Source organism: Streptomyces sp. NPDC048057, assembly GCF_040653095.1.
Lineage (GTDB): Bacteria > Actinomycetota > Actinomycetes > Streptomycetales > Streptomycetaceae > Streptomyces.
The window spans coordinates 1-57,671 of the sequence record NZ_JBEZNF010000037.1 but is presented as its reverse complement, the minus strand read 5'-3'; the positions used below and the strand labels follow the sequence as shown (position 1 = coordinate 57,671).

Genomic DNA, 57,671 nt, shown 5'->3' with positions numbered 1-57,671 from the left:
CGTGTTCCCGCCCGTGGGCCTGCGGGTTGAGGTAGACCTTGTAGTGGGGCTTCTCCCCCGGTCTCCAGGCCAAGGAGTGCCAGACGGTGGGCCGGTAGCGTTCCGGGACGGGTGTGACGAACAGGTCCTCGATGCTCAGATACCGTGAGACGTCCACCCCGGCGCTGTGGGCGAGCCGTCGCGTGAGCTCGCGGCCGGCCTCCTGACTGCCGAACGGGGTGCGATCGGAGCTGAGCGACTCGAACAGAATGCGGACCTCGGGCCGACCCGCCTTCCAGCTGATGGAGATTTCGGCAGGAAACCCGTCGGCGGAAACGAACGACGGCGGATCGCAGCGGGTTCCGACGGGCCGCGATCCCCACGGACGGATCACCTCCCGCAGTTCCGCAAGGACGTTCTCCACCGCTCGCTGGCCTATCCCCAGGCTCCGGCAGACGACCGACCATGCTTCTTCCAGGAACTGCCCGAACGTCATGTCTGAGTCGTGGAACCGGCCGGGGACGGCCTTCACCTGAGGCAGGCGCGGACTGGTCATCGCGTATCACACTCCGTCACCGGACTGGTCCGGCATGTCGATTCGGCAGTGGCTCAACGGGCCGGCTACGGGCGGCTCACCCGCACGGTGCGGGACGGCGTCACCAGCGTTGGGTCTCGGCGAAGAAGTCCGGAACCGCCGTGGACGTACCGTCCGCGCGGGCCCGGCTGAGGACGAACGCGCCGACGGCGAGGTCGAGCACGCCGAGTCCGAACGGAGAGAAGATCACCGGTCGGTCCGTGGGGACGGTGACGGCGCCCGTCAGCACCTCGGCGAGGGTGCCGGTCACGAAGTCCCGTGCGCCCGTGGCCCGTTCAGTCAGATGGGGCGACGTGTTGGCCTTCATGCAGTGCTCGACGTCGTCGAGGACGTTGGCCGCCCGCACCATCACTTCGGGGGCGATGTCGCGCAGGGACAGGTTGAGCACGACCTGACCGGGCTTGAAGCCGGTGTGGATGTAGGGGGTGGCGGCCGTGGTCGTCAGGATGACCGTGTCGGCCTCCAGCGCCGTGCCGAGGTCGCCGGTGAAGGCGGCTTCCTGCCCCAGGGCGTCGTTCAGGTGGGTGACGAGGGATCGTCCGGACCGTTCGTCCAGGTCGTGCACCACGTAGGAGTCGGGGCGACAACCGGCGTCGTGGAGGTACTGGCACACGTTGCGGGCGATGACACCGGCACCGACGACGGCGGTGCGGGTGTGCTCGTGGCCGTCGGGGCGCAGGACGTCCGCGGCTACCGCGGCCGAGGCCGCGGTGCGGGCCGCACTGATCTGCGCGGCCTCCATGCAGGCGATGGGGTATCCGGTCTCGAAGTCGTTGAGGATCAGTACGGCCGCCGCACGGGGCAGGTCCCGTCGGGTGTTGGCCGGGAAGCTCGATATCCACTTGATCCCGGCGAGCTGAACGTCCGCCGCCAAGAACGCCGGCAGCGCGATGATCCGGGCGTCCGGCTTGTCGGGAAAGCGCAGGAAGTAGCTGTCGGGGTTCACGGATTCGCCGGACTCGTGGTGGAGGTACGTCTGTCGGACGAGGTCCGTCACAACGGTGCGGTCGGCGTTCAGGATCCGGTTCACCACGGGCCCGGGCACCAGGTCGAAGTCGAACACGTGAACTCTCTCCTTGCTCGCAGTGGGCAGAACGTCAGGAGCCGTCGAAGTCGGACGCCGGGCGCAGCGCTCCCGGGCCGAAGTGGGCGTGCACCCACTCGTCGTTGTAGACCGTGTCCAGGTAGCGGTCGCCCATGTCGGGCGAGACGCACACGGCTTGCAGCGACCTCTTCGCGTCGTGCCGGGCGAGCCATGCCAGGGCTCCGCTGACGACGGTTCCGGTGGAGCCGCCGAAGAGCATGCCCCGCGCGGACAGCACGCGGCACATCCGGACGGCGTCGCTCTCGGGCACGTGGACCACGTCGTCGAACAGGGCGACGTCGAGCATGGGCGGCCGTACTCCCGCGCCCAGTCCCGGTATGAGACGCGGGCCCGCTGGGCGGTCGAAGCTCACGGATCCTTCCGCGTCGACGGCGACGGTCCGTGCGGTGCTCCCGCTGTCCCGGAAGTAGCGCGCGCATCCCGTCGCGGTGCCCGATGTACCGACCCCGATGAACACCACGTCGACGTTGGGGAAGGTCTTCAGTATCTCGGGCGCGGTCGTCTCGTAGTGTGCCCGCCAGTTCTCCACGTTGGCGTACTGGTTCAGCCAGACGTAGCGTTCGTCCTCGGCGCACAGTCGACGGACGAGGTCCAGACGGGTCTTGAGGAAGCCGCCATCGGGGTGTGGTTCGTCGACGACGAGGACCGTGGCGCCCAGGGCGCGCATGGTCGCGGCGGTGAGGTCGTTGCACCGGCGGTCGGTCACGCAGGTGAAGGGGAACCCCTTGCTCGCCGCGATGACGCTGAGGGCGACGCCGAGGTTTCCCGAGGAGGACTCGACGAGCACGGAGTCCGCGGTCATCGAGCCGGCGCATTCGGCTGCGGCGACCATGGCGGCAGCCGCCTTCATCTTGATCGAGCCGCCGAAGTTCAGCCCTTCGCACTTCACGTACAGTTCGCGCCCCAGCATCGGGCGCAGGTCGATGTAGAGGTCGGAGCCGAACGTCTCCTGCGGTGACGTGATGATGGTCATGGTCGTGCCCCGCCTTCCCGCCCGGGGCACCGGCGGTCGCGGTCCGGTGCCGGGATCCGCACCGGTAGCTGTGCCGCAGCGGGATTGGTGACCACGAGCGTCGGCGTGTGTGTGGGCGTCATTGCGGGCGCGTACCGCAACAGGCCCGCCAGGGCTTCTTGTGCCATGGTCCGGGCGAGGGCGGCGCCCAGGCAGTAGTGCATTCCGTGCCCGAACGCCAGGTGCGCGTTGTCCTGCCGTGCGGGATCGATGACGGAGGGCTCGGTGAACCGCCGCTGGTCGCGGTTGCCGCTCGCCAGCACCACTTGGACGAGGTCGCCCGACGCAATCGCCGCACCGGCCAGGTCGACGGGTTCCGTTGCGATGCGGACGGTGCCGACCTCGGCGGGTCCGTGACGGCGCAGGATCTCCTCCACCAGGGCGGGGATCCCCGCCGGGTCGGAGCACTCGACTGCTCCGCTCAGGACGAGTACCGCCATGGTCCTGACCAGGAACGCGGTGGTGCGGTGACCGGCGATGAGGATGCTCAGCGCCATGGAGACCAGTTCGTCCTCGGTGAGCCGGTCGCCGTCCTCCGCGGGCCGGGTCAAGGTGGTGAGGAGGTCGTCCGCGGCGCCCTGTCCGCTGCGGCGCAGGGCGATCGCTTCGCGCATGAAGGCGATCAGCGCACGGGCGCTCGGCTCGATCCTGGTGGGGTCGCCGCTGGCGAGTCCTTCCGCCGACGAACGCCACCGGACCTGGTCGGCGGGCGGCACCCCCAGCAGTTCACCGATGACGAGGATGGGCAGTTGGTGGGCGAACTGCTCCATGACGTCCACCGTGCCGTCGGGGCCTGCTCGGTCGGTGAGCCCGGCCAGCAGGCCCTCCACGATCTCTGCGACGCGCGGTCGCAGTCGCCGGGTCCGACTGGCGGTGAAGGCTCGCGCCACCAGCCGGCGCAGTCGGGTGTGGTTCGGTGGATCGATGGCGGCGAGGGTCGAGGTGATGACCGAACGGAGGTCCTCCGGCAGGTTGGCGCCGGGAAGCGGGATGGCGTCCTGGCCGCTGAGGTCGTTGCTGAAGCGGGGGTCGGTGAGGACGGTGACGGCCTCGGCGTATCCGGTGACGATCCACAGGTCCACGCCGCCGAAGTGGCTCCCGCGGATCACGGTCGAGCCTTCCGACAAGAGCGCGTACCGGGCGTCGCGGTCGGCGGACGAGAGGATCTCGTCGAGCCGAGGTCCACCAGGTGCGGAGGTGGTCATGGAGCGGCCTTTCCGGTCGTGTGCGCGGTTCGTGTCCGGCTCAGGACCTCGCCGGTGTGCTGGCCGAGGGCTGGTGCGGGGGTGCGCAGGGAATCGAGTCCGGCACCGAAGAGGACCGGGAAGCGGACCTGATGCCACTGCTGGTCCCTGCCGCGGCCGGGGGTGGCGGTGACGAGCCGACGGGCGTGGACGTGGACGTCGTCGAGGAGTTCCGCTGCCGTCTCGTGGACCGGCGCCCAGGGGACGTCCAGGTCCGCCAACTCCCCCGCCCACCAAGCGAGGTCGCGGCCGGCGACGACGCCGGCGAGGAGGTCGGACACCGTCTCCTTGTGTTGCGTCCGGTCGGCTCGGCGGTCGTAGACGTCGGTGGCCAGTTCGGGGAACTCGCCGGCCATTCGGTCCCGGAAGGCGCGCCAGAACTTGTCCTCCACCAGGGCGAGGGCGAGGCGTCGGCCGTCGCGGGTGGTGAACACGTCGTTGTCTCCGGTGAGCACCGGGGTGTCGGCCGGGGTGGGCAGTCGGAGCGAGGGCAGGGCCAGTGGCCCGGCCCACGCCGTGGCCGCCTCGTGCAGGGCCACGTCGACGTGCTGACCGGTACCGGTCCGGGCGGCGTCCTGGACCGCCACCGTGATCGACAGTGCGGCGTACATGGCACCTGCGAGGTCCGCGATCCGCACGCCGGGGCGCTCCACGCGGGTGCCCGGCCGGCTCGGTACGGCGAAGAACCCCGACAGGGCCAGGAAGTTCACGTCGTGCCCGGGTCGGCCGGCGTACGGTCCGCTCTGGCCGAAGCCGGTGAGCGAGCAGAGGACCACGCGCGGGTGGGCGCTGCGCAACTCGGCATAGCCGAGGCCGAGCCGGTCCAGCACACCTGGCCGGTGGCTCTCGATGACCACGTCGTACTCGGGCAGCAGGTCCAGTAGGGCCCGCTTCCCTTCCGGTTCGACGAGGTTCAGCACCACCGAGCGCTTGTTGCGGTGGATCGCCGCGAACGTCTCGGGGGCGATGCGACGCAGCGGGTCTCCCGCGGGCGGCTCGACCTTGACGACGTCCGCGCCGAGGTCGGCGAGGAGTGAACCGGCGAAGCCTCCCGGCAGCAATCGGGACAGGTCGAGGACGCGCAGGTCGCGCATCGGCAGCCACGGGGCTCCCGGGCTGCCCGTCATGCCCCCGCTCCGACGTGCAGGGTGGTCATCCCCGGCTCCGGAGCATTGACGAGTACGGCCATGTTGCCCGGCGGGTGGGCGTTTTCGTACATGAGTTGGTGCAGCTCGGCGATGTCGGCGAAGGGGGCCGTACGGCTGAGGCAGGGGTCCAGTTTGCCCGCGGCCATCAGGTTGGTCACCTCGCGGGTCTCCCGCGCGTTGGCGCAGTGCGAACCCTGCAGGCGCTTTTGGAACATCCAGAGGAACCGCAGGTCCACGTCGCCGTTGTAGCCGCTGGTGCCGGCGCAGGTCACCACCATCCCACCGTTGTCGCAGACGTAGAGCGAGGTGGGCAGGGTGTCCTGGCCGGGGTGTTCGAACACGATGCGGGGCGAGCGGCGCTCCCCGAGGGCGTCCCAGATCCTGCGGCCAAAGGCGCGCGCACCGCCCAACCAGTCCTGGTAGGCGGCGTGGTCGTCGTGGTCGGGCAGCCTGCCCCAGTGATCGAACTCGGAGCGGTTGATCACGCCGCGGGCACCGAGGCGCAGGCAGTGCTCCGCCTTGTCGTCGGACGACACCACGGCGATCGGTACGCCGCCGAGCAGGTCGACGAGTTGGATCGCCATGGAACCGAGGCTGCCGGAGCCGCCCCACACCAGGACCGGGTCCCCGGGACGGACGGTGTGTGGGGGCCAGCCGCAGAGTTGGCGGTAGGCGGTCGCGCCGCCCGCGATGTAGCAACCGGCCTGTTCCCAGGTGAGCCGTTCCGGTTTGGGGTGCAGTTGGTACTCGTCGACGACGGCGAACTGGGCGAAGGTGCCGAAGTTGAGTTCGTAGCCCCAGGCCCGCTGGGAGGTGGACACGGCCGGGTCGGTGCCGAGCCGGATGTCGTCGGCCGTCTCGTCCCACTTGAGGCTGCCGAGCACCACGTGTTCGCCCACGCCGAACCGGGTGGCGCCCTCGCCGGTCGCCCACACCACGCCCGCCCCCTCGGAACCGGCGATGTGGAAGGCGTGCGGGTCGCCCTTCTTCTGCCGGGCGGCGATCACGTCCACCGGTGCACCGAGGCCGGCCCAGATGCCGTTGTAGTTGATGCCGGCAGCCATGATCATCACCAGTACCTGCCCGGGGCCCAGCGGCGGCACGTCCACGACCTCGACTTTGATCGCGTTCTGGGGCAGACCGTAGCGCTCGGGGCGGATGAGCGCTGCGTACATGTGGCGCGGCACCTCGCCCAGCGGAGGTACGGAGCCGAGCTCGTAGAGGTCCTGTGGCATGTTCATCCATTCCCTGCGGTGGTGAGATGGTGCAGTGCCTGGCCGGCCTGTGCATGTTCCAGCAGGTAGAAGTGGCCTCCGGGAAATCCCCGCAGGTGGGGCGGGCGTGGTAGTGCGCCGGCCCACCGGCGGGCTTCGGCCTCGGATGCCTCGGTGTCGTCGTGGCCGTACCAGACGTGGTACGCGGGGCCGGTCGGTTCGGCCCCTGCGGCACGACCGACCGGTGTGCGGTAGGTGTCGATGAGCTGCATGTCGTGGCCGAGTTTCGTCACTGCCAGGTGCAGCAGTTGGGGGTCGGTGAAGAGTTCCGGCGGGCAGCCGCCGTACCGGCTCATGTCGGCCGCCAGCTCGGCCCGCGTCCGAGTGGTGAACGCCGCCGGTGGGAAGGTCGCGATGCTGCTCGTCGTCGCGGGCGACCGGGAGCCCGACAGGACGACGTCGGTGACGTGCCGCCGACGGTCGTCCGGCAGTGCCTCGATGACCGCGTGGGCCATCAGGGCGCCCATGCTGTGGCCGAGGACGACGGTGGGGCGGTCGAGGAGCTCCGCGATCCTCGGCAGGAGCCGGGTGACCGCCGCGGTGAAGGTGTGCGCCGGGTCGGCAGGGTCGTTCAGGTCCGGGAGGACGACGTGGCAGGTCCGGGGCAGGGTCCGAGCCAACGGCAGCATCGAAGCGGCGGAGCCGCCCGCGTAGTGCAGCAGCACCATGCGGACCGGAGCGCCCTCCGCGCCCCAGGCGAGGTGACCTGTGATCGGGCGCGTGGTCATGCGGGGTCCTCGACCCCGAGGGCGGCCCGCAGGACGCGACCGATCTCGCGCAGGGGCGCGCTGTCGAGCATGTGCCGGTGTTCGCAGTCGATCGGATGGATGCTGATGGTGCCGGTGACGTGGGGCCGCCAGCGGTCCGCGGTCAAGCGGTTCTCAGCGGGGCCACGGAGGGCCGGGAAGAACATCATGTTCCCGTCGAAGGTGCGCGCCGAGTGCTTCACTGCCAGTCGGGCGAAGTTCCGGACGACCTGTACCAGTCGCTGTGACCGCTCTCCCAACAGGGCCACCATCGGATTGTCGTGTTGGCGCAACAGGGCCTCCGCCTCGTCTGCCGTCAGTTCGTCCGGCGACCGGTCGGCCGGGTCGCCGACGCTCTCCCACACCGCACGCAGGGTCGTCGCGCGGTCGGGCACTTCGGTGACCAGCCCGGTCAGCGGTGCCGAGTCGAGCACCGCCAGCAGTTCCACCTCCTCCCCCGCTTCGCGCAGGCGTACGGCAACCTCGTGGGCGACGAGCCCTCCGAAGGACCAGCCGACGAGCCGGTACGGGCCGGCGCAGACCTTGCGGATCCTGGCCAGGTAGTCGTCGGCGAGTTCGGTGAGGGATTCCGGCAGGGCGCCGTCGTCGTCGCAGCCGGGAGCCTGCAGCGCGTGGATCGGAACGGTGTGCGGCAGGGCGCGGAGCAGCCCCGCGTACCGCCAGCCGAGCCCACTGGCCGGGGGGAAGCAGAAGACCGGTGCCGCCGTGCCCTGGGCGCGCAGGGGCAGCATGACGTCGAAGGCCGCGCTCCGTGCGATCCCGCCGCCGACGAGGTGCTGGGCGGCGAACTCTGCGACCGTCGGGGTGCGGAACAGGTCGCTGATGGTCGGTTGCCCGCCGAGCCGACGCCGGATCCGCCCGATCAACTGGATAGCCAGCAGGGAGTCTCCGCCGAGGGCGAAGAAGTCGTCGTGCACGCCGACCTCGGGCACCCCCAGCACTTCGCCGTAGAGAGCGCAGAGCGCTTCTTCCAGACGGGTCGTCGGGGCGACGCGGTGGCGCGGCTCGCTCGTCGGGGCGGTGAGTGCGGCGCGGTCGACCTTGCCGTTGACCGTGACGGGCAGGGCGTCGTGTACGACGACCGACGCCGGCACCAGATACCTGGGGAGTAGCGCCTTTGCGTGGCGCAGGAGTGCGTCGGAGTCGAGGGGGCTGCCGGCGGCCGGTACGACGTGCGCCACCAGACGCGGGTCCCCCGACGGCGCGTGGGAGACCACCACGACGCAGTGGGCCACGCTGCGATGCCCGGACAGGACCGCCTCGGCTTCGCCCGGCTCGACGCGGAACCCGCGGATCTTCACCTGTTCGTCGCCACGGCCGACGAACTCCAGCAGGCCGTCCGCGTTCAGCCGTGCGAGGTCACCGGTGCGGTACGCACGGCCCCCGGTGCCGCCCGGGTCGGCGACGAACCGGCTCGCGGTGAGCTGAGGCTGCCCCGTGTACCCCCGGCCGACTCCGTCACCCGCGACGTAGACTTCGCCGACCGTCTCCCGGGGCACCGGGCGCAGGAGGTGGTCCAGCAGGTGCACGCGGGTGGACGGCAGAGGCAGACCGAGGGGGACGGTCCCCTCGACGGAGTCGTGGCCGCACATCGGGTGGACCGTGGTGAACACCGTCGTCTCGGTCGGACCGTAGCCGTTCACCAGGGTCAGGTGGGGGTGTCGGCGCAGGACCTCACGGACGGCGGTCGCCGGGACGACGTCGCCCCCGGTCCACACCTCGTCCAGTCCCTCGAAGCAGGACGGCTCCTCTTCGGCGAGGATCCGGAACAGGCCGGCGGTCAACCACGCCCAGGTGACCCGCTCATCGCGGATGACCTCGGTGAGGGCGGCGAGGTCGACGTCACCGGGCGGCGCCAGGACCAACGTGCCGCCGTTGAGCAGGGTGCCCCAGACCTCCAGCGTCGACGCGTCGAAGGCGAGGGGACTGTGCACCAGCACCCGGCGCGGGCCGCGCAGCGCCGGGGTGCGGGCGAGCCAGGCCATCTCACGCCGGGTGATCACCACGCCCTTGGGGCGCCCGGTGGATCCCGACGTATACATGACGTATCCGGCCACCCGCACCGGCACCGGCACCGGCACCGGACCGTCGCCGCCGTCCGGCGCCGTGGCGGTGGTCGGGTCCAGGACCGGGAGCCCGAAGGCCACGGCCGTCTCCACGTCGGACAGCACCAGGGACGCCCGGGACTCGACGAGGACTGAACGCATCCGCTCGGGCGGGAACCTGTGGTCGAGCGGTACGTACGCGGCGCCCGCCTTCAGCACCCCGAGGAGGGCCGCGACCATCGCGGGCGTACGGTCGAGCAGCACCGCCACCGTGCTCTCTGCTTGCGCACCCGCGGCCACCAGCGCCCGCGCCAGCCGGTCGGACCACGCGTCGAGTTCGGCGTAGGTGACGGTCGTTCCCCTGCCGGTCACGGCGGGGGCCTCGGGCGTCAGCGCCACGTGTTCGGCGAAGACGGCGATCGGGTCCCGGACGTCCTCCGCGACGGTCGTAGCAAGCGGCGCAGCAGTCTCCCGGTGCTCGATCACCCGATCGACGAGCCGGTCGGCGTCGGTCGCCATCGCTTCCAGGACGTCGAGGACCCACGTCATGATCTGCCGGGCCCGGTCCTCGGAGATCAGGTCGACGCGGTGGATCAGCCGCAGGCCGATCCCTCCGGGGTGGGCCGCCGCCACGAGACCGACCGGGTAGTGGATCGAGTCCCTGGCCTGCTCCAGCCCGACGGCTCCCTCGTTCGAACCCAGTTGGACGGCGCCGCCACCCGTCGGGTAGTTCTCGAACGCCACTGCCGTGTCGAACAGGTCATCCACGCCGGTGACTCGGTGGATCGCGGTGAGGCCGAAGTGGTGTGCCTCGCCGAGGGCTGCCTGTTCCGCCTGGAAGCGACGCAGCAGGTCCGCGACGGTTTCGCCGGGGGACGGGTTCAACCGGACCGGCACGGTGTTGATGAAGCAGCCGATCATCGACTCGATCCCGGGTACGGCCGGTGGCCGCCCCGACACCACGCTGCCGAAGACCACGTCCCGCTGGCCGGTGAGACGCCCGAGGACGAGCCCCCAGGCGACGTGCACCAGGCTGCTGGTCGTGACGCCGAGCGCGCGGGCGGTGGCCCGTATGCGGCTCGCCGCTGCCTCGGCCACGTGCCGTCGCACCTCCTGGCGGGGGCCGCCGGTGCCGTGGGCGGCACCGCGCGCCAGGTGGCAGCCCTCCACGCCGGACAGCGCGGTGCGCCACGCCTGTTCGGCCGCAGCGCGGTCCTGCCGGGCGAGCCAGGACGCATAGGTCCGCAGGGGGGTGACGGCGGGCAGCCGGGGAGCGGCGTCCGCACCCCCGTAGGCATCGGCGATCTCGCGCAGCAACAGCGGTAGGGACCAGCCGTCCAGCAGGATGTGGTGGTTGGTCACGACGAGACGGGCCGCTTCCTCGGGCACGCGCACCCACCGGAACCTGATCAGCGGTGGTTCAGTCAGGTCGAAGCCCGCCCGGCGTTCCGCCGCCGCCACGGCGACCACCCCTGAGGCATCCGCGACCTCGCGCTCGTCCCAGGGCACGGCTGTTTGTCGGGGAATCACTTGGACCGGCGGCCCGTCAGGTGGCTGGACGAACGCAGCACGCAGCGCCTCGTGGCGATCGACGACCGTCTGGACCGCCCGGTGGACGGCCCGGGGGTCCAGGTCGCCGGGGACGGTGAGGACGGTCTGCACCACGTACGGGTCGTCCTGCTCGCCGTCGGGGTCGTCGAGGTCGTCGAGGAGTGCGTGGAAGAGCAGTCCTTGCTGCAGCGGGGTGCCGGGCAGCACGTCGGACGGGTCCGGCCACCTCTCCTCGATCCAGTCCACCTGCCGTTGGGTCAGGTCGACGAGGGGGAAGTCTGACGGGGTGCGGGTGGGAGTCGCGCCGTGCGCGTGGCGGACGGTGCCTTCGAGGGCCTCGAACCAGAGGTCGGCGAGGTCGGCGACGTCCTGTTCCGCCAGCACACCGGTCGGCCACGTCCAGTGTGCGACCAGCCGGGGCCCTTCCGGGGCGTCCCTGACCATGGTGTTGAGCACGAGGGCATGGGCCACGGAGCGTGTGGACTGCTCCCCCACGGGCGCCGTGTCGGCGGAGCCGGGCAGCCGCCCGAGGTAGTTGACGCAGATCTGGGGTGCCCCCGAGCGCGCCAACAGCGGCATGCTCTGGGGGTTGAGGTAGCGCAGCAGACCGAACCCGAGCCCGGTGTCCGCCACCGATCTGAGCTGTTCCTTGACCCGTTTCACCGCCGAGCCCACCGCGGGGGCGCCGCTTTGGACGTCCGTCCACCGCGGTGCGCCGGGGTCGAGGGCGACGGGGTGCATCGTGGTGAACCAGCCGACAGTCCGCGTCAGGTCGATGCCGTCCTGTTCGATGCGACCGTGCCCCTCCACGTCGAGCAGGACGGCGCCGGTGGACGGGGTGCTCCGACGGGCCCGCCACTCGTTGAGCGCCAGGGCGAAGGCGGTGTACAGCACGTCGGGCATCCGTGCGTGGAACGCCGCGGGGACCTCGGCGAGCAGCGGAGCCGTCGTCTGCGGCGAAGCCGTCCTCAGCAGCGATCGAGTGGTGGCGACGGTGTCCTCGAAGGGGTCGAGTGCCCGGTGGCCGATGCGGGGATCGGGAGTGCGCAGGACGGTGGTCCAGTGGCGGACTTCGGCGAGCCGGGTGCGGTCCGCGGCGGCGGCGACCAGCCACTCGGCCCAGCGTTTGAAGGAGGTGCCGACCGGGGCCAGTTCGATCGCTCGTCCCTCGACGAGGGCGGTGCACGCCTCGCCGAAGTCCCCTGCGATGATCCGCCACGACACGGCGTCGACGACGAGGTGGTGGGCGGTGAGGACGAGCAGCGCCGGTGCGCCCGGGCTTCCGGGCAGCCACACCGCGGCCAGCATGACGCCTGCGTCGGGGTCGAGCCGGTCCCGGGCGTCGGCCACCGAGCGGGCCGCGAGCGCCGTGCGTTCGTCGGTGGACAGGGTTGCCGCGTCCAAGGTCACCAGGAGGTCCCGCGCGTCGACGGCTCCCGGCGCGGGAACGTCCAGGGCCCACAGCTGTGTGTGGGCGTCGCGGGTCAGGCGCATCCGCAGGGCGTCGTGGTGGTCGAGGAGCGTCTGCAGGACGGTGGTGACGTGCTCTTCGTCGAGGCCGGCGGGGACCTCGACGGCGACGGACTGTTCGAAGCCCGTGATGTCCTCGCCCTGTTCCCGCAGCCAGTGCATGACGGGCGTCAGCGGAACCGGGCCCACTCCCGCGTCGGGCACCTGCCGGGGTGCGGGGCGGCCGGACGCCGCCACGGCGGCCAGTTCCGCGATCACTGGGTGTTCGAAGACGTCCCGTGCGGTCAGGGCGAGCCCTTCCCGGCCCGCCCGGCTGACCAGTTGGATGGCGAGGATGCTGTCGCCGCCGAGTTCGAAGAAGTGCCCGTCGGCGGGTACGTCGTGCGCACCGAGCAGGTCGGCGCTCAGCCGGCACAGGACGCGCTCGTGCTCGGTGACCGGTCGACGGCCCGACGCCCCTGCAGCGCCCGTTGCGGTGGCGTCGGGGGCGGGCAGCTTCGCGCGGTCCACCTTGCCGTGGGCGGTGACGGGGAGGGTCGGGAGGGGGACCAGCGCGGACGGCACGAGGTGGTCGGGGACCCGCTCGGCGAGCCAGCTGCGCAATTGCGGTAGGTCGACTCCGTCCGGCTCGGCGACGACGTACCCCGCGAGCCGTTGTCCGTCACCGGTGGTGAAGGTTGCCGCGGCGGCGGCGTGCACCGCGGGGTGTTCCAGGAGGACGTGTTCGAGTTCGCCGAGCTCGACCCGGTTGCCGCGGATCTTCACCTGCCCGTCGGCCCGGCCGACGAACTCCAACTCGTCGCCCCGGCGCCTACGGACCAGGTCGCCGGTGCGGTACATGCGCCCGCCCGGTGCGCCGTGGGGGTCGGCGAGGAAGCGGCCCGCGGTCACGGCCGGCTCGCCGCGGTAGCCCCGGGCGAGGCCGGGGCCGGCCAGGTAGAGCTCGCCGACCATGCCGGGGAGGACCGGGCGCAGCCCGGGATCCAGCACGTAGGCCTTGGCGTTGGCGATCGGTCGGCCGAGGGGTGGTCGGCCGTTGCCGGCCAGCGGCTCGCTGATGGTCGCGGTCACCGAGGTCTCGGTGGGACCGTAGACGTTCAGGACCCGGCAGGAGGACGACCATCGGGCCACCAGGGCGCCGGGCACCTGCTCGCCGGCGAGCGCGAGGACGAAGCCCGCCGGCAGGGTGCCGGGGCGGATGCGGGAGGCGACGGTAGTGGTCAGCGTCGCATGGGTGACGCGGTGGGCGGCGACGATGTCGGCCAGGTTCGCCGCCGCGGTGACCCGGTCGGTGCCGGGCAGGATCACGGTCGCGCCCGCCGAGAGCGTGAACAGGAGGTCCGCGGTGGCCGCGTCGAACCCGGGGGAAGCGAATTGCAGGACGCGGGCGTGTGGCTCCACGGGGTACATCTCGATGGAGCCGGCGGCCAGGTGGGGCAGGCCGCGGTGGGTCACCAGCACACCGCGCGGGGTGCCGGTCGACCCCGAGGTGTGGATCAGGTAGGCGGCGTGGTCGGGTGACCACGGCCCTGCTCGGTCCGCGTCGCTGGGGTCGTGGGCGGGAAGTTCCAGCAGGCCCTCCCGAACGTCCAGGGCGGGTACCGGCACGGGCCCCGGGCCACCCGCGGTCAAGACGAGAACGGGCTCCGCCCGGTCGAACAGCAGGCGCACCCGCTCGGCGGGATAGTCGGGGTCGACCGGCAGGTACGCCGCGCCGGACTTCAGCACCGCCAGCAGAGCCACGACGAGGTCGACGGACTGCGGCAGGTGGAGCGCGACGATCTGCTCCGCCCGAACGCCGACGGCGATGAGCCGGTGGGCCAGGCGGTTCGCGCGTTCGTTGAGTTCCCGGTAGCTGACCCGCTGTGCGCCGCAGACGACGGCCTCGTGGTCCCGGCGGTCCGTTGCCTGGCGTTCGAACGCGGCCAGTGGGTGTTCGAGCGGTACGGCGCGGGCGGAGTCGTTCCAGGGGAACGGGTCTGCGCCCGCCTCCAGGTCCACGGCCCCGATGCGCACGGTTGGATCGGCGGCGACCCGGTCCAAGAAGCGCACCAGCCGCGCCGCCAGTTCCTCCCCGGACGACGGGTCGAAGAGGTCCGTGGCGAGCTCCAGGGCACCCGTGAGCCCCGCGTGCTCCCCGTCGGGGCCCCGGTGTTCGGCGACGTTCACGGCGAGGTCGTACTTCGCGGCGAGATGTCCGGTGGGGTGGGAGCTCACCCGCACCCCGTCGAGGTGCAGCGGGGCGTCGCCGTACTGGTCGAACGCCAGCAGGACCTGCATCAGCGGGCTGCGGGCCATCGACCGTTCGACACCGAGGGCATCGACGAGCCGTTCGAAGGGCACGTCCTGGTGGGCGTAGGCGGCCAGGTCGGTACTGCGGACCCGGTCCAACAGGGTGGTGAACTCCGGGTCGCCGCTGGTGTCGGTGCGCAGGACCAGGGTGTTGGCGAAGAACCCGATCAGCTGGTCCAGGGCGCTGTCGTCGCGGCCGACGACGGGTGTGCCGATGGGCACGTCGGTGCCGGCGCCGTGTCGGGTGAGGACCGCCGCCAGGGCCGCGTGCAGGACCATGAAGAGCGTCACGCCGCGGCGTTCGGCGAGCCGGGCGAGCGAGCGGTGGGTGCCTGCGGAGACGGCGTACTCGACGAGCGCGCCCCGGTGGCTGGCGACGGCCGGGCGGGGGCGGTCGGTGAGCAGCGCGAGTTCCTCGGGCGCCCCGGTCAGGGTCTCGGTCCAGTGTCGGAGCTGCCGGGCGACCAGGCTGTCGAAGTCGCTCTCGTCCCCGAGCACGGCGCGCTGCCACAGGGCGTAGTCGGCGTACTGCACCGGCAGGGGCTCCCACCGGGGCGCCTTCGACCGCTTCCGGGCCGCGTAGGCGGTGGACAGGTCCGCGGCGAGCGGTCCGAGGGACGCCCCGTCGCCCGCGATGTGGTGCAGGACGACCGACAGGACGTGGTCGTCGGGTGCGAGGGTGAACAGGCACGCCCTGAAAGGGGGTTCCTGGGCCAGGTCGAAGGCGTGTGCCGATGCAGTGGCCAGTTCCGCGGCCAGCGCGGCGGGGGTGACGGCACGGAGGTCCGTGCCCGGCCAGATGTCGTCGACGGCCAGGACCCGCTGGTGGGGCACTCCGTCGTGGCTGTCGATGACGGTGCGCAGCACTTCGTGGCGGTCCACGAGGTCCCGCAGGGCGGCCTGGAGCGCCGTCGTGTCCAGGGGTCCTTCCAGGCGCACTGCGAAGGGGATGTTGTACGTCGCCGACGGCCCCTCCAACCGGTCGAGCACCCACAGCCGCTGCTGGGCGAAGGACAGCGGGACGCGCTGCGGCCGGGTGGCCCCGGTGATGCGCGGACGGACGGGTGCCTCCCGGTCGAGCACCGTGTCGAGGGCGCGTACCGTCGGCGCCTCGAAGAGCTGTCGGATGGCGACCTGCGCCCCCAGTTCGTCCCGGATCCGCCCGATCAGCCGGACGGCGAGCAGGGAGTGCCCGCCGAGGGCGAAGAAGTCGTCGTCGACGCCGACCGACGGATGTTCGAGCACTTCGGCGAAGAGCGCGCACAGGGCCTCTTGACGCGGTGTGCCCGGCGCCGCAACGGCTGTGGGCCGGGGGTCCGGTTCGGGGGGTGAGGGGGCGGTAGTGAGGGTGTACTGGGCGGGCACGAGGTGGTCCGGCAGCCACCGGGCGGCGAACGCGCGCAGTGCGTCGACGTCCGGCGTCGTGCCGTCGGGTGCCAGGGCGTGCACCACGATCGTCGGTTCCCCCGTCGCGGCGTCGTGCCGCGCCACGGCGGCGACCTGCTGGACGCCGTCGTACTCGGTCAGGACGTCCTCGATCCGGGCGAGGTCGATCTCGCGTGCGACGGGCGCCGCGACGAGGTGGCGGTCGAGCGCGTCCCCGGCTGTCAGGTCGACGGCGTTGATCCGCACGGAGCCGTCGGTCGCCACGGTCTGGAGCAACCGCTGGAGCCGTGCCACGATCCGCTCCACCGTGATGCGGTCGAAGAGGTCGGAGCGGTACTCCACCATTCCGGCGACGCCGGCGGGGCGGCCCGCGGCCGGTGTGCGCTCGGCGAGGTTGAAGCCGAGGTCGAAGTTGACCGCGCCCACGTCGAGCGGTTCGCCGCTGATCCGTACGCCCGGGAGGGACAGCTCGGTCCGGGGGGCGTTCTGGAGCACCATCATGACCTGGAAGAGGGGGTGGCGGCCTGGGGAGCGCTCCGGGTTCAGCGCCTCCACCAGCTGTTCGAACGGCAGGTCCTGATTGTCGTAGGCGGCGAGGGCGGCGTGGCGGGTCCGGTCGACGAGTTCGCCGAATGCGGGGTCGCCGGAGGTGTCCACCCGCAGGACCTGGGTGTTGACGAAGAACCCGACCAGGTCCTCGGTGGCGGTGTCCGTCCGCCCGGCGATCGCGCTGCCGAGCAGGATGTCGCTGCCTGCGCCGACCCTGGTCAGCAGGGCGGCGACGGCGCTCTGGAGCACCATGAACAAGGTGGCGCGGTGGGCCCGTGCCAGGTCGAGCAGCCGGGCGTGCAGCTCTTCACCCAGCTCGAAAGTCAACCGTTCGCCCCGTGGCGTGGCCCCGCGTGTCCTGGGGCGGTCGGTGGGCAACTGCGTCTCGGCAGGGGCCGCGGCGAGGTTGCGGCGCCAGTACGCGAGTTGCTGCGCCATCGCGCTGTCCGGGTCTGTGGGGCTGCCGAGCGCCGCTCGCTGCCAGAGTGCGTAGTCGGCGTACTGCATCGGCAGGGGGGTCCACGCGGGGGCCCGGCCCTCGGCCCGGTTGCGGTACGCCTCGGTGAGGTCGCGGGCGAGCGGCGCGATCGACCAGCCGTCGGCCGCTATGTGGTGCAGGACCAACAGCAGTACGTGCTCCCTGTCTTCCAGCGCGTACAGCGTCACACGCAGCGGGAGGTCCCTCGTCACGTCGAAGGGTGCTCGGCTGACCTCGGCGATGGCCGCCTCCAGGGCGTCCGGCGTGGTGGTGACGACGGGAAGCCCGGGCCGTGCTTCGGCCACGGGCAGCACGACCTGGGCGGGTTCGCCGCCGTCGTCGGGGAAGACGGTGCGCAGGGCCTCGTGCCGCTCGACGAGGTCACCGAGCGCCGCGTGGAGCGCTTGTCGGTCGATCCGTCCGCTCAGGCGCAGCACCGCCGGCAGGTTGTAGCTCGGCGAGGCGGTCTCGAAGCGGTTGAGGAACCACAGGCGCAGTTGTGCGTACGACAGCGGGATGCGCTCGGGACGCGGCACCGCGGTCAGCGGCGGTCGCGCGGGGGCGGCGGCGTCGAGCCGTTCGCACAGGGCGGCGACGGTGGCCCCTTCGAAGACGCGTCGAATGGGGATCTCGATGCCGGTGACGGACCTGATGCGGCTGACGAGTCGGGTGGCGAGCAGGGAGTGGCCGCCCAGGGCGAAGAAGTTGTCGTCGATGGTCACCGCCGGCACCGCGAGCACCTCGGCGAACAGCTCGCACAGGACCTGTTCCCGGGGGGTGCGGGGCGGGCGGCCGGAGGAGAGGACCGCGAAGTCCGGCTTGGGCAGGGCTGCCCGGTCGAGCTTGCCGTTGGCGTTGAGGGGGAGTTCGTCGAGGACGACGAAGGCGGCGGGGATCATGTAGTCCGGCAGCCAGCGGCGCAGCCCTGTGCGCAGTTGGTCGCTGAAGGTGCGCAGGCGGCGGGTGCGGGCGGGGCTGTTGGCGTGTTCGTGCGCGCTGTCGGCTACCGGCCCGCCCGGGTAGGCGACGACCCTTGCAGCGTCGGCGTGTGCGGGGAGGAAGACCACGTCGAGGCAGTCGTCGCGGCCCTGCGCCGAGAAGGTGGTCACCGTCTGGAACCCCAGGTCGTCACCCAGGTCGTGCAGGTCTTCGGGGTCGACTCCCCCGCCCTGTGCCGCAGCGGCGGCGACCACCCGGGCGAGCCCGCTGCCGCGCCGTACCTCCTGCAGCGCGTCGTACTCGGCGAGCAGTCGGCCGTTGGGCACTGCGGCGAGACGCAGTCCCTCCGGCGCCTCGCGCAGGGCCCCGGCGAGTGCGTCGAGCGTTCCGAGGGCGGCCCACGGCCGCTCGGGCAGGTGGTCGACCCGGGTGAGGGGGGCGCCTGCCTTGGTGAGCACCACCTCGTAGCGGTAGCGGGACAGTTCGTTGTGGAACCGGCCCCGCTTGAGGCGGATGTCCACTCCTGCGACGTCGGGGCGGGAGCGGGCGAGGGCGACGAAGAAGTCGGGGGCCAGCAGCAGTTCCTCCTCCCCCGCCACGCGTTGCTCCACGAGGGCCCGGACGGCGGAGGCGTCGGTGGTGTCGTCGGTGCGTCGGGCGACGGCGACCGCGGTTTGCAGGCAGCGCAGCAGGCGCAGGTTGCGGATGTCGCCGAGGACGACGGACCCTCCGGGCACCAGGAGGTCCAGGCACCGGTCGAGGACGTCGACGAGGTAGCCGGCGTGCGGGAAGTACTGGACGACGGAGTTGAGCACGATGGTGTCGAAGAAGTCGCGGGGCAGCCCGCTCGTGTCGTCGGCGCTCTGCACCCTCAACTGGACGGAAGGTTCGTCCTCGCCGTGCGTGTGCCAACGTTCGCCGAGTTCCGCGATGACCGACGGGGAGAAGTCGGTCCCCCAGTACGCGGCGCAGTGCGGGGCCAGTCGGGAGAGCAGCAGGCCGTTGCCGACGCCGATCTCCAGGACGTGCCGGGGCCGCAGTCGCAGCACCTGTTCGACGGCCGCCGCACGCCATCGGGTCATCTCCGACAGGGGCAGGTGCCGGCCGTCGTAGCTGCTCTGCCACACCGTGAAGTCCTCCCAGAAGCCGCCGTCGGCCACCTGGTCGGCGTAGAGCGCGTCGTACAGGTCGCGCCAGCTGTCGACCTGTTCGTCCTCCTCGTGGGCGTCGCGTTCGGCGGACCAGGCGGCACCGGGGACGACGTAGCCGACGAGTTGGCGTTCGCCCTCGTCCGCCTCGTGCACCAGGACGGTGGCCTCGACGACGTCGTCCTGGCGGGACAGCGCCGCCTCCACCTCGCCCAGTTCGATGCGGAACCCGCGCACCTTCACCTGATCGTCGACGCGGCCGACGAAGTGCAGGCCGCCGGCCCTGCGCCAGCGCACCAGGTCGCCGGTGCGGTACATGCGGCTGCCCAGCGCGTCGAAGGGGTCGGCCACGTAGCGCTGCGCGGTCAACGCGCGGCGGTCGAGGTAGCCGCGTCCCAGGCCGGTTCCGGCGATGTAGAGCTCGCCGGTGACGCCGACGGGCACCGGGGACAGGCGTGCGTCGAGGACGTACATGCGGACGTTCTGGGTCTGGGCGCCCACCGGCGGCGGGCCGTCGGCGGCGGTGCGGGCGGGGTCGAGGGGTGCGAGGGTGCTCCACACGGTGGTCTCGGTGGGCCCGTACAGGTTGACGACCTCCCGGCCCGCTGCCCGCATCCGCTCGGCGAGCGCGGCGCCGAGTGCCTCGCCGCCCACCAGCAGGCGCATGCCGCGCAGCCCGTCGGGGGCGTGGGCGAGCAGGGTGCGGTACAGCGACGGAGTGGCCTGCAGCACGGTGGCGGCGCTGGCGGTGGCGAGTTCGGCGAGCGCTGCGGGGTTGCGGACCTCGTGGGGCTCCGCGATGACGACCCGGCCGCCGTGCAGCAGGGGCAGGTAGACGTCGACCGCGACGATGTCGAACGCGACGGTGGCGACGGCCAGCGTGCAGTCGCTGGCGTTCATCGGGAACCGCGCGGCGAAGCCGGTCAGGTTGTTGATGATGCTCCGGTAGGAGATCACCACTCCCTTGGGGCGGCCGGTGGAGCCGGAGGTGTAGATGACGTACGCGGCGTGGTCGGGCAGGATCGGCGCGGTGCGGTCGCCGTCCTCGACGTCGGAGGCGTCGTGCCCGGCCAGGGTGCCCTCGGTCGCGGGGTCGTCGAGCACGACGCGGGGGACGTCGACCGCGGGCATGTGGGGTGCGACGTCCTCGGTGGTGATCAGCAGGATCGGGGCGGCGTCGCGGATCAGGAACTCCAGCCGCTCCGCGGGATGGGCGGGATCCATGGGCAGGTAGGCACCGCCGGCCTTCTGCACGGCGAGCAGTGCCACGACCATGTCGACGGAGCGGGGCACGGCGAGCGCGACCACGCGTTCCGGCCCCACCCCGCGGCTGATCAGCTCCCGGGCGAGGCGGTTGCTGCGGGCGTTGAGCTGCTCGTAGCTCAGCTCCCGGCCGCCGCACAGAACGGCGGGTGCGTCGGGCGTGGCGGCGGCCCGCTGCTGGATGCACTCGTGCAGGAAGGACGGCGGCAGGGGATGCCCGGTGGCGTTGCGGGTCTCCAGCAGGTCGCGTTCCTCCGCCGGATCGAGGAGAACGATCTGCTCGATGGGCGTCGCGGAGTCGCGCACCACGGCCCGTAGCACGTTGCCGTACCAGGCGACGATCCGCTGTGCGGTTTCGTGGTCGAAGAGGTCGGTGGCGTACTCGACGGTGCCGTGCAGTCCGCCGGCCGCGCCGGTGTCCGTGCGGCGCTCGACCAGGCTGACGAACAGGTCGAACTTGGCGTTGCTGGCGCGGGCGCGGCGGGGGCTCACGGCGAGGCCGGGCAGGTCGAAGGTGACGCCGTCCACGTTCTGGAGCGCGAACATCACTTGGAACAGGGCGTTCTGCGACAGCGAGCGCGCCGGGTTGACCGTCTCCACCAGGTGCTCGAAGGGCAGGTCCTGGTGGGCGTAGGCGTCGAGGTCGGTGGCGCGGACGCGGGCGAGCAGTTCGCGGAAGGTGGGGTTGCCCGAGGTGTCGCAGCGCAGTACGAGGGTGTTGACGAAGAAGCCGACGAGCCGGTCGAGCGCCGTGTCGGTGCGGCCGGCGACGGGTGTGCCCAAGGGGATGTCACCGCCCGCGCCCAGTCGGCTCAGCAGGGCGGCGAAGGCGGCCTGGAGCACCATGAACAGCGTGGCCCGTCCGGTGCGCGCCAGGTCGGCGAGGTGTGCGTGGAGGTCGGCGTCGAGGGCGAAGTCGACGGTGGCGCCGCGGTAGCTGGCGACCGGGGGGCGCGGTCGGTCGACGGGCAGGTCGATCTCCGCCGGGACGCCGTCGAGGGCGGTGGTCCAGTAGGCGAGTTGGCGACCGAGGAGGCTTTCGGCGTCCTGGCCGTCCCCCAGCATGCGGTGCTGCCACAGCGCGTAGTCGGCGTACTGCACCGGCAGGGGTGCCCAGGTGGGCTCCGCGCCGCTGCGCCGGGCCGCGTAGGCGATGGCGAGGTCGCCCAGCAACGGGTTCAGGGAGGAGCCGTCACCGGCGATGTGGTGCAGGAGCAGGACGAGGACGTGCTGCTCGGGTCGGCTGCGGGAGGTGAACGCCCAGGCCCGCAGTGGCGGTTCACCGGCGAGGTCGAAGCCGTGTCCGACGGCGGTGCGCACCGCTTCGTCGAACCCGTCGGGGTCCACGGTGGCCGCGGTCAGGTGGGCCTCGACGGTCCCGGGGGCCAGGACGACCTGGTGCGGCGTGCCGTCGTGTTCGGGGAAGACGGTGCGCAGGCTCTCGTGACGCAGCATCACGTCGTCCAGGGCGGCGCGCAGTGCGTCGGTGTCCAGATCGCCTTCGAGGTCCAGGACGACGGGGATGTTGTACGTGGGGCCCTGCCCCTCCAGCTGGTTGATGAACCACAGCCGTCGCTGCGCGAACGACAGCGGGACGCGTTCGGGGCGCGGTCCGGGGCGCAACAGCGGTCGGGTGGCCGCCGCCGGGTCGAGGGCGGCGGCCAGCCCGGCGACGGTCGGGGTGGCGAACAACTGCCGTAGGGCGACCTCGACACCGAGCGTGGCACGGATCCGGTTGACGAGCCGGGTGGCGAGCAGCGAGTGTCCGCCGACGGCGAAGAAGTCGTCGTCGACTCCGGTCTCCGGGCGGTGCAGCACCTCGCTGAACAGGTCGCACAGGATGGCCTCACGCGGGGTGCGCGGTCGGCGTCCCGTACCGGCGGGGCGGTGGGGCTCCGGAAGCGCGCGGCGGTCGACCTTGCCGCTCGGGCCGATGGGCAGCTCCGCCAGGGTGGTGAAGGAGGCGGGCACCATGTACTCGGGCAGCGTCGCGGCGGCCAGCTCCCGCACGGCGGCGGTGTCGACGTCGGGTGCGGCGAGCAGATAGGCGGCCAGTTCCTGGCCGTGGGCGACGACCACGGCCCGGCGGACGGCCGGGTGGCGGGTCAGCACCGCCTCGATCTCACCGAGTTCGACCCGGAAGCCCCTGACCTTCACCTGGTCGTCGGTCCTGCCGAGGAACTCCAGGGCTCCGTCGGGCCTGCGGCACACCAGGTCGCCGGTGCGGTACATCCGCTCCCCCGAGGCCCAGGGGTGGGCGACGAAGCGTTGCGCGGTCAGCCCGGGCCGGTCCAGGTAGCCGCGGGCGAGCTGGGCGCCCGACAGGTAGAGCTCACCCGCCACGCCGGGCAGTGCGGGCCTCAGGTAGGGATCGAGGACGTGGGTCTGGGTGTTCCAACCGGGACGGCCGATCGGCACGGCGCCGTCGTCCCGGACGTCCCAGGCGGTCACGTCCACCGCCGCCTCGGTGGGGCCGTAGAAGTTGACCAGGTCGGCGTCGAGCCGTCGTCGGAACGACGCGGCGAGGTCCGCCGGCAGGGCCTCGCCGCTGCACACCACCAGCCGCAGTGCGTCACAGCCGGCCGCCGTCGGCTCCTCCAGGAAGACCTGCAGCATCGCGGGCACGAAGTGGGCCGTCGTGATCCGTTCGCGTTGGATGAGCTCGGCCAAGTACCGCGGGTCCTTGTGGCCTTCGGGCCGTGCCAGGACCAAGGTGGCACCGGTGATCAGCGGCCAGAAGAACTCCCACACGGACACGTCGAAGCTGGACGGGGTCTTCTGCAACACCCGGTCGCCCGCTGTCAGCGGGTAGGTGTGCTGCATCCACAGCAGTCGGTTCACGATCGCCGCGTGGCTGACCACCACGCCCTTGGGGCGGCCGGTGGAGCCGGAGGTGTAGATGACGTACGCGGCGCTCGCGGGCCGGACCGGCGCGCCCGGCGCCCCGGGACCTTCCTTCGGCTCCCCGTGCACCTGGGCCGGGTCGTCGAGGACGACCGCGGGCCGGGCGTCGTGCCGCAGGAAGGCGGTGCGCTCCGCCGGGTAGCCCGGGTCGATCGGCAGGTAGGCGGCTCCCGTCCGGTGCACGGCGCACAAGGCCACCACCAGTTCGACGCTGCGGGTCAGGGCGAGGGCCACTGTGCGGTCCGGGCCGGCGCCCTGCTGGACGAGGAGGTGGGCGAGCCGGTCGGCCCAGGCGTCGAGTTCGGCGTAGGTGAGGGTGGCGTCCTCGCCGACGACGGCGACGGCATCGGGGGTGCGCGCGGCCTGTGCCCTGACCAGGGTGGGCAGGTCGGTTACGGGAAGGTCCTGGTCGGGGCCGCGGGCATGGGCCAGGTCCTGCTGCGTCTCCTCGTCGAAGGGGCTGGCGGTGCGGGCGGTGCGCCGCTGTGGGGTGGTGGCCAGTTCGTCGAGCAGGGTGACGAGGGCTTCGCCGACGCGACGGGCGCGGTGGGCGTCGACGGCGTCGGTGCGGTGCATGACGCGCAGTTCCAGGGCGTCGTCGCGCAGGGCGGCGCCGAGGCTCAGCGGATAGTGCATGGCGTCTTCGGCGTGTTCGACCCGGACGCGGAGGCCGTCGACGGCGGTGTGTGCGTCATCCCGGTCGACGGGGTAGTTCTCGAACACCACCGCGGTGTCGAAGAGTTCCGCGACGCCGGTGAGCCGGTTCAGGTCGGCGAGGCTGAGGTACTGGTGGTCGGCGAGGGCCGACTGGTCGCCCTGGATCCTTGTGGCGAGGTCGCCGAGGGACTCCGACGCGTCGAGCCGCACGCGCACGGGCACGGTGTTGATCAGGAGGCCGACCATGGTCTCGATGCCGGGCAGCACGGGCGGCCGGCCGGAGACCACGGAGCCGAAGACCACGTCGGTGCGGCCGGTGAGCCGGGCCAGCAGCAGGGCCCACGCGGCGTGCACGGCGGTGCTGACCGTGATGCGCAGGTCCCTGGCCGTCCGCCGCAGCGCGTCGGTGGCACTGGGACTCAACCTCACGGTGACGTACGCGTGACGGGACGCCCCGGTGGGCGACTGGCTCCCGCCCGGTGCCCCGACGAGGGTGCCGCCGTCCAGCCCGGCCAGCACGTCGGCCCACACCCGTCGGGACGCCTCGCGGTCGCGTTCGGACAGCCACCGCAGGTACTCCCGATAGGGCGTGACGGCGGGCAGGTGGCCGTCGTCGCCGTCCGCGGCGTACACGGAGAACAGCTCGCGCAGCAGCAGCGGGCCGGACCAGCCGTCGAGGAGGATGTGGTGGTTGGTCACCACCAGCCGGTGGGCCTCGGGTCCGAGTCGGACCAGGGCGAACCTGATCAGCGGCGGTCGGGCGAGGTCGAACCCGGCTTCGCGGTCCGCTTGCAGCAGACGGGCCAGTTCGGCTTCCCGCTGCCCGCTCGGCAGGCCGCCGAGGTCCCGCTCCTCCCAGGCCACGTCCACGCGGCGCGGGACGACTTGGATGGGGGTGCCCTCGCGCTGGCTGTGGAAGCCGGCTCGCAGGTTCTGGTGTCGCGTCAGGATCCGCTCCGCCGCCCGGCGCAGGCCGTCGGCGCGGAGCGGTCCGTCGAGCGCCAGGACGAGCTGGACCACGTAGGGGTCCGGCTGCCCGACCCCCAGTTGGGCGTGGAAGAGCAGGCCCTCCTGGAGGGGGGACAGCGGCAGTACGTCGGCGACTGCGGAACGGTCCATCACAGGCTCCACTCCTCTTCGAGCTGGTCCAGTTCGTCCTGGTTGAGCGAGACCAGGGGCACATCGGAAGGGGTACGGACGGCGCGGGCGCCCGAGCGGGCCCGGGTGCACAGCGCGGCCAGCGCCTGCTGCCACAGGGCCGCGAAGTCGGCGACCTCGCGTTCGTCGACGAGGGCGCGCGCCCAGCTCCAGGTGACCGAGAACTCGGGGCCGTGGGGCAGGTCGCGGCAGACCACGGCCAGCTCCAGGAGGTGGGGCACGGGCATGAGCGGATCGGCGGGCGGTACGGGCACGGGTTCGGCGACGGGCATCCAGTCGGTCCCGTCGGAGATCTCGACGCGGCCCAGGTAGTTGAAGCCGATCTCGGCGCGCTGGCCGGTGAGCGGTTCACCGGCGCCCTCGGGTGCCAGGTACCGCAGCAGCCCGTAGCCGGTTCCGCCTTCGGGGCATCCGCGGAGCTGTTCCCGCACGCGTCGGGCGACGCGCTCGACCGCTTCGCCCCCGCGCAGGGCGTCCGGCGACACCGTGCCGGGGTCCAGGCGTACGGGGTGCATGCGGGTGAACCAGCCGACCGTACGGGACAGGTCGACGGCGTCGTCCCACGTCAGGTCCCGGCCGTGGGCTTCGACGTCGACGAGCACGCCGTGGCCGGGGATGCGCCGTCGGCGGCGCCACTCGCCGGTGGCGAGGGCCAGTGCGGACAGCAGGACCTCGTCGACGCGCAGCTGCAGTGCTTGGCCGGCCTCGCCGAGGGCTGCCCGGGTCAGCTCGGCGGGTACGCGGGTGTGCAGGTGGTCGAGGTCGGCGAAGGTGTCCCGTTCGGGACGGGGTTCCGCCGCGCCGAACACCGTGGGTTCGGCGGCCAGGGTACGGCGCCACCAAGCCAGTTCCTCGCGCCGGCGCGGATCGGCCGCTGCGCCGGACAGCCGTTTCGCCCAGGCCCGGTAGGGGACCGGGACGGGCGCGAGCTCCACGGCGCGGCCCGCCGCCGCGGACCGGTAGGCCGCGGCGAGGTCCGGCAGCAGGATGCGCCACGAGACGCCGTCGACGGCGAGGTGGTGCACGACGATCAGGAGCCGCCCCGGACGGTGTGCGCCGGCGTCGAACCACACGGCCTGCAGCATGGCGCCCTTCCACGGGTCCAGTCGGGCTGCAGCGGCGGTGCCTTCCTCGGCCGGGGGCGCCGCGTCCGTGGCGGTGGCGTCGATCCGGCGCAACACGGTGGCGGCGTCGACGGCGCCCTGCTCGCGCACCTCCAGGGACCAGTCGGGGCGCAGGGCCGCCCGGAGCATGTCGTGGGTGTCGAGCAGTGCTTGCAGAGCGGCGACCAGGGCGTCGTGGTCGGTCGCTGCGGGTACGCGCACCGTGGCTGACTGGTTGAACGCCTCGACGGGACCGCCGAGTTCGCGCAGCCAGCGCACGATCGGCGTGGCCGGCACGAGTCCGGTCGCGCCGTCGGGGACCCCATGTGCGCGGTGGGCGCCGTCGGTGGCTGGTCGTGCCACCCGGGCGAGGTCGGCGACCGTCTGGTGGGTGAACACGTCACGGACGCTCAGCAGCAGGCCGGCGTCCCGCATGCGGCTGACGAGTTGGATGAAGACGATGCTGTCGCCGCCGAGGTCGAAGAAGTTGTCGTCGATCCCGACGGAGTCGAGCCGCAGCAGGTCGGCGACGGTCGTGCACAGCAGGGCCTCGGTGCGGTCTCGGGGCGCGCGGGCGGCCGTCGTCCGCAACGTCGCGGGCGCGGGCAGGGCCGCCCGGTCGACCTTGCCGTTGCGAGTGAGCGGCAGTTCGTGGAGAAGGACGAACGCGCTCGGCAGCATGTGCGCCGGCACCCGCTGCGTGAGGTGGGCGCGGAGTGCGTCGTCCGTCGGCGCCGGCCCGCCGGACGCCGGAACGACGTAGCCGACGAGGGCCGGCACGCCCGGCCGGTCCTCGCTCAGGACGACCACGGCACGCGCCACACCAGGGCAGTCGGTGAGCGTCGCCTCGATCTCGCCGGGCTCCACCCGGTGCCCCCGAACCTTCACCTGGTCGTCGACACGGCCCAGGAACTCCAGTGCACCGTCCGTCCGATGGCGCACGAGGTCGCCCGTGCGGTAGAGCCGCTCCCCCGCCGTGCCGAAGGGGTCGGCGACGAACCGCTCCACCGTCTGTCCGGACCTGCCGAGGTAGCCGCGGGCCAGCCCGGGGCCGGCGAGGTACAACTCGCCCGGTACGCCGAGGGGGACGGGTCGCAGCCGGTCGTCGAGGACGTGGCAGCGGACGTTGTCCAGAGGGCGTCCGATGGGGAGCGAGGCGGCCGGGTCGTCGGCGCGTACGGTGTGCTGCACCGCCGCGAAGGTCGTCTCCGTCGGACCGTAGCTGTTGGTGAGCAGCACGCCCGGCGCGGCTTGCCGTACGCGCTCGGTGGCCTGCGGTGACATCCGCTCGCCACCGGTCCACACCTCGTGCACGCCGTCGAAGCAGCCGGGGTCCGCGGCGGCCAGCGCCTGGAACACGGCGGCCGTCAGCGCCACCCCGGTGATGCCGTGTGCCGCCACCGCGCCGGCGAACAGGTGCGGCTCGGGATGGCGTCGCCAGGGCGCGACGACGGTGCTGCCGCCGGTGAGGACGGGCACCCACAGTTCGAAGGTGGCGGGGTCGAAGGCGATGGAGGTGTGCATCAGGGTGCGTGCGGGGGCGCCGGTGGACCACCACCGGTCGGCCGCCAGGTTCACCACCGAGGCGTCGCTGATCCCGACCCCCTTGGGGGTGCCCGTCGATCCGGAGGTGTGCATCACGTAGGCGAGTTGAGCTGCGTGCCGGGGACGGCGCCTTCGCGGTGCGCTCGCCGGCGCGTGGTCGTCGGCGAACACGACCGGGACCCGGGAGCTCTCGACCGCGTCGTGGTCGCGCAGCCTGGCGTGGGTCAGCAGCAGCACCGCGCCGACCTGCTCGGCCAGGGCGCCCACCCGGGCCGGGGCGTCGTCCGGGTCGAAGGGGACGTACGCGCCACCGGCCTTGAGGACGGCAAGGGCGGAGACGACGAGGTCCCGCGAGCGCTCCTGGAGCAGCGCCACCCGCGCCTCGGAGGTGACCCCGTCTTCCACGAGCCGGTCGGCGAGCGCCTCGGCCTGCTCGTCGAGTTCGCGGTAGGTGAGGGTGAGTTCGCCGTCGACGACGGCGACGGCTTCGGGGGTACGGGCGCGTTGTGCGGCGAAGGCGTCGGTGATCGCGAGGTCCGGGTTGTCGCGTCGGGCCCCGGTGCCATGGCGGGTGACCAGTGCGCGGGCGTCCGGGCCGAGCAAGTCGACGTCCACGATCCGGTGATCGGGGTCGGCCACCACCGCCCGCAACAGCCGGTCCACCATCGCTGCGAGCCGCTCGACGGTGGGACGGTCGAACAGATCCGTGGCGTACTGCACGGCGGCCCGGCACCCCTCAGCGCCGTCGTCGACGAAGGCGAACGACAGGTCCGCCTTGGCGGCGCTGGCGTCGGGAAGGGTACGGGTGACGGTGAGCTCCCCGAGGCCGGGCAGGGGTGCGGGGGCGTTCTGCAGGGTGACCATCACCTGGAACAACGGATGGTGGCTCAATGACCTCGCCGGGTTGACCTCCTCCACGACCTGCTCGAACGGCACGTCCTGGTGCGCGAAGGCGGCGAGGTCCGCCTCCCGGGCGCGTGCGACCAACTCGACGAAGGTCGGGTCGCCCGCGGTGGACAGGCGCAGCACCACGGTGTTGACGAAGAAGCCCACGACGTCGTCCAGCACCTCGTCGCCGCGGCCGGCGACGGGTGTGCCCACCGGAACGTCGTGTCCGGCGCCCAGCCGGCTCAGCAGGGCGGTGACCGCCGCGTGCAGCACCATGAACGGCGTTGCGCCGCAGCGGCGCGCCAGGGCCCTGATCCCGTTCCACGGCCCGGGGGCAATGGCGAAGGCCACCACGTCCGCGGCATGACTCGGTACGGCCGGACGGGGCCGGTCCGCGGGCAGTGGCAGCTCGCCCGGCAGGTCGGCGAGTGCGGACGCCCAGAAGGCAATGCCCTCGTCGGGCGCGTCGTCCGCGTCGCCCCCACCCCCGAGCGCCTGCTGCCACAGCGCGTAGTCCGCGTAGTTGACGGCGAGCGGCTGCCACGGCGGCGCGTGCCCGGCAAGGCGGGCGCGGTAGGCGGTGTCGAGGTCGCGCAGCAGCGGGCCGAAGGACAGACCGTCCACGGCGACGTGGTGGAAGAGCAGCACGAGGCGATGGCGCTCGGGCGCGGTGCGCAGCAGCCATGTCCGCATCGGAGGTTCGCGGGTCAGGTCGAAGGCGTACCGCTGCGCCGCCTCGGTGTGGTGGGTCAGCTCCCGCTCGGCGACGTCACGGACCACGCTCCCGGGTCGGGAGGCGGGCCCGGCGAGGATCTCCTGGCGCGGTTCCCCGTCGTCGCCCGGAAGCACGGTCCGCAGCGGTTCGTGCCGTTGGACGAGGTCGATCAGGGCCGCGTCCAGGGCGGACCGGGACAGGGGGCCGGTCACGTCGAGGACGAGGGGGACGTTGTAGGTCGAGGAGTCGGGGTCCAGCCGGTTGAGGAACCACAGCCGGCGCTGAGCCGGGGACAGGGGGATGCGCGACGGTCGGTGCCCGCGGCGCAGGGGGGTCCGCCGTCGGCGGGCACCGGCGAGGTCTCCGGCGAGCGCGCGTACCGTCGGGTGTTCGAAGACGGTACGTGCGGGCAGGTCCCGGTCGAAGACCGAGCGGATCCGGTTGACCAGCCGCATCAGTGACAGGGAGTGTCCGCCGAGGGCGAAGAAGTCGTCGTCGGGGCCGATCCTCTCGGCGCCGAGCACGTCGGTGAACAGGGCGGCCAGCACCTGCTCGGCGCCTTCGGCGAGTGCGGTTCCGCTGCCGTGGGCGGTGGCCTGCGGCAGGGCCCGGCGATCCGCCTTGCCGCTGCTGGTGAGCGGCAGCTCTGCGAGGACGACGAAGACGGCCGGTACGAGGTGTGCGGGCAGCAGCCGGCTGGTCCAGATGCGCAGTTCTTCGGGTGTCGTGGGGGGATCGTCCTGGCCGGTGCCCGGCTCGCCCCCGGTCTGTGTCTGCGTCAGGGTCACGTAGGCCACCAGGTCCTGCTCGCGCGCGACCACGACGGCCCTGGACACCGCGGGATGACGGCTGACGACCGTCTCCACCTCTGCGGGTTCTACGCGGAAGCCACGAATCTTCAGCTGGTCGTCGGCCCGGCCGTGGAAGGTGAGCAGACCGTCGGCCGTCCACCGCACGAGGTCCCCGGTGCGGTACATGCGGCTGCCCGGAGGGCCGAGGGGGTCGGCCACGAATCCCTGTGCGGTCGCGCCCGGGGCGCCGAGGTAGCCGCGCGCGAGTTGTGCCCCGCAGACGTACAGCTCCCCCGTGACGCCGACGGGCGTCGGATTGAGCCAGGCGTCCAGCACTCGTACGGAGGTGTTCGAGCCGGGCCGTCCGATCGGGACGTCGGGCGCGGGGGGTTCGGCCGCCGCGGCGATCGAGTGCAGCACGCACCCGACGGTCGTCTCGGTGGGACCGTACTCGTTGTGGACGGTCGTGCCCGGCGTGCGCGCCAGCCACTTCTCGACCAGGTCCGTCGACAGCCGCTCACCACCGACCACCAGATCGCAGGGGTCGGCGAGCGCGGGGCCCGTGCCGTCCAGCAGCGCCAGATGCGTCGGGGTGACCTTCAGCAGGCTGTACCCGCCGTCGGGCGCGTGCGCGCCTTCCAACGGTCCGACGTCGATCCGGCCGCCGCTGACGAGCGGTGCGAAGACCGTGGTCACGGGCATGTCGAAAGTGATCGGCGAGTGCAGCAGCGTGCGACCGCCCGCACCGGGGTATGACGCCACCGCCCACGCCACGTAGTGCGCGAGGGCACGGTGCTCGACCACGACCCCCTTGGGTGTGCCCGTGGATCCGGAGGTGTGGATCACGTACGCCGGCTGGCGGGGGTCGGGCGGTGCGAGCGGCGCCGGCGTCGGCTCCGGCAGGTCCCGGTCCAGCAGCAGCGACTCGATCGGCAGCCGGTGCGCCAGTTCGGTGGTGGTCACCGCCAACGCCGACGCGGCGCCGTCGACGACGGCTGCGGTCCGTGCCGCGGGGTGGTCCACGTCGAGCGGCAGGTAGCCGGCGCCGGACTTCAGGATTGCCAGTACCGCCACGATCTGCGTCGCGCCGCGCGGCAGCAGGATCGCCACATACCGTTCGGGGCCTGCGCCCCGGTCCACGAGCGCCCGTGCCAGACGGTCCGTCCGCTCGTCCAGGGCCCGGTAGGTCAGCTCGTCGTCGTCCGCGCTGACGGCGACCGCGTCGGGCGTCCGCTGCGCCTGGGCCTTGAACGCCTTCACGACGGTGTCGTACGCCGGGCGGTTGCGGGGCCCGTCCTGGTGGCGGACGATGCGGGCGCGTGCGGGGGGTTCCAGCAGGTCGATGTCACCGAGCCGTACGGCGGGGTCGGCGACCGCCGCCGTCAGGACCTGGCGCAGCATCGTCACCACGCGCTCCGCGGTGGACCGGTCGTACATCTCGGTCGCGTACTCGACGCCTCCGGTCAGGGCGTCGTCCGTGGCGCGCAGCAGGAAGGACAAGTCGAACTTCGCGCGCCCGATCCCCGCGTCGCGCCGTTCGACGGTCAGCTCATCCAGTGCCGGCCGGGTCGCCGGGGCGTTCTGCAGGGTGAGCATCACCTGGAACAGCGGGTGGTGCGCCACGGACCTCGCCGGGTTGACCTCCTCCACGACCTGCTCGAACGGCACGTCCTGGTGCGCGAAGGCGGCGAGGTCCGCCTCCCGGGCGCGTGCGACCAACTCGACGAAGGTCGGGTCGCCCGCGGTGGACAGTCGCAGGGTCAGGGTGTTGACGAAGAACCCGATCACGTCGTCGAGCCCGTCGTCCCCGCGCCCGGCGACGACGGTGCCGACCGGCACGTCGACCCCGGCGCCGAGCCGTGACAGCAGCGCGGCCACGGCGGCGTGCAGCACCATGAAGACGCTCGCCCCGTTGGCCCGAGCGAGCCCGCGCACCCCGTCCCACTGTTCGGCCGACAGGTCGAAGGGGACGACGTCACCGGTGAGGTCGGGTGCGGCGGGCCGCGGCCGATCGGTGTGCAGGGTCACCTCGTCGGGCAGGTCCGCCAGGGTCCGGCGCCAGAAGGCCAGTTGGTCGACGAGGCCGGACTCCCGGCCCGGGGCGTCCGCCAGCCTGCGACGTTGCGTCAGCGCCCAGTCCGCGTACTGGGTCGGCAGCGGTGACCAGCCCGGGGGCCGCCCGGCGAGGCGCGATCGGTACGCCGCGTTCAGGTCCCGCAGGAGGACGTCGAGGGACCAGCCGTCGAGGGCGATGTGGTGCAGGACGAGGACGAGGGTGCTGGTGTCGTCGTGCCCCGTCAGAAGCAGCGCGCGCCGGGGCGGTTCGACCGCCAGGTCGAACGGGGTCTCGACGCACGTCCGCACCGCTGCGGCGTGCTCGTCGACGGTGGCCGCCCGCACCTCCAGCCACGGCGGAGCCTCGTCCTGGATCTGCTGGTGGGGCTCGGATCCGGCGAGCGGATAGATCGTGCGCAGGACGTCGTGCCGCTGGACGACGTCCGTCAGGGCAGCGGTGAGGGCCGGGACGTCGAGGGCGCCCTGGACGTCGAGCACGACGGGCACGTGGTACTCGGCGGAGTCCGGTCGCAGTTGGTGCAGGAACCACAGCCGGCGCTGCCCCGGGGACAGCGGCAGCACGGCGGGGCGCTCATGGCGCTGCGGAGCGCTGTGTGCCGGTGCGGCGGTCCGGAGCCGTCGGGCGAGACCGGAGACGGTCGGTGACTCGAAGAAGGCCGCGAGGGCCACCTCGACGCCGAGCCGGCTGCGGATGCGGGACGCCAGCCGGGTGGCCAGCAGCGAGTGGCCCCCCAGGTCGAAGAAGTTGTCGTCGACCGAGACCCGTTCCACCCCCAGGACGTCCGCGAAGAGTGCGCACAGGGCCTCCTCGTCCGCGGTGCCCGGCGCGCGGCTCGCCACTGCGGCGAGTTCCGGAACGGGCAGCGCCTTGCGGTCGGTCTTGCCGTGGGGGGTGAGCGGGATGGCGTCGAGTTCGATCACCACGGACGGCACCAGGTGGTCGGGGAGTTCCGCGGCGAGCGCGTCCCGCACGACGCGTGCGCCGCTGCCACCCACGACGTAGCCGACAAGGCGCGGATGTCCCTCGGGGCCGGCGACCACGGACGCCACGGCGTCCGTCACCCCCTGTTGGGCGCGCAACGACGCCTCCACCTCTCCCAGTTCGATGCGGCGCCCCCGGATCTTGACCTGGGTGTCGCGACGGCCGAGGAACTCCAGGTGGCCGCCGGGCAGATAGCGCACGCGGTCGCCCGTGCGGTACATGCGCGTGCCGTCGGCCGCCCAGGGGTCGGCCACGAAGGTGCCAGCCGTCTTGGCGGGATCGTCCAGGTAGCCGCGGCCGACACCGGTGCCGGCCACGTACAGGTCTGCGACCACTCCCACCGGTACGGGCTGGAGTTCGTCGCCGAGCACATACAGCCGGGTGTTGCGGACGGCCCGGCCGATGGGGGCGGTGGTGCGCTGCGGCGGCCGGTCGATGACGGCGTGGGTGACGTCGTCGGAGCACTCGGTGGGGCCGTAGGCGTTGACGACCGGAATCTTCGGGAAGCGGGCGAGCCAGCGTCGGCACAGGTCACCTGGTAGTTCCTCGCCGGTGACGACCAGCCACCGCAGGTGCGGCAGCGACGGCGCCGGGGTTCCGTCTTCCCACGTCTCCAGCGCGGCCCGCAGCAGCGAGGGCACCACTTCCAAAACGGTGACGTCCTCCTGTCGCGCCAGTTGGAACAGTCCGGGCGCGTCCGCCGCCAGCGCCTGGTCGACGGCGAGGGTGCGGCCTCCGACGAGGAGGGCGGTGATCATCTGCCACAGCGAGATGTCGAACGTGAGGGGTGCGTTGAGGACGACGGTGTCCTCGGCGTCGAGCCGCAGGTCCGCCACCTTGGCCAACAGGTGGTTGTTCATTCCTCGGTGGTGGACCATCGCGCCCTTGGGGCGGCCGGTCGAGCCCGAGGTGAAGATGACGTACGCCAGTTGGTCGGCCGCCGGGGACGCGACGGACTCACGGTGCTGTGCGCCGGGCACGGCCCCGGCCGGCGCGGCGAGTTCCACCACGGCGACCGGGTCGGGCGCGTCACTGGCGACGGCCGCCGCCAGGTCCCCGTACCCCGGGTCGGCCAGCAGCCAGCGGGCACCCGCCTCGCCCGCCAGGGCGGCCGACCGGCCGACGGGGGCGCCCGTCTCCAGCGGCAGGTAGGCGGCGCCGGCCGCGAGAACGCCCAGGAACGCGGTCACCGCCCAGCGGCCCCGGTCGGCCAGTACGCCGACCACGGACTCTTCGTGCGCGCCGAGGGCACGCAGCCGCCCGGACAGGTGGTCGACGTGCGCGAGCAGGTCTCGGTAGGTGAGGTCGCCGTCGTGGTCGGTGACGGCCACCGCGTCCGGTCGTTCGCCGGCCACGGACCGGACACGGGCCACCGCGTCGTCCCAGGGCTGTGGTACGGCGGTCCGGTTCCAATCGTGCAGGATCTGCCGGTGCTCGTCCTCGGTGAGGATGCGGACGTCCCCGATGCGGGTGCCGGGGTCGGCGGCCACCGCCTCCAGCAGCTGGACGTAGCGCTGGAGCAGGGCCTTCGCGGTGTCCGCCGCGAACACATCGCAGCGGTACTCCAGGCTGAGGGCGATCCCGTCGGCGGCGCCGTCGTCGGTGACGGTTTCCCGGGCGTTGAACGACAGGTCGAACTTGGCGGCGCCGGTGTGCACGGCCGTCAGGTCCAGCTCCAGACCGGCCGCGGACGGCGGCACACGTCGGGAGCTGTCCATGGCGAGCATGACCTGGAACAGGGGGTGGCGGGACGTAGAGCGGGCGGGCGCCAGCGCTTCCACCAACTGCTCGAACGGCAGGTCCTGATGGGCGTAGGCAGCGGTGTTGGCCTCGCGGACCCGGTGGAGGAGGACGCTGAACGCGGGGTTGCCGGAGGTGTCGGTGCGCAGCACCACCGTGTTGACGAACAGACCGACCAGGTCCTGGAGCGTTTCGTGGCCGCGGCCCGCGACGGGTGCGCCGATGACAATGTCCTCACCGGCCCCCAGTCGGGTCAGCAGGGCGGCGAGGGCGGCCTGGAGCACCATGAAGGTGCTGCCGTCGGCGGACCGCGCGAGCCGGGCGAGCCGGGCGTGGAGTGCCGGATCGAGGTCCGTCGCGGTGACGGCAGCGGGTGCGGTGCCGGCGCCGACCGGATGCGGGTGGTCGAAGGGCAGGTCCAGGTGGTCCGGGAGACCGGCCAGCTCCTCGGTCCAGAAGCCGGTCTGTCGGGCGACGAGGCTGTTCGGATCGGCCTCGTCCCCGAGCAGCTGACGCTGCCAGGCCGTGTGATCGGCGTACTGCACGGGCAGCGGGGCGAGAGGGGAAGCGTCTCCGGCGCGCCGCCGTTCGTAGGCGGCGACGAGGTCGCGCATCAGCGGATGCAACGACTCGGCGTCCGCTGCTATGTGATGCAGCAGGAGCAGCAGCACGTGCCGCCTCGGGGCGACGGCGAACAGCACGGTGCGTAGGGGTGGTTCGGTGGACAGATCGATGCAGTGGGCAGCGGCTGCGGCCACCTCGTCGCCCAGCCGCTCCTCGTCGACGGCGACGACGGTGAGCTCGGGGCGCGCGGCGGGCCCGGGAGTCAGGATCCGCTGTACGGGTACGCCGGCACGGTCCTCGTACAGGGTGCGCAGGGTCTCGTGGCGATCGGCGACGTCGCCGAGTGCCGCGGTGAGTGCACCCGGGTCGAGTTCCCCGTCCAGGGTGAGGACGAGCGGGATGTTGTACGCCGGGTTCGGCCCCTCCAGCCGGTGCAGGAACCAGAGCCTGCGCTGGGCGGGTGACAGCTCCGGCTCGGCGTCGCGGGGCAGGGGCACGGGGCCCTTGCGGACGAGGGCGTCCACGGCGCTGTCGGGTCCGTTCTCCCCGAGGCGCTCGGCCAGTTCACGGACGGTGGGGGCGAGGAAGACGGTGTCCATGCCGCAGCGGAAGCCGAGTTCGGCGCGGATCCGTAGGACCAGGCGGCCGGCCGACAGGGAGTGCCCGCCCAGCTCGAAGAAGCTCCGGTCGATCCCGACCGCGTCGACGTCGACGTCCAGGACCTCCGCGAAGAGGGTGCACAGCTCTTCCTCGCGGACCGTGCGGGGACCGGTGAGAGGCCGCTGGCCGGCGGCCGGCGCGTCGGGTGCCGGCAGTGCCGCCCGATCCACCTTGCCCTGCACGGTGACCGGCAGTGCGTCGAGGACGACGACCGCATGGGGGCGCATGGGCGCTGGCAGCACCCTCGTGAGGTGGGCGCGGACCGCGTCGACGTCGAGGGCACCGGGGGCATCGGGCACGAGGTAGGCCACCAGTCGTGGCTCCGGCGTGCCGTCGGTGCGCAGTTGGGCAACGGCCTGTCGGACACCCTCGAAGGACGACAGCGCGGACTCGACCTCCCCCAGCTCCACCCGGAAGCCGCGGATCTTGACCTGCTGGTCCAGGCGTCCGATGAATTCCAACTGGCCGTCGTGGCGCCATCGGACGCGGTCGCCCGTGCGGTACATGCGTGCACCGGACGACGAGAACGGACTCGCCACGAACCGTTCGGCGGTGAGCCCGGCCCGGGCGAGGTAGCCGCGGGCCAGCCCCGGTCCCGTCACGTACAGTTCTCCGGGAACTCCGGGCTGCACCGGTCGCAGGGCGTGGTCCAGGACGAGGACGCCGGCGGACGCGAAGGGCGTGCCGATCGGCACGGTCCCGTCGATGCCGGCGGTCAGCTGCGCGCTGGCGGTGCAGCAGGCGGTCGTCTCGGTGGGGCCGTAGCCGTTGAACAGGGCGCGGCCCGGTGCCCATCGGGCGACGAGTTCGGGCGAGCTGGCCTCACCGGCGAGAATGACGGTGGTGTCCTCGGGCACCGCGCCGTCGGGCAGGGCGGCGAGCAGCGCAGGCGGCAGGATGGCGTGGGTGATCCCGTGTTCGGTGACGAAGCCCGCGAACTCCGCCGTGGAGAGGTGGTGGGTGTCGGGTGCCAGGACGAGTGTCCCGCCGCTGAGCAGGGCCAGGACCAACTCCACGAAGGCGACGTCGAAGCTGATCGAGGCGAACTGGAGTACGCGCGTCCCCGGCTCGGCGGCGCAGAGCCGGTGTGCGGCCCGCGCCAGGGCCTCGACGCCCTCGTGGGTGACGGTGACGCCCTTGGGGCGTCCGGTGGAGCCGGAGGTGTAGAGCACGTAGGCCGCATTGCGCACGTCGAGCGGGGTCGGCAGCGCGCGCCCGCGGGTCGTGCGGTCGGGCGCCACGGCGAGCCGGCGGCGCACGTCGGACACGTCCAGGAGCACGGTGGGCACCCCGGCCTCGTCGGCCAGGTGCGCCGTCGCGGCCAGTGAACCCGCCGTGATCAGGCAGTTCGGCCGGGCGTCGGAGAGCAGGTGGGCGATCCGGTCCGCGGGGTACGTCGGATCGACGGGGAGGTAGGCGCCGCCGGCCCGCATCACGGCGAGCACGGCCGCCACGAGGTCGACGCTGCGGGGCAGGGCGACGGCGACGACGGCCTCGGGCCGCACGCCACGGGCCACCAGCAGGGCGGCCAGGGCGTCGACCCGGGCGTCGAGTTCCGCGTAACTGACGGATGACGTGCCGGCCAGCTCCACCGCCGGTCGGTCGCCATGGCGTGCCACGGCGTCCGCGAAGAGGTCGGGGAAGGTGCGCGCGGGTGCGGGCGGCTGCGTCGGGCTGCCCCACTCCTTGAGGGTCCGTCGGTGCTCCGGAGCCACCGTGGACAAGTCGGCGACGGTGGCTCCGGGCCGGTCGAGCCCTGCGGCGACTTCCCCGACGAGGTGGACGAACGCCTGGTGGTGACCGGTGAGCTCGTCTTCGGTGTACAGGCGCAGGTCGGCGTCGAGGTCGACGTCGAGCCCGCCGTCGGAGCGCCGGTACGCGCTGAAGTTGACGTCGTTGATGTGACGTGCCGACATGTTCCGGGAGGTCACCAGGTGCGCTGCGCCGAGGCGCGCGCCGTAGTGGAACGGGATGACGTTCACCGCGGGGCCGAGGACGGACCGGGTCATGCCTCGTTCGGCCAGCTCGCGGCGGAGCCGATCGCCGGGATAGCGCTGGTGGGCCAGTGCCGCCGTGATCTCGTCGTCGATGTGGCCCAACAGGTCCCTGACGGGGGTCCCGGGACGGATCGACAGCCGGAGCGGCAGCACGTTGACCACGGGGCCCGCCGCTTCCTTCGCCGGCTTCGTCGTCCGGGCGGTGACGGGCAGGCCGAGCACGATGTCGTCGGCCCCGGAATGCCGGTGGACCAGCACCGCGGCAGCGGCGAACAGGATGCGCGACGTTCGGGCTCCGTGGTGCCGGCGCGCCCGGTCGAGCGCGCTGAGGGCGTGTTGCGGCAGGGCGGCGCGCCGCCGTACGGGCACGGGCCAGCCCACCGGGGGCTCGCCGGCCAGCCGTCCGGGCTCGGGCAGGTCGGCGAAGCGGTCCCACCAGTACGCCCGGTCCTGCAGGAACTCGGGCGAGCGGGCGTAGTGCTCGCAGTCGTCGACGAGGGAGCGCACCGATGTGATCCGACAGGGCGGCACGGCCGTACCGGCGACGAGCGCGTTGTAGACCTCGGCGAAGCGCTCGTTGAGCAGGGCGAAGCTGACGCCGTCGATGACGATGTGGTGGTAGCCCTGGTACCAGAGGTGGGTGTCGTCGGCCACCTGGAAGATGGCGTAGGAGAACAGTCGGTCGACGGCCAGGTCGATCGGCCGGGCGAGGTCTTCGCGGATACGGGCTTCGGCGGCGGCCCGCGGGTCCGGAAGGGACCTCAGGTCGACCCAAGTGGGCTCCCAGGGGGTTGCGTCGCCGATGACCTGGCGGGGTCCGTCGGCGGTCTCGCTGAACGTGGCCCGTAGGGAGTCCACGTCCGTCACGACCTGGCGCAGGGCCTCCTCGAAGGGGGCGCGGTCGAGCGCGCCCTTGATCTCCGCACATTCGGCCACCCGGTAGACCGGGGTGTGGGGGTCCGCCCGGCAGGCCACCCAGATGGCGTGCTGGGTCGGTGTCAGGGGCATCGGTGTCGCGGCGTCGGTGTGGGGGAGATTCACAACAATCCCTCGGTTCCCTGGGGCGCGGGCAGGCCGTGGCCCTGCGTGTCGGTGACGGCGGGTGCGGGCGCCGGGGCCGGTCTCGTGGATCTCGCCGGGCTCGCCCGATCCACGGGACGGACGCCTATGGCTCGTCGCGGGGTACGGCCCGCACCGGCATCGACGTCACCCCGGCTACGAAGTTGGAGGCGAGATGGCGTACGTCACCGGCCGGCTCGACCCGTTCGATCCTCGTGAAGATCCGCTCGAAGAGCATGCGCAGCGAGATCCGGGCCAGCGCGCCGCCGACGCAGTAGTGGGGGCCGAAGCCGAAGGCGACGTGTCGATTGGGCCTGCGTTCGATGTCGAAGACGTCAGGGTCGGTGAAGACGTCCTCGTCGCGGTTGGCCGAGCCCAGCCAGGCGGCCACCGCTTGGCCCGCGCGGATGCGCTGTCCGCCGAGGTCGACGTCGCGGGTGGCGTAGCGCATGAAGTGGCTGGCCGGCGACGACCAGCGCAGCCCCTCCTCGACGCATCCGGCGAGCAGGGAGGGATCCGCGGCGGCTTTGGCGTAGGCGGTCGGGTGGTCCATCAGTGCCTGGACGAGGCCGGTGATGGTGTGCGGCGTGGTGACGTTGGCGCCGAGGATGAGGCTGTAGCAGTTGTAGACGATCGTCTCGTGGTCCAGAGGGCTGCCGTCCAGGCGGGTCGTCATCAGCTGCCCGATGAGGTCGTCCGTGGGGGTCGTGCCGCGGGCGGAGAGTTGGTGCGAGAAGTACTCGAAGAGTTCGTGGTGTGCCGAGACCAACGTGAGGGGGGCGGATCCCTCCTGGAAGTCCGCGTCCTCCGGTGCGACCGCCATCGTGGTGAGCTTCGCCAGTCGGGGCCAGTCCGCTTCGGGCAGGCCCATGAACGTCCCGATGAAGTCCATCGGGAAGTCCATCGCGGCAGCGGCGAGATCGGTTGGCTCGCCGGTCAGCAGGGGGGCGAGCAGTCGGTCGATCGGTTTGAGCAGCGCATCGCGCCGGGCTTCGACCGCCTTCATGGATAGCACCCGGTTGAGCGACTCCCGCAGAACGCCGTGGCGCGGCGGGTCGGTCGCCGCCATCATCCTGCCGCCCGCGGGGTCTCCCGTGTCCAGGGCGGTCAGCAGCGTGCCGCGCTCCGACGTGAAGTCCTCGTGGTCGCGCAGGACGCGACAGACGTCGGCGTACCGCACCACGGACCAGAACCGTCGGCCGTCGGCCAGTTCCTGCCGGTGTACGGGTGCCTGCTGCCGCAGCGCGCGCCACACCGCGTGAGGGCGTCCTTCGCTGTAGAGCCGTGCGTCCCACAGGTCGATCCGATCGAGGTCCACCGACGGGTGGGTTTCGCCGGGTGAGAGCCTCATCGGGACCGCTCCTCGATCAGCGCCGCCAGCCCCGCCACCGTGGGGCCGAGGTAGAAGTCGCGCGGAGTGATCGTCACTCCGTACTCGGCGGCGATGTCCGCGGTCATCCGCATGCCGAGCAGGGAGTAGCCGCCCAGGGCGATGAAGTCGTCCTCCACCCCGATCCGGTCGACTCCCAGGAGGTCGGACCACAGTCCGGTGAGCTGAGCTTCCAGCGGGGTGCGCGGCGCGAGGTAGTCGGTGAAGAGTTCGGGACGTTCCCGGGAGCCGAGCGCGACGAGGGCGGCACGGTCGACCTTGCCGTTGTCCGTCAGGGGCAGTTCGTCGACGACCCGGTAGGACGCGGGTCGCGCGTAGTCGGGAAGTGCCTCGGCCACGTCCTTGCGCAGCTTGAGCACGGACACCGTCCGGCCCCGGTGCGGTACCACGAAGGCGGTGAGCCGAGGCGTCCCGCTGCTGTCGGGCCGGGGCACCACGGCAGCCGCACGCACGGCCGGTTGGCCCGCCAGGACGGCCTCCACCTCGCCGGGCTCCACCCGAAATCCGTTGATCTTGACCTGCCGGTCGATGCGTCCCAAGAACTCGATCACGCCGTCCGCACCGACCCGCACCCGGTCACCGGTGCGGTACATCCGGCCGCCGGGCGTCGGGCTCCACGGATCGCACACGAACCGTTGCGCGGTCGGTCCGGGAGCGCCCGCGTATCCGCGGGCCAGCCCGGTCCCCGTCACGTACAGCTCGCCCTGCGCGGACGGTGTGAGCCGTTCGTCCAGGATCCGCACGTCACTGCCCGTGATCGGTCGTCCGATGGGCACCGGGCCGGACGCACCGGGGCTGATCTGATGGCAACAGCTGAAGGTCGTGTTCTCCGTCGGTCCGTAGCCGTTGACCAGCCGTAGGCCGGGCACCCGTGCCAGGGCGTCTGCGGCGTGCCGCGGGGGCACCACGTCTCCGCCGACGAACAACCGCCGTACCTGCACGAGCCGGTCAATGTGCAGGTCGACCATCTGTTGGAAGAGGCCGGAAGTCAGCCAGAGGGTGGTGATCCGCTGGTCGTGGATGAATCCGGCGAGTTCGGCCAGGGACGGGTCGCCTGCCGGGTGCACCACCAGTTCGGCCCCGCCCAGCAACGCCGGCCAGATCTCGAAGGTGGACGCGTCGAACGCCACGGGCGCGAACTGCAGATAGCGGTCATGGGGGTCGAGGGGAGCACAGGTGCGGTCGCGCGCCAGACGCAGCACCCCCTCGTGAGGGACCGCGACGCCGCGCGGCGTGCCGGTGGAGCCCGAGGTGAACGCGACGTAGGCGAGGTTTCCGCCCGCCATGCGCATCGCTCGGGAGGTGTCCGTCGCCGGGCCCGGCGGATCGCACTCGGTGAGCACCTCGGCGCGCTCGTCCAGGATCAGCCGCACGCCGGTGGAGCGCAGCGCGGTGGCGCGCCATGCCGCCGGCTGTCGGGGGTCGACCGGCACGTAGGCTGCGCCGGCCCGCAGGATGCCGACCAGGGTCACGACGAGGTCGGTGGAGCGTCGTGCGAGGACGCCAACCGTCGACTCCGCACCGATCCCGAGGTCCCACAGCCGCTTCGCGACCTCGTCGGCCCGCACGTCCAACTGCGCGTAGGTCACTGCGTGATCACCGCCGCGTACGGCGACCTTGTGCGGGGTGGCCTTGATCCGCCCGGCCAGAGCCTCGTGGATCGTGTTCATCTGGCCGCGTCCCGCTGAACGTCGTGGGACAGCTCGGCCATCAGCGCGAGGGGTGCCTGGAGGAAGGTGTGGTGCGAGCCGCGTAGGGTGAGGAAGCGGACGTCCTCGGAGTAGTGGCGCCAGCCGTCCATCAGCTCGGGCCGCACCTCCTGATCCTGGTCCCAGCCGATCACGGTGACGCCACAGGGCAGCTCCACGGGTTCGGGTATCCGGTACTGCTTGTGCGCGGCTATGTCGGCCTTCATGACCGACAGGCCCAGATCGAGCATCTCCGGCATCGGCTCTCCGCCCATCGACCGTGTCAGTTCGGCGAGTTCGGCGGTCAGCGCCTCGTCGTCCATGGTGAGGAAACGTCCGTAGGGCGGCTCGTGCGGTGCCAGCTGCGATGACACGAAGAGCCGCTGCGGCGCGGGCAGGCCGACCTCGGCGAGTCGACGGGCCACCGCGAAGCCGGCGAGGGCCGAGCTGCAGTGCCCGAAAAACGCGAAGGGCCTGTCCAGATGGGGCTCCAGTACGGGGACCAGTTGTTCGGCGAGGGCGTCAAAGGTGTCGTAGTGGGCCTCGGCGAGCCGGTTCTCCCGACCCGGCGGTTGGATCGGGCACACCTCCGCGGGGCCTGCCCAGTGCGGCCAACGCGCATACATGGAGGCCCCGACGCCGGAGTACGGGAAACAGAAGATTCGATGCGTCGCCGTCTCCTGAGGGCGACGGAGCAACCATGCTCCACGGAATCGGTCGGCTGTGATTGGTGACATGGCCCCCGTCAGACTTCGTCCAGCCGCCGGCCCGGGGTCGGCAACCCCGTACCGCAGCATCCCAGATCTTCCTCGATCTTCCTCGGCATGCATCGTGGCAAGTGCCGCTGCCGTTCCGGTTTCGTTTCCCTTTCGCGGGACCGCGGTAGTCGAAAGACCCATCCGCAAGGCGGTGAGCAGGACGAACTGGGCCGTCCGGCTCAGCACATGCGCACGGCTGAACTCGCGTCACGCCGAGCCGAGGCATTCGCGCCGGTCACCGCGCCCGCACCACCGTGGACGTTGACGATGCGGTCCTGGAGACTCCACAACTCCTCGGCCGCCTCCCGTTCGGTCACCGACGCGTCGCGCTCAGCGGCTTCTCTGGCGTACGCAGCCGCGAGGCCGTACATCCGAAACAGCGCGGAGTCCCCGTGGACGACGCTCAGGAGCCCACCGTCCACGAGGCGTTCCAGCGCATCGACGATGTCGGAGGGGGGTAGCGCGGTGACAGCACTCGCGGAGTGCGCCGAGAAGACGCTGACACCGGACATTCCGATCACTCGGTACAGTCGCTGGTCATCGTCGTTGAGACGACCATAGGCAGGGGCGAAGCAGCGGCGGACGCTGAGTGCGTCCCAGGTCAGCTCGGTCATGAGGCCAGGTCGCAGAGCCATCCGCGCAGCGAGATCGGCGAAGCGCAAGTGGGGCCTGGCCGCGAGCCTCGCCGCAGCGACCCGGAGCGCGAGCGGCAGGTAGTGGCACAGGCGGGCGACTTCCCGTGCCGCGGTGGGCTCACAGCCCACCCTCGCAGCGCCCACCACACGCTCGAAGAGCGTCAGGGCTTGACGCTGGTTCATCTCGGCCAGCTCCACGCGGGCCGTGACGGGCAAGGCGGTGAGCCGTGACCTGCTGGTGATCAGAACTGCGCTTTCCGCGTTTCCGGGCAGGAGATGGTGCAACTGGGCTTCGTCGGCCGCGTCGTCCAGCACGATGAGAACTCGCCGGTCCTTCAAGCTGTCCCGGAAGCAGGTGGCCATCGCTCCGACGTCCTGCTGCAACCACCAGGCGGGGCAGGCCGTCGTGCTGAGCATCCGAGCGAGCGCCACCCGGGGGTCCGCGGGCCTCTCGGTGCTGCCCCCCAGGTCGACGTAGATCTGCCCGTCCGGAAACAGGGAGCGAAGTCGATGCGCCACGTGGACGGCGACCGCCGTCTTCCCCACTCCTCCGTGCCCGGTGACCACGGCGAAGGTCGTGGTGGAAGGGTTGGGCGCCGTCATGGCGTCCAGCACGGCTGCCACGGCCCGGCGTGGTACGAAGTCCGCCGTGGCAGCCGGAAGTTGAAAGGGGAAACTCCACTCCCTGCGGGCGGGCGGCGCGACCTGCGCAGCACCGGCCGGCGGCGCAGCGGGGCGGTGATCTCCCGGGTCGTGCGCCAGGATGGAGCGATGCAGGTTCCTCAGGTCCGACGTGGGGTCCGCCCCGAGTTCGTCGGCCAGCCTTGACCGCAGGTCGGCATAGACGGCGAGGGCCTCCGCAGACCGGTTCGACCGGTGCAGGGCCGTCATGAGGTGTCCGTGCAACGTCTCACGCAGCGGATGTCTTTCGGCCAACGGCTTCAGCGTGCTGACCACCCAGGAGCACGCTCCCATCGCCAAACGCACCTCGGCCTGCTGCTCCAGGGCCGTCAGCCGCAGCTCCGTCAGCCTCTCGGCCTCGGCGGAAACGCAGTCCCCAGCCGTGACGTCGGTGAACGCCTCTCCTTCCCACAGGGCCAATGCACGGTCGAGCCTGTCGGCGGCCTTGTCGAGGAAGCCCTTCTCCCGTTCCCGTACGCCAGCTGCCAGAAGCATCTCGAATTGGTTGGCGTCCACCTCGGACGGCGCCAGCCGGTAGGCACCCGACTCGGTCAGCATCACTTCCCCCTCTCTCCCCGGACCGGCAAGAGAGCGGAACAGCGACCTCAAGCGCGAAACTCTGACGTGCACCGCGTTAATGCGTTTTACCGGTGCGTCAGCAGGCCACACCGATTCAACAAGATGGTCGACCGAGACCACATTTCCGACATGGGCCAGCAATTCAGCCAGGAATGCCCTGTCTTTGCGCCCTGGCAGCGTCGCAAATTCGCCTTGCTCGTTCGCAACCCTCAACGACCCCAGAACGTAGAATCTCATTCCATAATCGTCACACGGCGCGGCCCGCCCGCGAACTCATTACCAGCACAATCATGCCAACCGCTGCTCCGCGCCAAACGCAGTCAGCACGACGAGCGAGCGATAGACGCCTCCCGGAACACCAATTATCACGCGGAAATTACATCTGCCGCATCAGACCTGACCGAAGCACACAGGGAGTGGCGACGCGCCAAAGCACCCCGTTCAATACTCCTGTCCCCTGCTGCTTCGCTCGCCCCATCATTCCTCCAAGACATACCCACCTGCTCCCAGCCGGCAAACCCGCGACTCCCGGCAGTCGGAAGTCATTCCAACATGCCTCGATGTCACCGCAGTCGGGCGAATCAGACGCATTGCTGCTCCACCACAGCAGACAGCGCTTGCCATGACGGTGCGCCATCGGACCGCCCTACCGGTCGCCGAACTCAGCAGCCGCCCGCTCAATACGCTCGACGGGATGCCCGCCGCGGTAAGCGGTTCCCTCTCGGATGGATTCGCGGTCATTCCTGTGGGCGTGGGTCCACCGCGCTCACGCCGTGCTCGGCGACTTCGGTCCAGAAGGCGACGGCCAACTCCTCGAACCGCAGGCCGAAGGCGAGGGAGGCGGCCTGCGGCGTCTCGAAGCGCAGGCCCTCGTCGCGGACGTCGGTGGTGTGTTCGGCGGGGCCGGTGAGCCACCGGGCGAGCGTGTCCCGGCCGGCCTGGGCCAGCGACAGCGTGCGCCGCCTGCGACCGGCCCCCTCTCCCGGTCCTCGGTGACCAGCCCGTGGCGCACGAGGCGCGCAGCCTCCGCGTAGATCTGGCCCGCGGGGGAGGCGCCGCCCGAGCCCCGAGCTCCATCTGCGGAAACTCGCGACCATGGACCTCCTGGGCCAGCTCTTCCACACCACCGCCATGACCATCAGCCGCACAGCGAAGGACGTCCACCCGCTCCTGGAAGGCCACGGCGCTCACATCCCCGCCTCGACCGCCCGTTTCCGCACACCAGCTGACATCGTGAGATTCCCCGACCCCGACAAAGCCAAGATCACATCGACGTGTCAATTCCCGGCGAGCCCTTGGTACTTCTCACGGGATGGCTCCTTGGGGTCGGCTCCTCGTTGTGGGGTGGTGTCAGGCAGCATGGGGCGATGGACTTCGATCAACCTCTGCCGCGCGAGCTGAAGGCCGTTGGTTCGGCCTCGCTGTTCAGGCTGGAGGAGCGAGCGTGGGACCTCGGTCTGAGCCGGCGCTTGGAGCCAGCGTGGGTGCGAGCGAATGCGGCGCCTGATGGCATCCACCACTTGTGGCCGGCCCTCTGGCACAGCCTGTCCCACCGCCCGGAGGTTCCACGTCAGCTGCGGTGCGAGCTGTTGATCACCCTGCGTTCGGGAGACCGCGTGGTGGGCTGGCTGGATGTGCTTCCCGACGACTTCGCGCCGCTGCCCAGGGTGACCGCACGCGAAGAGGGGATGAAGGTCAGGCAGCTCCTTGACCGTGTTCCTTCGGTCAGGGAATGGCTACTGCTGGAGGGCGGGGGCCCGGGCCAGCTGTGACAGGCGCCGCCAGCAGATGAGTGCACATCCCAAGGTGAGGAAGGCCTGGTGGATGTCGTCGCGGATCTCCCAACGGATCCGCAGGCCGCGGAACCAGTGCAGGTGTGCGAAGGCGCGCTCGACAACACAACGTTGAGCGCCGAGTCCGGATTCGTGTTCGGTGCCGCGTCGCGCGCTCAGTGGTGCCCGGTTCACCGCCGCCGCCCTCACCCCCCTTCCTCCTCCCCTGCTCCGTCTGGCCGCCGCCTCCATGACCGGATCTGGGGGCGCCGTTCGTGCCGCCCGCCTCGACTGCGGCGCCCCGTCAGGGAAGTCCGGCAGGGGCTTTTGCCGCTATGGGAGCTTTTTTCGGGCATGGAGCCTGTGGTGGATCGGGTCTTGGTCTACGCCAGGCCGCACCGTCCCCCGTATCCTCAACCGTAGCCAGCGGCACACCCCCACACCCAGTTGCGTGCTGGCGCACGGGCACCCCCCAGCAGCACCATGCCCTGGCAGCCGGGTGACCTCCCCACTCGCCGCCTCTAGGAGGCTTACGGTGAAAGTTCACACCAGAAGCTCGGCGATCATCGGCACCATCTGTCTCATCGCGTCCCTCGCTCTGACCACGGCGTCCGCCGACGAGCCCGACACTGAGCGTCAACAGGCGAAGGTCATGCTCACTCAAGTGGCCACAGCCAAGAATCCCATCGCCGGTGCCGCCGGTCCCGGCGGCACCGTCTGGATAGCCGAACGCGCGGGCACCGTGCGAGTCCTGGGTGAGAGGGGGCTCGGCAGTCCGGTCCTCGACATATCCCGCGAGACCACGGTCGACGGCGAACGCGGCCTGCTGGGCATCGCGTTCGACAAGGACTTCAAGCACTTCTACATCTCGTTCACCAACCTCGAAGGCACCAGCACCATCGACGAGTTCGCCGTGAAGCGCGGCAAGATCCAGCCAGAGACCCGGCGCACCGTCCTCACCCAGACGCAGCCGTACTCGAACCACAACGGCGGTGATATCAGGTTCGGCCCCGACGGATACCTCTACATCGCCTTCGGTGACGGCGGCGCGGGGGGCGACCCGCACGGCTACGGTCAGAATCTCGACACGCTGCTCGGCAAGATGCTGCGGATCGACCCGACCGGCGGCAAGCCGTACGCGATCCCGCCGGACAACCCGTTCGTCAACGACCCGAACGCAAAGGACGAGATCTGGGCCTACGGGCTGCGCAACCCGTGGCGGTTCTCCTTCGACGCACGCACGGGCGACATGCTGATTGGCGATGTCGGCCAGAACGACTGGGAGGAGATCGACTGGGCGTCCGGGCGGAGCAAGGGCGGTGAGAACTACGGCTGGTCCCAGATGGAGGGCACCCATCCCTTCCGAGGGCGGCCCGAGCCCGCCAACCATGTGCCGCCGGTCTACGAGTACGACCGCAACGGGCTGGGCTGCTCGGTCACCGGCGGATACGTCTACCGGGGGGATGAGATCCCGGGCCTCAAGGGGCAGTACCTCTTCAGCGACTACTGCGACGGAACCGTCCGCGCTCTGCAGATGCGCAACGGCAAGGTGACCGGCCAGAGCGACCTCGGAGTCAACGGCGGCGAAGTCATCTCGTTCGTCCAGGACGGCGACGGCGAGTTGTACGTGCTCGCCATCGGCGGCAGCGTGTCCCGCATCGATCCGGCGTAGGGCTGCCGGCCGTCCTTGGGATCTCGGTCGGACGGCCACCGTCCAACCGAGGTCTCATTGCTCCAGGAGATGAACAGCACGGGGCACCGCACCGACGTGGACGCTCCAGGGCCCGAGTGGCTGCTGGAGGGCTTCGCGTCCCGGGTCGAGAACAACACCTGTGCGGCTCTCGCCTCGGGGGACGGGCTGGTCGCGTCCTGCACCGAATCGCTGAGCCAAACATCGCCTGACCTGGTACTTCCCGGTCAGGCACCTTCCTCGGAGACCACCATCCACGACCCCCGTGCCAGCGACCGCGAACTCCGCTCCACAGCCCAGTAACGCCACCCGCTTTTGACCCACTCAGCTCAGGTGTTCACGCACTCGTCAACCACAGCCGGCACGAGCCAGGCAAGGGCCCGTCCGTCGGAAGCGATTTGTGTCCCGGACGTCAACTATGCCTCTACCGTGGGGACATGACTCAGCATGACCATCGGGACAGGCCGTGGCGCGTGCGGATCGACGACGAGCGGGGCGTCCCGTTGGGGGCTGGTGTGCAGCTCGACGAGCGCACCGTCCTGACGTGCGCTCACGTGGTCGAGCAGGCCGGTGGTCACCCCGGCGGACCATCGGGGTGCGTCCGGGTGAGGAGCACGGTGTGCAGTCCCGAGTGGACCCGCACCTCGCGCGTGGCCTCCGGCACCTGGGTGTTCCGTAACGGGACCCGACGCGGGGACGTGGCCCTGCTTGAGCTCGACGAGCCGACAGGCTGTGGTGTCCGCACCGAGCTGTGGAAGGTGCCCATATCCGGTGGCAGGGTGCGCGTCTACGGGTTCCCAAGCGTCGAGCCGTACGGGGTCGGAGTCGATGCCGAACTGGCCGGATCCGGGGGCCGTGAAGGCGAGTGGGGGATGCTCAAGCGGGTGGGGGAAGGCGATCCGTGGATCGAGCCGGGCTATTCGGGTGCCGGCGTGATGGCCCTCGACGGGGAGTTCGAGGGGCGTGTGATCGGCATCGTGGTCGCCGACTTCGTCCACGAGGACGTCAAGGCCGCCTGGATACTCCCGACCGAGACGATCCTGTCGTACCTGCCACGGCTCGACGCGCTTTCTGGCGGTGACGGCATCGACGACTTCGGCTCCGGCGACGTGCTCGGCGTGGATCTGGACGATCCGCTACAGCTCGCGCTGACGCGGGAGTTGACCCGGCTGTTCGACGCAGATCGCGTGGGCACCGTCCTCGTCGGCACCGGCAGCGCGACCGGCGCGGGGTCCTCGTGGCTGGTGCGCCTTGCACGCACGTCGGGCCCGCCCGGCCAAGCCGGTGCGCACCAGGACGGACGCGCCGGCGCGCCCAGCGGCACGGTCCTCAGCTTCGGTGTCGTGGACGCCGCGTTCGACGCACGCGGCAGATCCACCGACGACGTGTGCGCTCATCTCGCGGGGCGGTTCGGCTTCGGCACGCGCACAGGCGTGGCCGAGCTGGTGGACAGGCTGCTGCGCCGCCGGCCGCCCCCGTGCATCATGATGGACGGCGTCGACCGGGCCGCCGATCCAGCCGGGCTCGTCGCGGACCTCCTCGCGCCACTGGCCTTGCGGGCCCGCTCGCGCGGGCTGCGGCTCGTCCTCGGCTTCGAGGGAGCGCCGCCCGCCGATCTCGCGTACGACGTGCATCTCGACCCGACGCCCCTGTCCGCCGGCACCGTGGTGCGGTCGGTCACCGAGCCGAAGGCCCGGGCGGCGGTCGACGAGTTGGTCGCAGTGGAGGACGAGGCGCTGGCATTGCAGCGGAGCGTGGGGACGGCGTACCTGGCGCCGCCGCGCCTGCCGGCGAGCCGCGCGCCCCGGCTGAACGTCCGACTCGCCGTCGCCCGGACCACGCACCCGAACGCCGAGATCGCCGCCGTCGAGGCACACGCGGTGGCCGCCCGTGCCGCCGTCACCCGATACGTCGACGCCCTGCGGGAGATGGACGCCGAGCGCGAGGATCTCGCCGTCGCCCTGGAACTGCACCGCGTGCGCGCCGCACGGTTGATCGGGGCTGAGGACCTGCGCCTCGGTGAGCTGTACGTGCCAGCGGCCCGCGCGCTGCAGCACGTGCCCGTCGACCTCGCAGCAGCCAGACGGCGCGTCCCGCGCTTCATCACGGCGGTCAACCAGCGGATCGAAGAAGACCGACGCGGTGAAGGAGGTTGAGCCGATGGCGATGTGCAACCGCCCCGAATGCGGCCTCGGCACCATCGACGAACAGGGCTTCTGCACCGTATGTGACAGGGAGCCGCTGTCACACACGGGGCAGGGCCACGGACCGGCCCCGGCCAAACCGGCCACCGGCGTGGCGCAGGTGCGCCCGGACCCCTGGTACGGCCTCGCCCTGGTCGACGACCTCCCCGTCCCGGAGGCCACGGACGCCGAGACCCGGGCGCCCCGGGCGGACAGCGGCCCGCTCGCCGAGGAGCACCGCTTCTGCGCCAACCCTGGCTGCGGGCGTCCGGTCGGACGTGGCCATGACGGCCGCGTCGGTCGGACGGCGGGGTTCTGCTCGCACTGCGGCACCCACTTCGACTTCGCCCACGTCGAGGGCCTCGTCATCGCCGGGCGCTACGAGGTCCGACGCCTGCTCGGCCAGGGCTCGTACGGAGCGGCCTACCTCGCCCACCACCGCACCCTCGACACCGACGTCGTCCTCAAGGAACTGCGCACCTCACTCGCGCGGTCCGACAAGGAACGCGACGTCCTCGTCGGGCTCCGGCACGACGCCATCGTCCGCATCCTCGGATACGAAGAGGAGCACGGCCGCACCTATCTGGTGCTTGAGTACGTCCCCGGCACCGCGCTGGCGGCGCGGCGCGGCGATCAACTGCAGACCCTCCTCGCGCACGGTCTGCGCCTGCTGCAGGCGCTGGACTACCTGCACGCCCGCGGACTGCTGCACTGTGACGTCAAGCCCTTGAACATCATCCGTTTCCACGAGGCGGGGCCGTCGGGCCCGCTCGACCGGGTCCGCCTCATCGACTTCGGCGCGGTGCGGTCCGTCACGGACCGGGAGCCGATGGCCGAGTACACCGAGAGGTACGCGCCGCTGCCGGGCGACGCCGAGTACGAGGACGGTCCCACACCCGGCTTCGACCTGTACGGGCTCGGCATGACCCTGAAGGAGGCGTGCCGCGACCACACGGCGGACCCGTCCGCACCAGGCGTCCGGTCGCTCGCGCTGCTCCTGGAACGCGCCACCCACGTCGACGGGCCGACCAGGCGGTTCAGCTCGGCACGGCAGTTCGGCGAGCAGCTCAGCGGAGTGATCCGGCAGGTCGTGGCGGCACCATCGGCCGGCCGCCGGGTGACCCGCCCCTCGGCGCTGTTCGGACCGCTTCACGAGTCCCTCCACGGCGGCGTCGGCACGGCCCGGCCGCTCGACCACTGGATCGGTGCGACGGTAGAACAGGCGGGAGAAGCGAGCGGTACGGCGGACGCGGCCGACGTCGGCCTGCGGCTGACGCTGCCGTCGTCCGTCTCCGCTCCCTGCCCGCACACGATCGCGGCAGCGCTGCCGATGCCTCTGGGCGACGCCGACGACCCCACGGTGTCCGCCGGCGTGCTGGGGCACCTGGCCGAATGCCGACGCTTGTTGCGTACGGCGGACACCGCCACCGCGGTGCAGGTCCTCCGGGGCGTGCCGCTTCCCGACGGGCACTGGCTCGGTGACTGGTACGGGGGCCTGATCGCGCTCATGCAGCAGCAGCCGGACGTGGCGGACGCGACGGCGCACTTCACCAAGGTACGCGGCGCTCTTCCCGGAGAGCTGATCCCGCAACTCGCGCTGGGCCTGTGCGCGGAACAGGTCGGTGACCACGCGGTGGCCGAGTCGCACTACGCCACCGTCTTCGCCACCACCCCGGCCCTGGGGGCGGCCGGCTTCGGCCTGGCCCGCGTCACCTACCGCACCGGCGGCGCCGAGCGGGCCGTGCGGATCGTCAACGAACTGTCGCAGGAGATCCGCTTCGAACGCGAGGCCCGCATCGCGGCCTTCCGTCTCTCGACAGCACGGCTCGGTCCGACAGCCGATGCCAACGACCTGGCCGGGGCCCGCTCGTCACTGGAGGCGCTCAACGTCGGCGACGCCGAACGCTCCGCACTTCATGCCGAGTTGGCCTACGTGGAGTTCCTGCGCCACGGCGACCGGCTCACGCTCTCGGAAGCGATCCGCGCCCTCGCACGACACTCCCCCACCGAGCGGGAGTTCGTCGCCCTCGTCGATCTCGCCAACCGACTGCGGCCCGAACCACGATGGCCCTGGCCCCGGCGACGGAAACCACGGCAAGAGCGGACACATCAGGCGGCGAACACGGCGCGACAGGGCCGTTCCGGAACGTGAGCGGAGGCGCTACGCTCCCGCTAGCCCGCACCGGGCACACAGCGGTCACGTGCGACAAGGGGGTCGTGAGGACCGATGGGGGAATCATCGCTGACCGCACTCGACTTCACGGTGGAGGTCGACGCTCCGCCGGACCTGGCGTTCGACGCCACACGGGTCGATGCCCTCGTCACCGTACGCGCCCGGGCAGTCGAGGACCACGGCGCGCGGGACCCGGTGCCCAGCGCCGAGGTCCTCATCATGGACCGCTCGTTGTCCATGGCCGGACTCGGCAAACTCGACGAGGCCAAGCGCGCGATCTGCGCCGCCGTCGACACCCTACGCGAGGGCACCCTCCTCGGCATCGTCGCGGGCCACCACGCAGCCTCGATGGTCTACCCGCCGGACGGGGGCCTCGTACGCGTCGACGGCGCACACAAACAGAAAGCGAAGGCCCACGTAGCAGCGCAATTCGCCGACGGTGGAACGGCGATCAGCAGATGGCTGGAGTGCGCTCGTCGGCTCTTCGACACCTCGACCGCCCCCGGCACCGTACGCCACGCCGTCCTCTACACCGACGGCAAGGACGAGCACGAGAGCCCCGAGGAGCTCGACGCCGCCCTGGCGGCCTGCACCGACCAGTTCACCTGCGACGTGCGCGGGCTCGGCGACGACTGGAACTATCGCGAACTCCACCGCATCGGCCAGGCGTTACACGGGACCGCCGAGGCCGTCGTGGACATCGCCGACCTCACCCGTGACTTCGTACGCCTCATGGAACAGGCCCAGCGCGTCGTCGTACCCCGCCTCTACCTGGGGCTACGGCTCAACGAACGCCTCGACCTCGGGTTCGTCCAGCAGACCCACCCCGTACAGGCCGACCTGACGAGCCAACGGCACCACCAGGGCGGCGAGATCCACATCCCTCTCGGTGCCTGGTCCCCAGGCGCCCGCCAGTATCAGATCTCCCTGCGCTTCGCGGCCGGGACCCTGCCCGTCGACGAGAAGCTGCGAGCAGCCCGCATCACGCTCCACACCGAACCACACGACGGTCAGGGGCGCCTGCCCTGCACAACGGCACAGGCCCTCGTCGTACGGCGGCGGTCCAACCCGGCCTTCGAGCACCCCGTGCCCACGTACCGCACCCGGGTCCAGACGGAACAGGAACTCGGCATGGCGATGCGGGCCTGCGCCGACGCACACGAGCAGAAGGACAGCGAGCGTGCCGACCGGGAACTGCGCCTGGCGTTGGGGCTCGCCGAAGAACTGGGCGACGAGCGTCGGTTGCACCTGCTCAAGGCAGTGGCAGACACGGCCGCCGACGGCCGGGCGATCGTACGGCGCGGCGTGACGCGAGGACAGATGCAACGACTCGGGCTCGATTCAACGCGCACCGGCCCCCCACCCACGGACGCGATCGACCAGGACGCCGCCCAGCCCTCAAGGGCCTCGCGAAGCCACTGCCCGCACTGCAGCGCGGCCCTCGTCTCCCGCAACGCCCAGTACTGCGAACACTGCGGTCGCCACGTTGACGACCAGGGCGCGGGGACCACCAGATGAACGTCACGGAGGGACGGACGGCGGCACTCGCCCTACGGAAGTGCCTGGTCGGGACGTGGCGACGCCTCAACGGCGTACATCCGACCCGGGTACTGCGTTGGCTACGCGGCGGCATGTTGACCATGGTGTGCGCCACCGCCGTGGTCTACCTCCTGGTGGCCATCGACGGCGGGCAGGAAATCACCTCCGCTCAACGCGCAGCCACGGCCGTCAACGACATCGACGAAGCCATCGCTGCTGCCGAGGAGGCGGGTGAGGCCCTCAAAGAGGCCAACACTCATCAGCTCGAACTGATCGGCGCAGGCACCACGTTCGCGAACGCCACCGCGCGCATCAACACCCTCGTCACGGCTGCCGCCCCGGGCAACGCGGCCGGGGCGGCCGGCAGGATACAGATCCAGTTCGTCCAGGGGCAGTTGACCACCTCCCTGGAACTGACTGCCACGGCGATCCGGGACTACCCGCGCAGCGGCAAGTCGGGCGTGGACGCCGCGGGCGGCGCGTTGACCGCCTCCCGTCTACGTGATCCGGAAACGGGCCGGGAGGTCCCCGGCACCGGCGGCCTGGTCGCCTCCCTCGAAGACCTGAAGGAGATGCAGAGCGGCGGACTGTCGCGGCATCGGGACGACGGCTGGCTCGACCCCGTCCAACTCTGGGGGTTCGTCAACGCCCCGCCGCTCGTGATGCTGGCGCTGGTCCTCGCCACCACCCGGGTCCTGGCACGCCACTTCCACCGCCACGTCAGCCCGCGACTCCTTTGGGCCTTCCTCCTCACCGCGGGCGTCGCCGTCGCCTCGGCCGCTCTCACCGCGTGGGACGAGGACCGCCTCACCGCCCACCCGACTGCCGGGCATCCGGTGACCGTGACCCTCGCGCTCCTGGTGCTCGTGGTGGCCGGTGTCCTGAACCATCTGGCGTACCGTTCCCGCCTCGCCGAGTACAGGTTTCCGCGCCCATGACGACGCCCGCGGCGACACCGGTGACGACGACGCCGTACCGCGTCGGCTCCAGGCTGCGTTGTGTTCTGGTGGCCCTCGGTCTGTTGCTGGCCACGGCCGGCTGCGCGGGCTCGGATTCACCCGAGAGGGTGTCCATCATGGTCCCTTGGACGCAACCGGCCGAGTTTCAGGCGTTCTACTCGCTGGTCAAGGACTTCGAGCGCGACACGGACATCCAGGTGGACGTCCAGGTCACCCGGGCGCTCACCCAGCAACTCGACGCCTCGGTCAAGGGGGGTTCCCCGCCGGATCTCGCCGTGCTGCCCAGTGTGAGCGCCATCGTCCGGTACGCGGGCGACAAGTACGGTCTCCAGCCGCTCGACACGGCAACCGTCGACATCGGCGCCTATCTCCAGCCCTTCGGCGGCCTCTCCCAGGTGAAGGGCACAACGTACGCGGTGCCGGTCAAGGTCGACGTCAAGAGCCTCGTTTGGTACGACTCCAAAACGACCGAGAAGCCCCCCACCGATTCGACCGACGCGCTCGCGGGCTTCACGAGCCGATCCGGCCTCACGTGGTGCCTCGGCCTGGCATCCGGCCCGACCTCCGGCTGGCCGGGGGCCGACTGGATCGCCGACTTCATGCTCTCCGACGCGGGCGCCGAAGCCTATGCCCGATGGGTGTCCGGCTCACTTGCGTGGACGTCCCCGGAGGTCGAGCGGGCCTGGTCGCGCTGGCGCGAACTGCTGGGCGAGCGAGCCCTCAAAGGCGCTGACGGCAGGAGCTTCTCCTACGCGGCCCAGGCGATGACCACGCCCTCGCCCGTCTGCCAACTGGCTCACGGTGCGCGGGCGGCCCTGGCCGCAGACAGCGAGAAGCCCACCCGGCTCGACTTCGCTGAGCCCTCCACCAGCCGTCCCGTCCAGGTGTCGGGCGACTTCGTCGGCATGTTCACGGACGACAATCCGAGCGCACGCCGCTTCGTCGCGCATCTGGCAGGGGTCCGGGGACAGCAGTCGTGGATCGACGCACAAGGCACGTCCGCCTTCTCCGCCCACACCGAAGTCACCGGATACGCCAACACGGTCCAGCAGCGCATCGCCACGATACTGAACCCACGTTCGGGCTACCGCCTGTGCTTCAGCGCAGCCGACGTGATGCCCCCAGACGTCGCCGCCGCCTTCTACCGGGCCGTCCTCGACTACGCCGATGCCGCCAACAGCCTGAGTGAGCAGCTCACCAAGCTCAAGGAGATGCCGCTCGGGCCGCGGAACCTGCTCGTTCCCGAGAACGCCGTCTGCTCCACCCCGACCTGATCCACGATTCCGCAGCAGCGGAACCTGCGCCACCCGCCGTCGACTTCGACTGAGGAGCCCCGTGTCCGACGCAGTCCAGTTCGCCCTCTCCGACGGCACCACCGTCCTCGTCTCCGCGCCGGCACGGACCGGCACGGGAGCCGTCGGTCTGGGCCAACGCCTCGCGGGAGCACAGCGGACGCTGCGCGAATCCCTCGCACCGATCACCTCCGCCGCCGCCGAGGTGATCGCCGAGTTCCGCTCCCAAGCGCAGCGCCCGGAGGAGGTCGAAGTGGCCTTCGGCATCACGCTCGACGCGCAACTGGGCGCCGTCATCACCAGCGCGAAGTCCAGCGTTCACCTCGAAGTCCGCCTCCGCTGGAGCGGATCTCAACCCGGCGCGCCCGCCGCTTCCGATGACACCGGCACAGCCTGAGCCGCCGACGCGGGGCCGGCTGCGGCGGCCTGCCGTACCCGGCACTGGTCTCACTCGGGGCCTGCTCCCACGCTCACGGCAACGGTGTCCGGGAGGGACCGGGCGCGGTTGTCCGGAGCCGTCATGAGACGGGCGGGAGGGCGGTGGCCAAGGCGTCCTCCAAGGTGTGGACGACGGGGACGCCCTCGGCGCGGAGGGTGTCGGGGGCGTGCAGCCCGCTGGCGTAGAGGACACAACGGACACCGACCGCCTTCGCCGCGCGTGCGTCGTCCACGCTGTCGCCGATGAGCACCGCACTGCCGGGAGGGCGGTCGAGGGCACGTAGATGGGCCGTCAGATGGTCCCGCTTGTATCCCGCGTCCGCGCCCTGCTGTCCGTCCACCCGCGCCAGGTGCGGGCGCAGCGCGAAGCGATCGATCAGGGCACTGAGTGCATCGTGCGGATGCATCGACAGCACGGATTGGGTCCGGCCGGCCTGCTCCACCGCGTGCAGCGCGGCCAGGGCGTCGGGGGCGAGGCCGATGCCCGATCTGCGGCGCACATAGGCGTCCTGGAAGGCGGCGTGCAGTTGGCTGCGCAGCGCGGGCGGAACGGTGCGGCCGAGCAGCCGGTCGTAGAACGTGTCGATCGGCTGGGTGTGCAGTTCCCGGTAGCGGTCGGGGGTCAACGGCGGCAGGCCGAGGAAGGCGAAGGCATCGATGGTGGAGGCGATCAGCGCGTCCGCGTCGTCGAAGAGGGTGCCGTTCCAGTCCCATACACAGGGTAGGCCGCCTGGCGAGGTTCCTGCCGTGTGCAGGTCCTTTTCCTTGCGGCCCCCCTCCGAACCACGCGGGCTAGTTTCCCAGCACGTA

Annotated in this window: 24 protein-coding genes and 1 pseudogene (1 of these 25 running past the window's edge); 9 read left to right on the top strand and 16 right to left on the bottom strand. The window is 71.7% G+C overall.

Annotated features, from left to right (window positions below):
• The 14 genes from AB0E05_RS32340 to AB0E05_RS32275 form a co-directional block, all read right to left on the bottom strand.
• On the bottom strand, positions 1-535 hold the start of the coding sequence (locus AB0E05_RS32340; protein ID WP_361970424.1) for a tryptophan dimethylallyltransferase family protein. Its footprint begins 593 nt before the window's first position; the window shows 535 of its 1,128 coding nt (coding positions 1-535); its start codon is at positions 533-535; the stop codon falls past the left edge of the window.
• Between the two features lie 100 nt (positions 536-635).
• Positions 636-1,637: a 2,3-diaminopropionate biosynthesis protein SbnB gene (gene sbnB, locus AB0E05_RS32335; protein WP_361970422.1), complete on the bottom strand. Its 1,002-nt coding sequence runs from the start codon at positions 1,635-1,637 to the stop codon at positions 636-638.
• Between the two features lie 34 nt (positions 1,638-1,671).
• Positions 1,672-2,652, bottom strand: coding sequence for a 2,3-diaminopropionate biosynthesis protein SbnA (gene sbnA / locus AB0E05_RS32330; RefSeq protein WP_361970420.1), 981 nt, complete (start codon positions 2,650-2,652; stop codon positions 1,672-1,674).
• On the bottom strand, positions 2,649-3,896 hold the full coding sequence (locus tag AB0E05_RS32325) for a cytochrome P450 (RefSeq protein WP_361970418.1): 1,248 nt from the start codon (positions 3,894-3,896) through the stop codon (positions 2,649-2,651). Before AB0E05_RS32325 ends, sbnA begins: the two co-directional genes overlap by 4 nt.
• On the bottom strand, positions 3,893-5,062 hold the full coding sequence (locus AB0E05_RS32320) for a CoA transferase (protein ID WP_361970416.1): 1,170 nt from the start codon (positions 5,060-5,062) through the stop codon (positions 3,893-3,895). The genes AB0E05_RS32325 and AB0E05_RS32320 overlap by 4 nt, the downstream gene beginning before the upstream one ends.
• Entirely contained in the window at positions 5,059-6,324 is a 1,266-nt protein-coding gene (gene ccrA, locus AB0E05_RS32315) for a crotonyl-CoA carboxylase/reductase (RefSeq protein ID WP_361970414.1), read from the bottom strand. The genes AB0E05_RS32320 and ccrA overlap by 4 nt, the downstream gene beginning before the upstream one ends.
• Positions 6,321-7,085, bottom strand: a complete 765-nt coding sequence (locus AB0E05_RS32310; RefSeq protein WP_361970412.1) for an alpha/beta fold hydrolase — start codon at positions 7,083-7,085, stop codon at positions 6,321-6,323. The genes ccrA and AB0E05_RS32310 overlap by 4 nt, the downstream gene beginning before the upstream one ends.
• On the bottom strand, positions 7,082-24,925 hold the full coding sequence (locus tag AB0E05_RS32305) for an amino acid adenylation domain-containing protein (RefSeq protein WP_361970410.1): 17,844 nt from the start codon (positions 24,923-24,925) through the stop codon (positions 7,082-7,084). The genes AB0E05_RS32310 and AB0E05_RS32305 overlap by 4 nt, the downstream gene beginning before the upstream one ends.
• Positions 24,925-39,033, bottom strand: coding sequence for an amino acid adenylation domain-containing protein (locus tag AB0E05_RS32300; protein WP_361970408.1), 14,109 nt, complete (start codon positions 39,031-39,033; stop codon positions 24,925-24,927). The genes AB0E05_RS32305 and AB0E05_RS32300 overlap by 1 nt, the downstream gene beginning before the upstream one ends.
• Before the next feature lie 157 nt (positions 39,034-39,190).
• Entirely contained in the window at positions 39,191-40,435 is a 1,245-nt protein-coding gene (locus AB0E05_RS32295) for a cytochrome P450 (protein WP_361970406.1), read from the bottom strand.
• Complete coding sequence (locus AB0E05_RS32290; protein ID WP_361970404.1) at positions 40,432-42,144, bottom strand: non-ribosomal peptide synthetase; 1,713 nt, start codon at positions 42,142-42,144, stop codon at positions 40,432-40,434. Before AB0E05_RS32290 ends, AB0E05_RS32295 begins: the two co-directional genes overlap by 4 nt.
• Entirely contained in the window at positions 42,141-42,899 is a 759-nt protein-coding gene (locus AB0E05_RS32285; RefSeq protein ID WP_361970402.1) for a thioesterase domain-containing protein, read from the bottom strand. The genes AB0E05_RS32290 and AB0E05_RS32285 overlap by 4 nt, the downstream gene beginning before the upstream one ends.
• A 200-nt stretch (positions 42,900-43,099) precedes the next feature.
• Positions 43,100-45,052 carry a BTAD domain-containing putative transcriptional regulator gene (locus AB0E05_RS32280; protein WP_361970400.1) on the bottom strand — a complete coding sequence of 651 codons (1,953 nt, stop codon included), beginning with the start codon at positions 45,050-45,052 and terminating at the stop codon, positions 43,100-43,102.
• Between the two features lie 500 nt (positions 45,053-45,552).
• The gene (locus tag AB0E05_RS32275; RefSeq protein ID WP_361970398.1) at positions 45,553-45,912 is read right to left on the bottom strand and encodes a hypothetical protein; all 360 of its coding nucleotides are present in this window, start codon (positions 45,910-45,912) and stop codon (positions 45,553-45,555) included.
• A gap of 270 nt (positions 45,913-46,182) precedes the next feature.
• On the opposite strand from AB0E05_RS32275, the gene AB0E05_RS32270 reads away from it, so the two are divergent.
• Positions 46,183-46,587: a hypothetical protein gene (locus AB0E05_RS32270; protein ID WP_361970396.1), complete on the top strand. Its 405-nt coding sequence runs from the start codon at positions 46,183-46,185 to the stop codon at positions 46,585-46,587.
• Here the strand turns inward: AB0E05_RS32270 and AB0E05_RS32265 are convergent.
• Positions 46,552-46,770 (bottom strand): annotated as a pseudogene (locus AB0E05_RS32265) (hypothetical protein); the annotation flags it as partial. The gene AB0E05_RS32270 and the pseudogene AB0E05_RS32265 overlap by 36 nt on opposite strands.
• 352 nt (positions 46,771-47,122) lie before the next feature.
• Here AB0E05_RS32265 and AB0E05_RS32260 point away from each other — a divergent pair.
• The 8 genes from AB0E05_RS32260 to AB0E05_RS32225 all read left to right on the top strand — a co-directional run bounded on the left by AB0E05_RS32260 (position 47,123) and on the right by AB0E05_RS32225 (position 56,820).
• The gene (locus tag AB0E05_RS32260; RefSeq protein WP_361970394.1) at positions 47,123-48,259 is read left to right on the top strand and encodes a PQQ-dependent sugar dehydrogenase; all 1,137 of its coding nucleotides are present in this window, start codon (positions 47,123-47,125) and stop codon (positions 48,257-48,259) included.
• A 69-nt stretch (positions 48,260-48,328) separates the two neighbouring features.
• Entirely contained in the window at positions 48,329-48,580 is a 252-nt protein-coding gene (locus tag AB0E05_RS32255) for a hypothetical protein (RefSeq protein WP_361970392.1), read from the top strand.
• A gap of 134 nt (positions 48,581-48,714) precedes the next feature.
• Positions 48,715-50,433 (top strand): trypsin-like peptidase domain-containing protein, encoded by a 1,719-nt coding sequence (locus AB0E05_RS32250; RefSeq protein WP_361970390.1) that lies wholly within the window; start codon positions 48,715-48,717, stop codon positions 50,431-50,433.
• Positions 50,434-50,437: 4 nt separating this feature from the next.
• Entirely contained in the window at positions 50,438-52,612 is a 2,175-nt protein-coding gene (locus AB0E05_RS32245; RefSeq protein WP_361970388.1) for a tetratricopeptide repeat protein, read from the top strand.
• A 75-nt stretch (positions 52,613-52,687) separates the two neighbouring features.
• Positions 52,688-54,151, top strand: a complete 1,464-nt coding sequence (locus AB0E05_RS32240) for a vWA domain-containing protein (protein ID WP_361970386.1) — start codon at positions 52,688-52,690, stop codon at positions 54,149-54,151.
• Entirely contained in the window at positions 54,148-55,110 is a 963-nt protein-coding gene (locus AB0E05_RS32235; RefSeq protein ID WP_361970384.1) for a hypothetical protein, read from the top strand. Before AB0E05_RS32240 ends, AB0E05_RS32235 begins: the two co-directional genes overlap by 4 nt.
• Entirely contained in the window at positions 55,107-56,405 is a 1,299-nt protein-coding gene (locus tag AB0E05_RS32230) for an ABC transporter substrate-binding protein (RefSeq protein ID WP_361970382.1), read from the top strand. Before AB0E05_RS32235 ends, AB0E05_RS32230 begins: the two co-directional genes overlap by 4 nt.
• Positions 56,406-56,466: 61 nt before the next feature.
• Positions 56,467-56,820: a CU044_2847 family protein gene (locus tag AB0E05_RS32225; RefSeq protein WP_361970380.1), complete on the top strand. Its 354-nt coding sequence runs from the start codon at positions 56,467-56,469 to the stop codon at positions 56,818-56,820.
• A gap of 121 nt (positions 56,821-56,941) precedes the next feature.
• Here the strand turns inward: AB0E05_RS32225 and AB0E05_RS32220 are convergent.
• Positions 56,942-57,671, bottom strand: a 730-nt coding sequence (locus tag AB0E05_RS32220; protein ID WP_361970378.1) for an HAD family hydrolase, incomplete at its 5' end; no start/stop codon positions are given.

Coding starts and splice junctions, on each gene's coding strand:
- sbnA (WP_361970420.1), bottom strand. CDS start 2,652: ATGACCATCATCACGTCACCGCAGGAGACGTTCGGCTCCGACCTCTAC.
- AB0E05_RS32325 (WP_361970418.1), bottom strand. CDS start 3,896: ATGACCACCTCCGCACCTGGTGGACCTCGGCTCGACGAGATCCTCTCG.
- AB0E05_RS32320 (WP_361970416.1), bottom strand. CDS start 5,062: ATGACGGGCAGCCCGGGAGCCCCGTGGCTGCCGATGCGCGACCTGCGC.
- ccrA (WP_361970414.1), bottom strand. CDS start 6,324: ATGAACATGCCACAGGACCTCTACGAGCTCGGCTCCGTACCTCCGCTG.
- AB0E05_RS32310 (WP_361970412.1), bottom strand. CDS start 7,085: ATGACCACGCGCCCGATCACAGGTCACCTCGCCTGGGGCGCGGAGGGC.
- AB0E05_RS32305 (WP_361970410.1), bottom strand. CDS start 24,925: ATGGACCGTTCCGCAGTCGCCGACGTACTGCCGCTGTCCCCCCTCCAG.
- AB0E05_RS32300 (WP_361970408.1), bottom strand. CDS start 39,033: ATGCCCCTGACACCGACCCAGCACGCCATCTGGGTGGCCTGCCGGGCG.
- AB0E05_RS32295 (WP_361970406.1), bottom strand. CDS start 40,435: ATGAGGCTCTCACCCGGCGAAACCCACCCGTCGGTGGACCTCGATCGG.
- AB0E05_RS32290 (WP_361970404.1), bottom strand. CDS start 42,144: ATGAACACGATCCACGAGGCTCTGGCCGGGCGGATCAAGGCCACCCCG.
- AB0E05_RS32285 (WP_361970402.1), bottom strand. CDS start 42,899: ATGTCACCAATCACAGCCGACCGATTCCGTGGAGCATGGTTGCTCCGT.
- AB0E05_RS32280 (WP_361970400.1), bottom strand. CDS start 45,052: ATGAGATTCTACGTTCTGGGGTCGTTGAGGGTTGCGAACGAGCAAGGC.
- AB0E05_RS32275 (WP_361970398.1), bottom strand. CDS start 45,912: ATGGTCGCGAGTTTCCGCAGATGGAGCTCGGGGCTCGGGCGGCGCCTC.
- AB0E05_RS32270 (WP_361970396.1), top strand. CDS start 46,183: ATGGACTTCGATCAACCTCTGCCGCGCGAGCTGAAGGCCGTTGGTTCG.
- AB0E05_RS32255 (WP_361970392.1), top strand. CDS start 48,329: ATGAACAGCACGGGGCACCGCACCGACGTGGACGCTCCAGGGCCCGAG.
- AB0E05_RS32250 (WP_361970390.1), top strand. CDS start 48,715: ATGACTCAGCATGACCATCGGGACAGGCCGTGGCGCGTGCGGATCGAC.
- AB0E05_RS32245 (WP_361970388.1), top strand. CDS start 50,438: ATGGCGATGTGCAACCGCCCCGAATGCGGCCTCGGCACCATCGACGAA.
- AB0E05_RS32240 (WP_361970386.1), top strand. CDS start 52,688: ATGGGGGAATCATCGCTGACCGCACTCGACTTCACGGTGGAGGTCGAC.
- AB0E05_RS32235 (WP_361970384.1), top strand. CDS start 54,148: ATGAACGTCACGGAGGGACGGACGGCGGCACTCGCCCTACGGAAGTGC.
- AB0E05_RS32230 (WP_361970382.1), top strand. CDS start 55,107: ATGACGACGCCCGCGGCGACACCGGTGACGACGACGCCGTACCGCGTC.